The 54,019-nt window shown below is 70.9% G+C and carries 63 protein-coding genes (2 of these 63 cut by a window edge); 28 read left to right on the top strand and 35 right to left on the bottom strand.

The genetic code is table 11. The features are described 5' to 3' along the window. Window positions 1-509: the 5' portion of an FMN-binding protein gene (locus AB1K56_RS06905; RefSeq protein WP_371205041.1), read on the bottom strand. The gene continues 52 nt to the left of window position 1, outside the view; 509 of the gene's 561 nt are visible here — the first part of the coding sequence; the start codon lies at window positions 507-509; its stop codon lies beyond the left edge, outside the window. A gap of 10 nt (window positions 510-519) precedes the next feature. Beyond that, complete coding sequence (locus AB1K56_RS06900; RefSeq protein ID WP_371205040.1) at window positions 520-1,950, bottom strand: ferric reductase-like transmembrane domain-containing protein; 1,431 nt, start codon at window positions 1,948-1,950, stop codon at window positions 520-522. A gap of 341 nt (window positions 1,951-2,291) precedes the next feature. Here AB1K56_RS06900 and AB1K56_RS06895 point away from each other — a divergent pair, with 341 nt between their 5' ends. Continuing rightward, window positions 2,292-2,648 (top strand): hypothetical protein, encoded by a 357-nt coding sequence (locus tag AB1K56_RS06895; protein WP_371205039.1) that lies wholly within the window; start codon window positions 2,292-2,294, stop codon window positions 2,646-2,648. Between the two features lie 14 nt (window positions 2,649-2,662). Here the strand turns inward: AB1K56_RS06895 and AB1K56_RS06890 are convergent, their stop codons facing one another. The 4 genes from AB1K56_RS06890 to AB1K56_RS06875 form a co-directional block, all read right to left on the bottom strand. Continuing rightward, window positions 2,663-3,361, bottom strand: a complete 699-nt coding sequence (locus AB1K56_RS06890) for a TetR/AcrR family transcriptional regulator C-terminal domain-containing protein (RefSeq protein ID WP_371205038.1) — start codon at window positions 3,359-3,361, stop codon at window positions 2,663-2,665. A gap of 131 nt (window positions 3,362-3,492) precedes the next feature. Further along, on the bottom strand, window positions 3,493-4,320 hold the full coding sequence (locus AB1K56_RS06885; protein ID WP_136587679.1) for an SDR family NAD(P)-dependent oxidoreductase: 828 nt from the start codon (window positions 4,318-4,320) through the stop codon (window positions 3,493-3,495). Between the two features lie 25 nt (window positions 4,321-4,345). Continuing rightward, window positions 4,346-5,542 (bottom strand): hypothetical protein, encoded by a 1,197-nt coding sequence (locus tag AB1K56_RS06880; RefSeq protein ID WP_371205037.1) that lies wholly within the window; start codon window positions 5,540-5,542, stop codon window positions 4,346-4,348. 59 nt (window positions 5,543-5,601) lie between these two features. Then, the gene (locus AB1K56_RS06875; RefSeq protein ID WP_371205036.1) at window positions 5,602-6,189 is read right to left on the bottom strand and encodes a helix-turn-helix domain-containing protein; all 588 of its coding nucleotides are present in this window, start codon (window positions 6,187-6,189) and stop codon (window positions 5,602-5,604) included. A gap of 118 nt (window positions 6,190-6,307) precedes the next feature. Here AB1K56_RS06875 and AB1K56_RS06870 point away from each other — a divergent pair, with 118 nt between their 5' ends. The 5 genes from AB1K56_RS06870 to AB1K56_RS06850 all read left to right on the top strand — a co-directional run bounded on the left by AB1K56_RS06870 (window position 6,308) and on the right by AB1K56_RS06850 (window position 11,022). Further along, window positions 6,308-7,678 (top strand): uracil-xanthine permease family protein, encoded by a 1,371-nt coding sequence (locus tag AB1K56_RS06870; protein ID WP_371205035.1) that lies wholly within the window; start codon window positions 6,308-6,310, stop codon window positions 7,676-7,678. Continuing rightward, the gene (locus AB1K56_RS06865) at window positions 7,675-8,364 is read left to right on the top strand and encodes an isochorismatase family cysteine hydrolase (protein WP_371205034.1); all 690 of its coding nucleotides are present in this window, start codon (window positions 7,675-7,677) and stop codon (window positions 8,362-8,364) included. The genes AB1K56_RS06870 and AB1K56_RS06865 overlap by 4 nt, the downstream gene beginning before the upstream one ends. A gap of 196 nt (window positions 8,365-8,560) precedes the next feature. After that, window positions 8,561-9,019 (top strand): peptide-methionine (R)-S-oxide reductase MsrB, encoded by a 459-nt coding sequence (msrB, locus tag AB1K56_RS06860; RefSeq protein ID WP_295779882.1) that lies wholly within the window; start codon window positions 8,561-8,563, stop codon window positions 9,017-9,019. 38 nt (window positions 9,020-9,057) lie between these two features. Continuing rightward, on the top strand, window positions 9,058-9,612 hold the full coding sequence (msrA, locus tag AB1K56_RS06855) for a peptide-methionine (S)-S-oxide reductase MsrA (protein WP_264630581.1): 555 nt from the start codon (window positions 9,058-9,060) through the stop codon (window positions 9,610-9,612). A 174-nt stretch (window positions 9,613-9,786) separates the two neighbouring features. Further along, on the top strand, window positions 9,787-11,022 hold the full coding sequence (locus AB1K56_RS06850) for an NAD(P)/FAD-dependent oxidoreductase (RefSeq protein ID WP_371205033.1): 1,236 nt from the start codon (window positions 9,787-9,789) through the stop codon (window positions 11,020-11,022). 103 nt (window positions 11,023-11,125) lie between these two features. On the opposite strand, the gene AB1K56_RS06845 is transcribed toward AB1K56_RS06850, so the two are convergent. The 3 genes from AB1K56_RS06845 to AB1K56_RS06835 are packed head-to-tail and all read right to left on the bottom strand — an operon-like array spanning window position 11,126 to window position 13,339. Beyond that, complete coding sequence (locus AB1K56_RS06845) at window positions 11,126-11,626, bottom strand: N-acetyltransferase family protein (protein ID WP_371205032.1); 501 nt, start codon at window positions 11,624-11,626, stop codon at window positions 11,126-11,128. After that, window positions 11,623-12,576: a dipeptidase gene (locus AB1K56_RS06840; RefSeq protein ID WP_371205031.1), complete on the bottom strand. Its 954-nt coding sequence runs from the start codon at window positions 12,574-12,576 to the stop codon at window positions 11,623-11,625. The genes AB1K56_RS06845 and AB1K56_RS06840 overlap by 4 nt, the downstream gene beginning before the upstream one ends. Before the next feature lies 1 nt (window position 12,577). Further along, window positions 12,578-13,339 carry a sulfurtransferase gene (locus AB1K56_RS06835; protein ID WP_371205030.1) on the bottom strand — a complete coding sequence of 254 codons (762 nt, stop codon included), beginning with the start codon at window positions 13,337-13,339 and terminating at the stop codon, window positions 12,578-12,580. Between the two features lie 111 nt (window positions 13,340-13,450). Between AB1K56_RS06835 and AB1K56_RS06830 the strand changes: the two genes are divergently transcribed. The 4 genes from AB1K56_RS06830 (at window position 13,451) to AB1K56_RS06815 (ending at window position 15,969) form a co-directional block, all read left to right on the top strand. Next, window positions 13,451-14,200 carry a glycosyltransferase family 2 protein gene (locus AB1K56_RS06830; RefSeq protein WP_371205029.1) on the top strand — a complete coding sequence of 250 codons (750 nt, stop codon included), beginning with the start codon at window positions 13,451-13,453 and terminating at the stop codon, window positions 14,198-14,200. Next, window positions 14,197-15,030, top strand: coding sequence for an endonuclease/exonuclease/phosphatase family protein (locus AB1K56_RS06825; protein WP_371205028.1), 834 nt, complete (start codon window positions 14,197-14,199; stop codon window positions 15,028-15,030). The genes AB1K56_RS06830 and AB1K56_RS06825 overlap by 4 nt, the downstream gene beginning before the upstream one ends. 13 nt (window positions 15,031-15,043) lie before the next feature. Further along, complete coding sequence (locus AB1K56_RS06820) at window positions 15,044-15,631, top strand: hypothetical protein (protein WP_371205027.1); 588 nt, start codon at window positions 15,044-15,046, stop codon at window positions 15,629-15,631. Between the two features lie 122 nt (window positions 15,632-15,753). After that, entirely contained in the window at window positions 15,754-15,969 is a 216-nt protein-coding gene (locus AB1K56_RS06815) for a DUF2945 domain-containing protein (RefSeq protein ID WP_136587688.1), read from the top strand. 120 nt (window positions 15,970-16,089) lie between these two features. Here the strand turns inward: AB1K56_RS06815 and AB1K56_RS06810 are convergent, their stop codons facing one another. The 4 genes from AB1K56_RS06810 to AB1K56_RS06795 form a co-directional block, all read right to left on the bottom strand. Further along, a complete protein-coding gene (locus AB1K56_RS06810) occupies window positions 16,090-17,529 on the bottom strand; it encodes a cryptochrome/photolyase family protein (protein ID WP_371205026.1) in 1,440 nt (479 codons plus the stop codon). A 34-nt stretch (window positions 17,530-17,563) separates the two neighbouring features. After that, window positions 17,564-17,722 carry a DUF2256 domain-containing protein gene (locus tag AB1K56_RS06805; RefSeq protein ID WP_371205025.1) on the bottom strand — a complete coding sequence of 53 codons (159 nt, stop codon included), beginning with the start codon at window positions 17,720-17,722 and terminating at the stop codon, window positions 17,564-17,566. Window positions 17,723-17,812: 90 nt separating this feature from the next. After that, window positions 17,813-18,304 carry a pyridoxamine 5'-phosphate oxidase family protein gene (locus tag AB1K56_RS06800; RefSeq protein ID WP_136587691.1) on the bottom strand — a complete coding sequence of 164 codons (492 nt, stop codon included), beginning with the start codon at window positions 18,302-18,304 and terminating at the stop codon, window positions 17,813-17,815. A gap of 53 nt (window positions 18,305-18,357) precedes the next feature. Next, window positions 18,358-18,705, bottom strand: a complete 348-nt coding sequence (locus tag AB1K56_RS06795) for a biopolymer transporter Tol (RefSeq protein WP_371205024.1) — start codon at window positions 18,703-18,705, stop codon at window positions 18,358-18,360. 229 nt (window positions 18,706-18,934) lie between these two features. On the opposite strand from AB1K56_RS06795, the gene AB1K56_RS06790 reads away from it, so the two are divergent. From AB1K56_RS06790 to AB1K56_RS06780, 3 genes are all read left to right on the top strand, one after another. After that, on the top strand, window positions 18,935-19,219 hold the full coding sequence (locus AB1K56_RS06790; protein WP_371205023.1) for a hypothetical protein: 285 nt from the start codon (window positions 18,935-18,937) through the stop codon (window positions 19,217-19,219). A gap of 16 nt (window positions 19,220-19,235) precedes the next feature. Further along, window positions 19,236-19,439 carry a cold-shock protein gene (locus AB1K56_RS06785; RefSeq protein ID WP_013583139.1) on the top strand — a complete coding sequence of 68 codons (204 nt, stop codon included), beginning with the start codon at window positions 19,236-19,238 and terminating at the stop codon, window positions 19,437-19,439. 259 nt (window positions 19,440-19,698) lie between these two features. Further along, window positions 19,699-20,814 (top strand): acyl-CoA desaturase, encoded by a 1,116-nt coding sequence (locus AB1K56_RS06780; protein WP_205823032.1) that lies wholly within the window; start codon window positions 19,699-19,701, stop codon window positions 20,812-20,814. Window positions 20,815-20,888: 74 nt separating this feature from the next. Here the strand turns inward: AB1K56_RS06780 and AB1K56_RS06775 are convergent, their stop codons facing one another. Continuing rightward, window positions 20,889-21,392, bottom strand: coding sequence for a metallophosphoesterase (locus tag AB1K56_RS06775; protein WP_371205022.1), 504 nt, complete (start codon window positions 21,390-21,392; stop codon window positions 20,889-20,891). Between the two features lie 75 nt (window positions 21,393-21,467). On the opposite strand from AB1K56_RS06775, the gene AB1K56_RS06770 reads away from it, so the two are divergent. Then, window positions 21,468-21,857: a DUF3054 domain-containing protein gene (locus AB1K56_RS06770; protein ID WP_371205021.1), complete on the top strand. Its 390-nt coding sequence runs from the start codon at window positions 21,468-21,470 to the stop codon at window positions 21,855-21,857. 51 nt (window positions 21,858-21,908) lie between these two features. Here AB1K56_RS06770 and AB1K56_RS06765 read toward each other — a convergent pair whose 3' ends face one another. Then, window positions 21,909-22,427, bottom strand: a complete 519-nt coding sequence (locus AB1K56_RS06765; protein ID WP_264630570.1) for a glycine cleavage system protein R — start codon at window positions 22,425-22,427, stop codon at window positions 21,909-21,911. 63 nt (window positions 22,428-22,490) lie between these two features. Here AB1K56_RS06765 and AB1K56_RS06760 point away from each other — a divergent pair, with 63 nt between their 5' ends. Further along, entirely contained in the window at window positions 22,491-22,769 is a 279-nt protein-coding gene (locus tag AB1K56_RS06760; protein WP_371205020.1) for a DUF6412 domain-containing protein, read from the top strand. Window positions 22,770-22,916: 147 nt separating this feature from the next. Further along, window positions 22,917-23,648 (top strand): YidC/Oxa1 family membrane protein insertase, encoded by a 732-nt coding sequence (locus AB1K56_RS06755; RefSeq protein WP_371205019.1) that lies wholly within the window; start codon window positions 22,917-22,919, stop codon window positions 23,646-23,648. Between the two features lie 13 nt (window positions 23,649-23,661). Here the strand turns inward: AB1K56_RS06755 and AB1K56_RS06750 are convergent, their stop codons facing one another. From AB1K56_RS06750 to AB1K56_RS06740, 3 genes are all read right to left on the bottom strand, one after another. Next, the gene (locus tag AB1K56_RS06750) at window positions 23,662-24,903 is read right to left on the bottom strand and encodes an MFS transporter (protein WP_371205018.1); all 1,242 of its coding nucleotides are present in this window, start codon (window positions 24,901-24,903) and stop codon (window positions 23,662-23,664) included. 127 nt (window positions 24,904-25,030) lie between these two features. Then, entirely contained in the window at window positions 25,031-25,246 is a 216-nt protein-coding gene (locus AB1K56_RS06745; protein WP_136587701.1) for an SCO4848 family membrane protein, read from the bottom strand. 56 nt (window positions 25,247-25,302) lie between these two features. Beyond that, window positions 25,303-25,644 carry a TraR/DksA family transcriptional regulator gene (locus AB1K56_RS06740; protein ID WP_371205017.1) on the bottom strand — a complete coding sequence of 114 codons (342 nt, stop codon included), beginning with the start codon at window positions 25,642-25,644 and terminating at the stop codon, window positions 25,303-25,305. A gap of 52 nt (window positions 25,645-25,696) precedes the next feature. On the opposite strand from AB1K56_RS06740, the gene AB1K56_RS06735 reads away from it, so the two are divergent. Beyond that, entirely contained in the window at window positions 25,697-26,050 is a 354-nt protein-coding gene (locus tag AB1K56_RS06735) for a DUF2834 domain-containing protein (RefSeq protein WP_371205016.1), read from the top strand. A gap of 71 nt (window positions 26,051-26,121) precedes the next feature. Here the strand turns inward: AB1K56_RS06735 and AB1K56_RS06730 are convergent, their stop codons facing one another. Then, window positions 26,122-26,982 (bottom strand): SDR family oxidoreductase, encoded by an 861-nt coding sequence (locus AB1K56_RS06730; RefSeq protein ID WP_371205015.1) that lies wholly within the window; start codon window positions 26,980-26,982, stop codon window positions 26,122-26,124. Window positions 26,983-27,075: 93 nt separating this feature from the next. On the opposite strand from AB1K56_RS06730, the gene AB1K56_RS06725 reads away from it, so the two are divergent. The 3 genes from AB1K56_RS06725 (at window position 27,076) to AB1K56_RS06715 (ending at window position 29,264) form a co-directional block, all read left to right on the top strand. Further along, window positions 27,076-27,444, top strand: a complete 369-nt coding sequence (locus AB1K56_RS06725; RefSeq protein WP_371205014.1) for a winged helix-turn-helix transcriptional regulator — start codon at window positions 27,076-27,078, stop codon at window positions 27,442-27,444. A gap of 38 nt (window positions 27,445-27,482) precedes the next feature. Further along, on the top strand, window positions 27,483-28,502 hold the full coding sequence (locus AB1K56_RS06720; protein ID WP_371205013.1) for an aromatic acid exporter family protein: 1,020 nt from the start codon (window positions 27,483-27,485) through the stop codon (window positions 28,500-28,502). A 114-nt stretch (window positions 28,503-28,616) separates the two neighbouring features. Continuing rightward, the gene (locus tag AB1K56_RS06715) at window positions 28,617-29,264 is read left to right on the top strand and encodes an LON peptidase substrate-binding domain-containing protein (protein ID WP_371205012.1); all 648 of its coding nucleotides are present in this window, start codon (window positions 28,617-28,619) and stop codon (window positions 29,262-29,264) included. 113 nt (window positions 29,265-29,377) lie between these two features. On the opposite strand, the gene AB1K56_RS06710 is transcribed toward AB1K56_RS06715, so the two are convergent. From AB1K56_RS06710 to AB1K56_RS06700, 3 genes are all read right to left on the bottom strand, one after another. Continuing rightward, window positions 29,378-30,154 carry an isocitrate lyase/phosphoenolpyruvate mutase family protein gene (locus AB1K56_RS06710; protein WP_136587708.1) on the bottom strand — a complete coding sequence of 259 codons (777 nt, stop codon included), beginning with the start codon at window positions 30,152-30,154 and terminating at the stop codon, window positions 29,378-29,380. After that, window positions 30,151-30,819: an SDR family oxidoreductase gene (locus tag AB1K56_RS06705; RefSeq protein WP_371205011.1), complete on the bottom strand. Its 669-nt coding sequence runs from the start codon at window positions 30,817-30,819 to the stop codon at window positions 30,151-30,153. Before AB1K56_RS06705 ends, AB1K56_RS06710 begins: the two co-directional genes overlap by 4 nt. Window positions 30,820-31,021: 202 nt before the next feature. After that, window positions 31,022-31,435, bottom strand: coding sequence for a YchJ family protein (locus AB1K56_RS06700; RefSeq protein WP_371205010.1), 414 nt, complete (start codon window positions 31,433-31,435; stop codon window positions 31,022-31,024). Window positions 31,436-31,497: 62 nt separating this feature from the next. Between AB1K56_RS06700 and AB1K56_RS06695 the strand changes: the two genes are divergently transcribed. Beyond that, window positions 31,498-32,409: a 5'-3' exonuclease H3TH domain-containing protein gene (locus AB1K56_RS06695; protein WP_371205009.1), complete on the top strand. Its 912-nt coding sequence runs from the start codon at window positions 31,498-31,500 to the stop codon at window positions 32,407-32,409. A 22-nt stretch (window positions 32,410-32,431) separates the two neighbouring features. Here the strand turns inward: AB1K56_RS06695 and AB1K56_RS06690 are convergent, their stop codons facing one another. Together AB1K56_RS06690 and trpD are read right to left on the bottom strand one after the other, a co-directional pair. Beyond that, window positions 32,432-33,424: a PHP domain-containing protein gene (locus tag AB1K56_RS06690; RefSeq protein WP_371205008.1), complete on the bottom strand. Its 993-nt coding sequence runs from the start codon at window positions 33,422-33,424 to the stop codon at window positions 32,432-32,434. Between the two features lie 3 nt (window positions 33,425-33,427). Next, window positions 33,428-34,489, bottom strand: a complete 1,062-nt coding sequence (gene trpD / locus AB1K56_RS06685; protein ID WP_371205007.1) for an anthranilate phosphoribosyltransferase — start codon at window positions 34,487-34,489, stop codon at window positions 33,428-33,430. A gap of 133 nt (window positions 34,490-34,622) precedes the next feature. On the opposite strand from trpD, the gene AB1K56_RS06680 reads away from it, so the two are divergent. From AB1K56_RS06680 to AB1K56_RS06655, 6 genes are all read left to right on the top strand, one after another. Beyond that, on the top strand, window positions 34,623-35,294 hold the full coding sequence (locus AB1K56_RS06680; protein ID WP_136587715.1) for a heme-copper oxidase subunit III: 672 nt from the start codon (window positions 34,623-34,625) through the stop codon (window positions 35,292-35,294). Between the two features lie 14 nt (window positions 35,295-35,308). Further along, a complete protein-coding gene (locus tag AB1K56_RS06675) occupies window positions 35,309-36,121 on the top strand; it encodes a c-type cytochrome (RefSeq protein ID WP_371205006.1) in 813 nt (270 codons plus the stop codon). A gap of 43 nt (window positions 36,122-36,164) precedes the next feature. After that, entirely contained in the window at window positions 36,165-37,223 is a 1,059-nt protein-coding gene (locus tag AB1K56_RS06670) for a Rieske 2Fe-2S domain-containing protein (RefSeq protein ID WP_371205005.1), read from the top strand. Further along, window positions 37,220-39,064 (top strand): cytochrome bc complex cytochrome b subunit, encoded by a 1,845-nt coding sequence (locus AB1K56_RS06665; protein ID WP_371205004.1) that lies wholly within the window; start codon window positions 37,220-37,222, stop codon window positions 39,062-39,064. The genes AB1K56_RS06670 and AB1K56_RS06665 overlap by 4 nt, the downstream gene beginning before the upstream one ends. A 277-nt stretch (window positions 39,065-39,341) precedes the next feature. Then, window positions 39,342-39,749: a rhodanese-like domain-containing protein gene (locus AB1K56_RS06660; protein WP_371205003.1), complete on the top strand. Its 408-nt coding sequence runs from the start codon at window positions 39,342-39,344 to the stop codon at window positions 39,747-39,749. A gap of 160 nt (window positions 39,750-39,909) precedes the next feature. After that, a complete protein-coding gene (locus AB1K56_RS06655; protein WP_371205002.1) occupies window positions 39,910-40,878 on the top strand; it encodes an alpha/beta fold hydrolase in 969 nt (322 codons plus the stop codon). Window positions 40,879-40,914: 36 nt separating this feature from the next. On the opposite strand, the gene AB1K56_RS06650 is transcribed toward AB1K56_RS06655, so the two are convergent. The 6 genes from AB1K56_RS06650 to AB1K56_RS06625 form a co-directional block, all read right to left on the bottom strand. Further along, on the bottom strand, window positions 40,915-41,703 hold the full coding sequence (locus AB1K56_RS06650) for a PP2C family serine/threonine-protein phosphatase (RefSeq protein WP_136587721.1): 789 nt from the start codon (window positions 41,701-41,703) through the stop codon (window positions 40,915-40,917). A 4-nt stretch (window positions 41,704-41,707) separates the two neighbouring features. After that, window positions 41,708-42,124: a cytochrome c oxidase subunit 4 gene (locus AB1K56_RS06645; protein WP_076674925.1), complete on the bottom strand. Its 417-nt coding sequence runs from the start codon at window positions 42,122-42,124 to the stop codon at window positions 41,708-41,710. 3 nt (window positions 42,125-42,127) lie between these two features. Further along, complete coding sequence (gene ctaD / locus AB1K56_RS06640; protein WP_136587722.1) at window positions 42,128-43,891, bottom strand: cytochrome c oxidase subunit I; 1,764 nt, start codon at window positions 43,889-43,891, stop codon at window positions 42,128-42,130. A gap of 2 nt (window positions 43,892-43,893) precedes the next feature. Then, a complete protein-coding gene (coxB, locus tag AB1K56_RS06635) occupies window positions 43,894-44,772 on the bottom strand; it encodes a cytochrome c oxidase subunit II (RefSeq protein WP_136587723.1) in 879 nt (292 codons plus the stop codon). A 167-nt stretch (window positions 44,773-44,939) separates the two neighbouring features. Then, a complete protein-coding gene (gene erpA / locus AB1K56_RS06630) occupies window positions 44,940-45,305 on the bottom strand; it encodes an iron-sulfur cluster insertion protein ErpA (protein WP_136587724.1) in 366 nt (121 codons plus the stop codon). A 72-nt stretch (window positions 45,306-45,377) separates the two neighbouring features. Further along, complete coding sequence (locus AB1K56_RS06625; protein ID WP_371205001.1) at window positions 45,378-46,772, bottom strand: dipeptidase; 1,395 nt, start codon at window positions 46,770-46,772, stop codon at window positions 45,378-45,380. A gap of 46 nt (window positions 46,773-46,818) precedes the next feature. On the opposite strand from AB1K56_RS06625, the gene AB1K56_RS06620 reads away from it, so the two are divergent. After that, window positions 46,819-47,391 carry a DUF3043 domain-containing protein gene (locus AB1K56_RS06620; RefSeq protein ID WP_136587726.1) on the top strand — a complete coding sequence of 191 codons (573 nt, stop codon included), beginning with the start codon at window positions 46,819-46,821 and terminating at the stop codon, window positions 47,389-47,391. 202 nt (window positions 47,392-47,593) lie between these two features. On the opposite strand, the gene AB1K56_RS06615 is transcribed toward AB1K56_RS06620, so the two are convergent. The 5 genes from AB1K56_RS06615 to dnaE form a co-directional block, all read right to left on the bottom strand. Then, on the bottom strand, window positions 47,594-48,619 hold the full coding sequence (locus AB1K56_RS06615) for a quinone-dependent dihydroorotate dehydrogenase (RefSeq protein WP_371205000.1): 1,026 nt from the start codon (window positions 48,617-48,619) through the stop codon (window positions 47,594-47,596). 10 nt (window positions 48,620-48,629) lie between these two features. Beyond that, complete coding sequence (nrdR, locus tag AB1K56_RS06610; protein ID WP_136587728.1) at window positions 48,630-49,115, bottom strand: transcriptional regulator NrdR; 486 nt, start codon at window positions 49,113-49,115, stop codon at window positions 48,630-48,632. Window positions 49,116-49,125: 10 nt separating this feature from the next. Further along, the gene (gene hisD, locus AB1K56_RS06605; protein ID WP_371204999.1) at window positions 49,126-50,427 is read right to left on the bottom strand and encodes a histidinol dehydrogenase; all 1,302 of its coding nucleotides are present in this window, start codon (window positions 50,425-50,427) and stop codon (window positions 49,126-49,128) included. A gap of 253 nt (window positions 50,428-50,680) precedes the next feature. Beyond that, the gene (locus AB1K56_RS06600) at window positions 50,681-51,988 is read right to left on the bottom strand and encodes a hypothetical protein (protein ID WP_371204998.1); all 1,308 of its coding nucleotides are present in this window, start codon (window positions 51,986-51,988) and stop codon (window positions 50,681-50,683) included. A gap of 107 nt (window positions 51,989-52,095) precedes the next feature. Further along, a protein-coding gene (dnaE, locus tag AB1K56_RS06595; protein ID WP_371205066.1) for a DNA polymerase III subunit alpha crosses the window boundary here: on the bottom strand, window positions 52,096-54,019 show its 3' portion. 1,541 nt of this gene lie beyond the right edge of the window; only the last 1,924 of its 3,465 coding nucleotides appear in the window; its start codon lies off the right edge, out of view; its stop codon occupies window positions 52,096-52,098.

The following is a 54,019-nucleotide window of genomic DNA, read 5'->3' as shown; positions in this document are numbered from 1 at the left end:
CTGGTGTAGGTGGCACCCGAGACCATGTCGACCTGGGCGCTCTGCGCCTGGATGGTCTCGTCCATCAGCGTCGGGAGGGCACGGGAGTTGATCTGCTGGTCGCGGCCGTTCGACGAGGGGTACTCGGGGACCTGCACGTCGGTGATCGACCCGCCCGACACGGTGATCTGCACCTGGACGGGTCCGTACCGGGTGTTCGCGGCCGCGCCGGTGTAGGTCCCGTCGCGCAGCCCGCTCGGGGGGGTCTGCCCCGTCGAGCCGGAGGAGGTCGACCCGGACGACGACCCGGATGCCGCCGAGCCCGACGAGCCCGACGAGGCCGATGCGGACGGCGACGCCGTCGCGGTCGACGAGGGGGCCGGCGCGGGCGCCGCCGCCGTCGTCCCCGACGAGACGGGCGCGACGTCCGACAGAGCGCTCGCCGCCTCGGGCGCGACCGACGTGCGGTAGCTGAACAGCAGGACCAGGCCGGTGACGGTGGCCATGAGGGCGTAGACGATTCTCTTCATCGGGTCCTCCTCAGACGGTGAAGGCTTCGAGATGGATGCGGTCGGACGAGATCCCGGCCCGGCGGAGGTCGGCGCGCACCGCGTCCATCCAGGGGCGGGGCCCGCACAGGAACACGTCGGTGTCGTCGGGGCGCGGTGCGACGTATCGCACGAGATCCGGTCCCGCCCAGGCGGCATGCGACTGCGGCAGCCACGGCGACGCGGTGGCCGCGCGGGGGCCGGGCAGGGCCGCGTGACGCAGGCCTCGCTCGCGCTCGAGACGACGGATCGCGTCGACGCGCAGCGCGTCGCCGGCCGTGTGGTCGCGCACGAGCAGCGTCGCTTCACCGGGGGCCCAGCGCGCCTCCTCGAGGAGCGCGATCAGCGGCGCGACCCCCGCGCCGGCGCCGATCATCAGCAGCTCGCGCCCGCGCCGCTCGTCGGCGGTGAGGGTGCCGTAGGGCCCCTCGATCAGCACGCGCGTGCCGGGACGCATCGCCGCCAGCCGCTGCGTGCCGTCACCGACGAAACGGGCGGAGATCACGAGCTCTCGACCGTCGGGCGCGGCGGCGAGAGAGAAGGGGTGCCCGCGGGTCCACCCCGCCCCGTCGAGGAAGCGCCACACGAAGAACTGTCCGCCGCGCGCGTTCAGGGCCGACAGGCGGCGGCCCGTCATGCGCACGGACACCCCCCGGTCGCCGTCGCGCTCGACCGCGCTCACCCGGATGCCGTGGCGCAGCGACCGGGTCAGCGGCATCCCGAGCCGGAAGACGACCACGGCGGCCGCGGTCACCGCCCACATCGTCCACCAGTAGACGGTGGCGGCCGGCGCGGCGGTGAAGTCGGCGCCCGTCCACAGCATGTGCGGAATCGCGAGACCGACGCCGAGGTAGCCGTACAGGTGCAGCAGGTGCCACGACTCGTACCGCAGACGCCTGCGGGCCGTGCGCACCGAGGTGACCACGACCAGCAGCAGCAGGCCCGTGCCCGCCGTCGCCAGCAGCATGCCCGGGTAGTCCCACACGAACTGCCACGCCTGCTCGAGCGGGTTGATCCCCGCCGAGACCGCGTATCCGAGGATCTGCAGGCCGATGTGCGCGGTGAACAGCGCGAACGACCAGAACCCGACGATGCGGTGCATGCGGGTGATGCCGTCGCGCCCGAACCCGCGCTCGAACAGCGGCACCCGCGCCATCAGCAGCACCTGGTAGAAGAGCAGGTTCGCGGATGCCAGGCCCGCGGCGCGACCGAGGGCGTTGAGCGTGTCTCCGCCTCCCGCGAAGAGCGCCTGCACCTCGCCGCCGGCGACCCACACGGCCACCACGACGAGGCTCGTCGCCCAGATGACGACGATCGCGGCGAGGTTCCACAGCGAGCGGGTGTTCGGCCGTGTTCGCGCGAGCTGGTGAGCGCGGCGCACGGAGGCGGCGGGCGGGGCGGCGAGAGCGGGTGCGGCGGTCATGCGCTCAGCGTCCCCGAGCGCTCCCCAGACGGCTCCAAGAATGCGGCGTTCGCGGGTGATGCATAGGAAACGCGAAGATCGCGGATCTGCGGGCTGGAAGACGAGGACGTCGGTTCGACCGGTGACGATGCGGAGGGATGCGGGTGCCCGTCCCCGTCGGCGAGGACGGGCGGACCGGACATCGCCCCGACCGGGTCGACTTACAGCGTAAGCTGATTCCGTGAAGCACGAGATCCTCTGCCCTTTCCCGCGGGGGAAGTCACGGGAGGGGGACCGAGCAAGCGGGCGCCGCACGGCGGGAGAGCCCGCTTCGCCGAACTCGTCGAGGGGAAGGACGACGGATGCCTCAGCATGACGCACACGAACTCTTGTCGAACATCCTCGATCGCTGCGCCGCAATGGAGCGCCCGTTCTGGATGGTCAGCGCCGAGAAGAGAGCCGAGGTGGCGCGCCACTTCGGACCTCCCGAGGTGATGATGCGAGTCGGACACGCATCCGACGAAGATCTGCGCATCGCCGGCGGGGCCGATCTCTTCCTGGGAACGGCGCTGTTGACCGAGATCGCGATCGAGCTCGCGGAGCACGCGCACTCGGGCCGAAGCCGGACGGAGGCCGTATCCGTCATCCGCGCGCGCCTGAGTGCTCTTCTCGGGTCCGCCGCCCGCTCGGAAGACGCACCCGATCCGCACCGTGGATGAGGGCGGGCCCGCCGCTACTGCGACAGCTGACGGTCCAGTCGGTCCAGCAGCGCCTCGAGCGACTCCTCGAACTCGTCCTCGGAGCGGTCCCTGCTGAGAAGACCGCGCAGACGCCGCACGTGAGGCGCGTCCGAGAGCTCCTCTCCCGCATCGCCCTGCCCGATCGCGGCTCCGCCCTCGTCGAGCGGTTCCTCGACCGGCGCGGTCTCGGCGCCGCGCACGGCTGCTTCGAGGAGCAGATTTCCGAGGAGGAAGCTGCTGAACGAACGGTAGGTCCTCACCGCCTGCTCATCGCTGAAGCCGAAACCGATCATCGCCGTGAGGAAGTGCTCCACCACCTCCACGCTCCGCAACGGCGGGCGCAGCCAGGGCGCCGCCGGGTGGCGAGTGGCGACGAGGGGGAACGCCTTCGGATGCTCGATCGCGACGCGACGGACTTCGTGGGCGACGACCTGGAGATACCGCTGCCACCCGTTGTCTTCCGCCACGAGCAGTGCATCGGTGAGACCCCGCATGAGCCGATCGACGACGCCTTCGAGAAGATCCTCCCGGCCGTTCACGTACCGGTAGAGCGACATGGCCTCGACCCCGAGCGCCTTGCCGAGATGGCGCATCGACAGCTCGTTGAGACCCCGCTCGTCGATCAACGACAGGGCCTCGTCGAGGATCGCGTCCCGACTGAGCCGAGGGCCGGTCGTCCGTTCCGTGTCCACGATGTTCTCGCCCCTGTCCCACTCTCCGTGCGTAGAACACCATCGTGGCCGAAACCGGCTCCTCGCGGCGGCCGCTTGCTCCTCGAGGCAGGCGTGCGCTAGCCCGTCGAGGACGGAGCCGGAACCGCTGATCAGTCGTCGAGGCCGACCAGCAGCGCGCTGCGCTCCCACAGCTGAGTGGCCACGACGGGATCGTCGGCGAGGCGGTTCGTCTTCGCGGGCTTGTTGTTGGCGTAGAAGCCGCCCGGCTCCCAGTCGATCCCCGGCTTGCCCAGGGCGAGCCAGGTCAGACGCGCGCCGCCCACCGACGTCGAGGTCATCAGGTTCTTCGCGAGCGGGCCGCCGTAGAGGAACTTCCACGGGCCGTCGCTCGACGCTCCGAAGTTCGAGGCGATCACGCCGGGGTGGAACGCGACGGCCGACAGTCCGAACTCTCCGAACCGGCGGTGCAGCTCCTTCGTGAAGAGCACGTTCGCGAGCTTCGCGTTGCCGTAGGCGGCGGTCGACGAGTAGCGCCGGGCCCCCTGCAGGTCGTCAATGTCGAACCGGGGGAAGAGCTTGGCCGCGGCGCTCGAGGTCTGAATCACCGACGCCTGCGACTGCAGGAGGCGCTCGAGCAGCAGGTTCGTCAACAGGAACGGCGCGAGGTGGTTGACCTGGAAGGTCGTCTCGTAGCCGTCCGTGGTGAGCGTGCGCTCGCCGAACACGCCGCCGGCGTTGTTGGCGAGCACGTCGATGCGCGGGTACTTCTCGAGGAGGGATGCCGCGAGCTCGCGCACCTGCGCCAGATCGCTGAAGTCGGCGACGAACGAGTCCGCCCCGAGCGAGCGGGCGACGCGCGCGGTCTTCTCGGGATTGCGCCCCACCACCACGACCTCCTCGCCGAGCTGCGCGAGCTGCTTCGCCGAGGCGGCGCCGATGCCGTCGCTGGCGCCGGTGATGACGATGGTGCGGGTCATGCGGACCTCCTGGGGTGGGGAGCGTTCAGGCTAGCGAGCGTTCTTTCGAATCCCCCGGGGCTTGCATCCGGGAGGCGCGCGACGCAGCGATCGCCGACGCCGCCGCCGTGAGGCAGATCCCCGCCCCGACCCCCGAGAACATCCACAGGGCCGCACCGGTTCCGACCGCGCGCGCGACGAAGCCGAAGCCCAGGACGGGGATCGCCAAACCGGCGTACGCGCACAGGAACACGGCCACCGTCTGCGCGAAGACGTGGCCCGGCGCCGCCGCGACCGCCGCGCGCAGGCTTCTCGCGAAGAGCGCTCCCCCCGCCGATCCCGCGACGACCGCGGCCACGAGGAGGAGCGCCGGCGACGACGACGCGACCGCGGCGCCGACGAAGACGAGACCGCCCGCCAGCCAGACGCCCGCGATCGGGAGCGAGACGCGCGGGGCCAGGGCGACGACACCCGCCGCCCCGGCCACGAAGACCGCCGCGGCGAAGAGTCCGGAGCGGGGGGCGTCGTGGATGCCGAGGTCGCCCAGCAGCACCGAGGTCACGCTCCCGAACAAACCCGTCGTCATGAAAGCGCCGAAGGCGCCGAGGCCCGACGCCCACGGCAGCGGAGGCCGGCGGCCCGCCGTGGCGCCCGCCGTCGCGCGTCCGGCCGAAACGGGCAGGACGAGCAGCGCAACGATGAGCGTCGCGAACACCGCGAGGCCGGTGGCGAGGAAGACCGCTCGGACCCCGGCGAGGTCGGTCGGTGCCGCGGACGCGGAGATCAGGGGCCCCAGCCCGAGCCCGGCGAACGCCAGCGCGGGAGCGCCCGCACGGACGACCCGGGCGGAACGCGGACGGAGCACGAGCGCGAGCTCCATGACGAATGCCGTCCCCGAGGCGGCGAGGAGCCCCGCGCCCATTCCCGTCACGACGCGGCCGGCCGCGAAGCCCGGGATGCCGAGATCAGCGGCGAGCACGAACGCCGACGCCGCCTGCAGGGCGGCGGCGATCGTGAAGGCCCGTCGACGCGTCAGTCGCCCCGCGGCGAGCAGCGCGACCCCGAGGCCGACCACGGCCCCCGCCGCGAACGCGGCGAACGTCGACGTGATGCCGACGGCATCCAGTCCCGCTTCCCGCACATAGACGGGGTACAGCGGCGTGGGAATGGTGGCCAGCGCCGTGCCCAAGAGAATCACCGCGCACAGCGACAGGACGCCGACCGAGGGAGAGCGACGGAGCACGGCGTCAACCTTTCATCTACAGCGGAACTTATCCATTGTAGATGGAAACACGGGGAGCGTCACAGCCGGCGCAGGTTGATCCAGACCGCGCGCGCGGTCCCCGAGCCGGCATTCACGATGCGGTGGGGGCGCCGGGCGCTGAACTGCGCGACGTCGCCCGACTCGGCGAGGAACAGGTCGTCGCCGAGCTGCACCTCGAGGGTGCCCTCGAGGACCACGCCGAACTCGTGCCCCGGATGCTGCGACGGGCGCCGCGCGTGCGCGGTCCCCGGCGCCCACTCGTCGACGTAGACCTCGAGGTCGTAGTCGGCGCGGTACACGGCGGTGCGCCGGACCATGCCACCCTCGGTGACGTCGACGATCTGATCCGCCAGCGGGGTCACGGGCGAATCCTCGCCCCCCGACTGCGCGAACAGCGCGGTGATGTGCACGCCGAGCGCCGCAGCGAGCGCGTGCAGGGTCCCGAGCGACGGAGTCGTGCGGCCTCGCTCAACGGCACTGAGCATGGACAGGCTCAGCCCGGTGCGCTCGCTCATGTCGTTGAGGGTGAACTCGTTGCGCTGACGTAGAGCGCGGACGCGCTCGCCGACGTCGCGCACGACATGACCGAGGTCCGAGGGCGTGGAGGCCGGGGGCGCGTCGGTCATGACCCCATTCTCCCCGCTCTTCACCGTGAGTGCATGAATTGCGACATTGTCGAAACACAGCCGTAACGCTCGTGCTGCAAAAATTACTCTCACACTGCAACTCGACCCGGGAGTATCCGTGCACACCTCCGCCACCTCCACGCTGGCCGTCGGTTTCGAAGAGAAACTGCCGCCCGGTCGCACCGCCCTCTTCGCCACCCAGCACCTGCTCGCCCTCACCGGCATCTGGGTGTTCCCCCACATCATCGGCGCGGCCCTGGGCCTCGCGACCACCGACATCGCTCTCATGATCCAGGCCTGCTTCCTGCTGACCGGGGTGGTGACCGTCCTGCAGTCCAGCCGCATCCTGCGCCTGCCCATCGTGCAGGGGCCGACGGCGGCCTTCATGGTGGCGATCATCTCGGCCGGCGCCGCGTTCGGCCTCGGCACCGCGTTCGGGTCGATGATCGTCGCGGGTCTCGTCTTCCTGCTGCTGGCCCTCCCGCTGCGCCGCTTCGGCTTGTTCGGCCACGTCGCCGGCTTCGTCTCGTCGCCGGTCGTCCTGGGCACGCTGTTCCTCATCATCGGTGCGCAGCTCGCCGGCATCGGCGCCGGGAACTGGTTCGGCACCGCCGGTACGCCCGGCTTTGGCGTCACGGGGCTGATCGTCTCGATCGTCACCGGTCTCGTCGTGATCGGATGCCTCGTCCTCGGGCGCGGAGTCGTCAAGCGCGCCGCGATCTTCCTCGGCATCGTCGGCGGCGCGCTGTTCGCGCTCGTCATCGGTCAGTGGTCGTTCCCCGACCTGCTGGCGGGGGGCGTGCTCGGAACGCCGCGCGTGCTGCCGTTCGGGTTCGGCGTCGAGCCCACCGTCGTCATCCTGATGCTCGTCGCCTTCCTGCAGGCGGGGACCGAGTCGATGGGCATGTACTCGATGATCGGCAGCTGGGGCGGACAGAAGATGGACACCGCGCGCGTCAATCGCGGTCTCTTCTCGGAGTTCGCGGGCACGGTGCTCGGCGCCGTCTTCGGAGGCATCGGCACGACGTCTTACCCCGAGAACGCCGGGATCGTGCGGGTATCGGGCATCGGTAGCCGCTTCGTCACTCTGACCGCCGGTGCCATCGCGATCGTGCTGGCCTTCCTCCCGCCCGTCGCCCAGCTGCTCGCGAGCATCCCCGCCCCGGTCCTCGGGACGGCCGCCACGATCCTCTTCGGCATCATCGCCCTGAGTGGCGTGCAGATGTTGACGGGCGTCGAGTGGGACGACCTCAACCTCGTCGTCGCCTCCGTGTCGTTCATCCTGGCACTCGGGTGCCAGTTCCTCCCCGCCGCGATCACCGAGACCCTGCCCCCGTCGGTCGCCGCCATCGTGACCAGCCCCATGATGATGGGCATGTTCCTGCTCCTCGGACTCCACGGAGCGATCAACCACGGCATCCGCCCCGTGCTCGCGCGCCAGGACGCCCGCACGACGCGTCCCGTCGACGAGACGGAGACCGTCGCATGACTCGCATCCGCGTCCACGGCACCGAACGCGAGATCGACCCCGCCGGGGAGTTCGCCGCATGGCTGGATCCGAGTCGGACGGCCATCGTGTCGATCGACATGCACGAGGGACACCTCTCCGACGATCCCGCCTGTCCGTGCCCCGCCCCGCGCGGCCGGGAGATCGTCGCTGGGATCGATGCGTTCCATCGCGAGGCCCGCGCGCTCGGCGTCCGCGTCCTTCACGTGCGTTCGACACTGCGCGCGTCGGGCGTCGACGACGTCGGTGGCACGAGCGGCAGCGCGTGGCGCGTGACGTTCCCTCAGCACGTCGGCCCGATCCCGGGCGCCGACGAGCACGCGCTCGCGGGATCCCGCTGGACGGAGTTCGTCACGGAGGTCCTCCCCGGCGACGAGGTCGTCTCGGGCAAGAAACGCCTCTCGGCGTTCTACCCCACCGACCTCGACTTCCTCCTGCGACAGCTCGGGGTCACCGCGGTGGTGCTCGACGGGATCATGGCCGACTGCTGCGTGCTGAACTCCGCATTCGACGCGTCGAACCTGGGGTATCGCGTGAGCGTGCCGAGTGATCTGGTCCGCGGCACCGATGCCGGCCTCGAAGAAGCCGCACTCTCGATGATCTCCCTGCACCTGGGGCTCGTGCTCCCCTCATCCGAGCTTCTGGAGGCGTGGCGCCGCTGCGCCTGACGCCGCCGCACCCGGACGCGCCGGGACGCCGTCGGGTGTCCCGGCGCGTTCCGCGTGCCGCGGCATCCGGGTCTCCGCATCCGGGATCCACGCAACTCACAGGTCGCTCCCAGCCCCGCGGGACCAAATCCGACGCGCTCGACGTTCTCTCTCCATGACGGCCGCCACAGGTCGTCATGACGAGAGGACACGAACCGTGAGCACGGAGTACCGGAAGACGTCGGAGGCGCTGAGCCGCCTCACCGACCGCCAGTTCGCCGTCACGCAGGACGACGCCACCGAGCCGCCGTTCCGCAACGAGTACTGGGACAACCACGAGGACGGCATCTACGTCGACGTCGTGTCGGGGCAGCCCCTGTTCAGCTCGACCGACAAGTTCGAGAGCGGCTCGGGCTGGCCGAGCTTCACCAAGCCGATCGACGACGCCGCCGTCGTCGAGAAGAAGGACCGGACCCTGTGGATGACGCGCACCGAGGTGCGCTCGTCGGGCGCCGACAGCCACCTCGGTCACGTGTTCGACGACGGCCCGCGCCAGGCCGGGGGCCTGCGATACTGCATGAACTCGGCTGCGCTGCGCTTCGTGCCCGTCGCCGAGCTCGAGGAGCAGGGCTACGGCGCTTTCCTCGCCCTGTTCCGTGAGAGCAGGGCCTCATGAATCTCTTCCCCTTCCGCAACCGCAAAAGGAGCACCAGCATGACCAGCGGACCTTCCGACACCGGCGAGATCACCCGTCGCCCCGGCACCGAGACCGCCGTCCTCGCGGGCGGCTGCTTCTGGGGCGTCGAAGACCTCATCCGCCGCCAGCCCGGCGTGCTCGACACGCGCGTCGGCTACACCGGCGGGCAGAACGACCACGCGACGTACCGCAACCACCCCGGCCACGCCGAGGCCGTGGAGATCGTCTTCGATCCCACGAAGACGTCGTACCGCGACATCCTGGCGTTCTTCTTCCAGATCCACGACCCGTCGACCCTGAACCGTCAGGGCAACGACATCGGCACGAGCTACCGCTCGGCGATCTTCCCGCTCTCGCCCGAGCAGGAGAAGGTCGCGCGCGACACGATCGCCGACGTCGACGCCTCGGGCATCTGGCCCGCGAAGGTCGTCACCACGATCGAGCCCGAGGCTCCCTTCTGGGAGGCCGAGCCCGAGCACCAGGATTACCTGATCCGCATCCCCAACGGGTACACGTGCCACTTCGTGCGTCCCGGCTGGGTGCTGCCCAAGCGCGAGGAAGCCTCCGCGTAAACAGGGGGGAAGGGCCCGGATGCCACGGCATCCGGGCCCTTCGTTATCTCCGGCGTCCGCGCTCCGAACGCCGCCCGCGCCGGAGCGACCGAGCCCGTCGCGCGCTCACGGGGCAGGAGCCCCGCCCCCGCAACCCCGGCGGTCCGAGGCGTCGTCCTGCCTAGGCTCGCTGATATGAGCGAGTACGACGTCGTCGTGGTGGGAGCAGGGCTCGCGGGACTCCGCGCCGCGACTCGCCTGGCCGAAGCCGGACGCGATGTCGTGGTGGTCGAGGCGAACGACGCCGTCGGCGGCCGCGAGCGCACCGACGTCGTCGACGGATTCCGGCTCGACTTCGGCTTCCACGTGCTCAACCCGGCGTACCCGGCCGTCAGGCGCTGGGTCGACGTCGACGCCCTCGCCCTGCGTCTCTTCCCCGTCGCGGTCGGGGTGCGACTCGACGATCGCCTCGCGCGGCTGGCGCATCCGCTGCGGCATCCGGGATCGATCCCCGCCACGCTGACGAGCGGACTCGTGCGTCCCGCGGATCTCGCCGCGCTGATCCGATGGGCCGCGCCGACGGTGCTCAGCGCCCGAGCGGCCACGCGAGGCCGCGATCTCCCGCTCGATGAGGGCTGGGACCGCGCCGGCCTGCGCGGACCCCTCCGCGAGGCGGTGCTCGAGCCCTTCCTCGCCGGGGTGCTCGCCGACGACCGACAGCAGACCTCCGACGCCTTCGTGCGCCTGCTCGTCCGCAGCTTCGCGCTCGGGCGTCCGGGCGTCCCTGCCGCGGGGATCGGCGCCCTTCCGGCGCAGCTCGCCGACAGCGCGCGGCGCGCGGGTGTCGGCATCCGTCTCGGTCATCGCGTGGTGTCGACCCGTCGGCGCACGCACGGCTGGCACGTCGGGATCGACGGGCAGGATGCCGTGACCGCACGCTCGGTCATCGTGGCGACGGGGCTCGACCCCGCTCTCGGCGTTCCGCTCCCCCGCCCGCGGGGCCTTCAGACGTGGTGGTTCGCTGCCGGAGAGGCCCCGAGCTCCGACGCGGCGCTCCGCGTGGACGGGCGTCGGCGGGGTCCCGTCGTGAACACCGCGATCATGACGAACACCGCGCCCACGTACGCGCCCCGCGGGCACCACCTCATCCAGGCCACGTGCGTGCTGCCCTCCGAGGCCGGCGAGGACGCGATCCGCCGACAGCTCGGCGAGGTGTGGCAGGCCGACACCCGCGGGTGGCAGCTGCTCCGGCGCGACGACGTCACCCGCGCGCTCCCCGCCCAAGACCCGCCCCTGCGGCTGCGTCGCCCCGTGCGCCTCGACGACGGCCGCTACCTCGCGGGAGATCACCGCGACACCGCGTCGATCCAGGGCGCACTGGTGTCGGGGCAGCGCACCGCCGAGGCGGTGCTGTCCGACCTCGCGCGCTGACCCGGACCCGGTTTCGGGGCGGATCCCGGCGCTCGGGACCTGATTTTCCCGCCCCGATCTGCGGAACGCGCTCCGAAACCCGACGGACCGTGTCGAATCCCCGCTACGCCCGCGCGGCGAGGGCCGTCAGCGCCTCGCCCGTCACGCGCCGCGTCGTCCACTCCTCCATCGCCTCGGCGCCGAGGGCGCGGTAGAAGCCGATCGCGGGCTCGTTCCAGTCGAGCACCGTCCACTCCAGGCGCGAATAGCCCTTCTCGACGCACTCCGCGGCGAGCGCGGCCAGCAGCGCCACGCCGTAGCCGCGGGAGCGGTACTGCTCGTGCACGTACAGGTCTTCGAGCCAGATCCCGTGACGACCGGTCCACGTCGAGTAGGTGAGGAACCAGATCGCGATCGCGCGGATCTCGCCGTCTTCCCCGTCGACGACGAACGCGAACGCGCGGGGGTCCTCGCCGAAGAGCGTGGCCGTGAGCATGTCGACGGTGTTGTCGACGGCATCCGGCTCCTTCTCGTAGTCGGCGAGCGCCTGGATGCACGCGAGGATGCCGGCCTCGTCGCCGGGACGGGCCCGGCGCAGCACGGCGCCGTCGGTGAGTTCGGTCATGGCAGGGGCTCCCAGCTCTCGAGGGCGACGCGGCGGAAGTTCCCGCCGAGCACCGCGGCGATGTCGACGTCGGTCCATCCTCGCGCGGCGAGCGCGGCACCGAGTCCCACGAACGTCTCGGGCGGCATCCACTCCATCGGACCCCACCGGGTGTAGCTGGCGTCGTAGAGCTCCGGCATCCGCACGATCTCGTCGCGGAAGGTCTCCCAGTCGAACGAGAAGTCGGTGCTGACGCCGACGTGGTCGATGCCGAGCAGCTCGACCGCGTACTCGAGGTGGCGGATCATCGCCTCGAGGGTGGGGGTGTTGGGCCCCAGGAAGATGCCGACGCCGGTGATCCCCACGACTCCCCCGGTGGACGCCGCCGCGCGCGCCTGCTCGTCGGTGATGTTGCGGGGGTGCTCCCACACGGCGCGCATGTTCGAGTGGCTGAAGACCACCGGCCGGGTCGAGGCCGCGCACATGTCGAGGGTCGTGCGCGCGCCGACGTGCGAGCCGTCGGGCACCATGCCGCGGGCGTTCATCTCGGCGACGAGGTCGCGGCCCCACGGCGTGAGGCCGTCGTCACGGGCGTCGAGGCAGCCGCCGCCGGCGCGGTTGGCGTGGTTGTAGGTCGGACCGAGAGTGCGCACCCCCTGCGCGACGAGGGTGCCGACGGCGTCGAGGTCGCCTCCGAGGGGGGCGCAGTCCTCGAGGTCGAAGGCGACGGCCGTGTCGCCCCGGCCCGCGATCCGGTCGATGTCGGCCACCGTCGCGGCCAGCTCGACGCCGTCGATCGCGTCGACCTGCGCGCGGAAGGAGCGCAGGAGGGATGCCGTGAGAGCGGGCGCGTGGGGCGCGTAGCCGACGTTGAGCGAGACGTAGCCGCCCCCGGCTCCGCGGTAGCGCCGCAGATCGCGGAGGTCGGCGGTCTCGACGAGCTCGACGCAGGCGTGCTGATCCCAGAGCACGTCAGGACCCGGCCCGCGCCGCGAGAGCGGGGTCGAGCGCTTCGCGCTCGTCGAACACGAAGCAGTCGCCGTCCCAGTGCGCCGCCCCCTGCTCCGCGAACCACCCGAGGATCCCGCCCTCGAGCTGGTAGGCGTCGAGACCCTCGGCGCGAAGGTGCAGCGCGGCCTTCTCGCAGCGGATGCCGCCGGTGCAGAAGCTCACCACGGTCTTGCCCTCGAGCTCGTCGCGGTGGGAGTCCGCGGCATCCGGGAACTGGGTGAAGCGCTCGATGCGCCAGTCCCGCGCCCCGGCGAAGGTGCCGTAGTCGACCTCGAAGGCGTTGCGCGTGTCGACGAGCACGACCTCGCGCCCCTCGTCGTCGGTCCCCCGGTCGAGCCAGCGGCGCAGCGTCGCCGGCGTGACGGCAGGGGCGCGACCGTCCTGGGGGCGCACCTCGGGACGATCCATGCGGATGATCTCGCTCTTCACCTTCACCAGCAGCTTGCCGAAGGGCACGGTGTCGGACCAGCTTTCCTTGGTCTGCAGCGCGGCGAAGCGCGCGTCGGCGCGCAGGGCGTCGACGAATCCGCGCACGGCGCCGGCGGGTCCGGCGAGGAAGAGGTTCACGCCCTCCGCGGCGAGGAGGATGGTCCCCTTCAGCCCCGCCTCGCCCGCCCGGGCGCGGAGCACGTCGCGCAGACCCGCGGGGTCGTCGATGCGCGTGAACAGGTACGCCGCGACGTTGAGCACGGCGGCGGGAACGGGCGCGGGCGCAGTCGACATGGCATCCACGATACGAAAGGTCGGCGGTCCCGGCCGACGACGCAGGCGTCAAGCCGGGAAACGCGCCGCGTGCATCGCCTAGCGTGGAAGCACTCGTCCCCGGGAGGAAGCGTGCCCCAAGGCCCCGCGTCGTCGGCCGTCACCGTCTCTGTCGTCATCCCCTGCCGCGACGACGGCGCCCACCTGCGGCGCTGCCTGCGGGCGCTCGCCGCACAAACCCTCGCGCCCACCGAGATCGTCGTCGTCGACAACGCCTCGACCGACGACAGCGCCGAGATCGCGCGGGCGGCGGGAGCGCGCGTGGTGTTCTGCGTCGAGCGCGGGATCCCCGCGGCGGCCGCGACGGGCTACGACGCCGCGACCGGGGAGCTGATCCTGCGCCTCGACGCCGACAGCATTCCCGCCCCCGGGTGGGTCGAGAGCATGGTGGCCGCTCTCGCGGATCCGACGGTGGATGCCGTGACCGGCGGCGCCGTGTTCCACGACGGTCCGGCACGGCGGCGCGTGGCCATGGCGCGGGTGTTCCTGGGCACCTACGCCGTCTTCGCGACCCCGGCCCTCGGTCACACGCCGCTGTGGGGGTCGAACATGGCGTTCCGCCGCCGCGCGTGGGAAGACGTGCGCGGCGAGGTGCACCTCGACCCCGAGCTGCACGACGATCTCGACCTCGCCTACCACCTCGGCCGTCGCCACCGCATCGCGCGCGTCGCGGAGGCGCACATGCGCGTGTCGTCCCGCACAGTCGAGCCGCGCCGCTTCGCGCGCTGCTTCCGCCGGGGAGCGGGGACGGTGTTCGCGCACTGGCCCGGCGACATCCCCCCGGCCCGCTGGGTGCGTCTCGGGCTGCGGGGGCGCTCGTGAGCGGCATCCTGTTCCCGGGCGTCGAGGCGCCCGACCTGCGTGTGATGAGCTTCAACATCCGTCGGCGCTTCGATCGCGTGACCTGGCCTCCCGCCGATCGGTGGCCGACCCGCAAGCAGCGGCTGCGCGAGTTCCTGAGCGCCACCCGCCCGCACCTGCTCGGCTCTCAGGAGGCCATGCCCGACCAGGCGCGCTGGGTGCGGGACTCGCTGGGCTCCTCGTACGGTTACCTCGGCGCGGGCCGCGGGAAGGACCGCGGGGGCGAGGGGACGCCCCTGTTCTACGACCGCGATCGGATCGCCGTCGACGACTGGCGGCAGGTCGCCCTCTCCGACACCCCCGACGTGCCGGGATCCACGGGGTGGGGCAACGCGATCCCCCGCATCGCGGTCATCTCCCACCTGCGCGACCGCGCCACCGGGGCGCGCTTCACGTTCGTGAACACGCACTTCGACGCCTTCTCGCGGCGCGCGCGGCGCCGGTCGGCGACGTGGCTGCACGATCTCGTCGCCGCGCAGGACGGACCGCTGCTGTTCACCGCCGACGTCAACGCGCACGTGCGTTCGAGCGAGCTCGCCGCGATGTTCGCCGGCGGCCTGCTCGTGGACACCTGGTCGTACGCCCCCGTGCGACGCACGGCCGAGTGGGGCACGTTCAACAACTACGCGGCACCGCGCGTCGGCGCGCGGCGCATCGACGCCCTGCTCGCGACCCCCGACGTGGGCGTGCGCGCGGTGGGCATCGACCCCCGTCCGACCGGCACGCAGTGGCCGAGCGATCACCTGCCGGTGCAGGCGGTCGTGCGCATCCCCGGCGCGACGTCGTCATGAGGGACGGATGCCGATGATCCCCGCCCTGTACGCCAACCTCAAGCGGCCGCCGCGCACGGTGGTGGAGTGGCTCGCCGACGCGGTGCGGGCCGCGGCGATCGTGATCGTGATCGTCTCGCTGTTCACCCTTCCGTTCACGGACTTCGCCGTTCTGTCGATGTCGCTTCCGGCGGTGATGCTGTCGCGCATGATCGGGCTGCGGTCGGGGCTCGATCTCGTCACGTGCGTGACCGTGTTCGTGGCGGCCGGGAGCAACGTCATCGACCTGTACCGCGCCTGGACCGGATGGGACCTCGTCGTGCACGCCGTGTGCACCGGGGTCCTCGCGGCGATCGCCCTCGTCCTCCTCGACGACGCGCGGGTCGTCGCCCCGAGCGGCCGGCGCCGCACGCCCGTCGTGGTCGCGACGATGGCGGGGCTCGCCCTCAGCGCCGTGTGGGAGATGGTCGAGTGGTTCGGCTATCGCTTCATCACCGACGCGATCTTCGTGACCTACGACGACACGATCGGCGACATGATCGCGGGTGGCGCGGGCGCGCTGGCGATGGGCATCGTGGCATCCCGGTTCCGTCTGACGCGCGCGGATCGCGCGGCCCTCTAGCCGGCGGCGGGCACCGACCGCCCGACTCCCGCTCGCGTGACAGACCGCCCGGGCCTGTCAATCCCCCGCCGGTCCCCGCGTCGCCTCGACAGCATGGCGGGAACGACGAGAGGAACGAGTGCATGTCGAAGGATCTGTCGAAGGGCGACCGCGTCAGCTGGGACACCCCGCAGGGCAAGACACAGGGCGAGGTCGTGGAGAAGAAGACGAAGGACTTCCAGCACGACGGCCAGAAGTTCACGGCCTCCGACGACGACCCCGCCTACATCGTGAAGTCCGAGAAATCGGGCTCGACCGCCGCGCACAAGGGATCGTCGCTGAACAAGCTGAAGAGCTGAGTCCGCGGGCGCGGGCGAAACTCCTGACTTCCGCGCGATGGCGCGCTCTCAGCTGGGCACACCGCCGCGCGGGAGGGGCTTTCTCAGGAGTTTCGCCCGCGCCGCGGCGGGCGCCGGCTGCTACCCGCGCGCGTCGCGCCGCTTGCGCATCTGCGCGAGCGCCAGCCCCAGCCGGTGGTTGCCGGCCAGCACGTCCTCGTGCCGCTCGAGGAACTCCCAGTACGCGTCGGTGAAGACCGAGTCCTTGGCCTCCTGCGCCGACGACCACCACGACCCCATCTTCTGCAGATACGCCCCGCCCGACACGTAGGGCTTGGTGGCGACGAACCCGCCGTCGGCGAACTGGCTCATCCCCATGACGTTGGGCACCATGACCCAGTCGTACGCGTCGACGAACAGCGCGAGGAACCAGTCGTTCACCTGCCGCGGCGCGTACCCCTGCAGCAGGAACCAGTTGCCCAGCACCATCAACCGCTCGATGTGGTGGGCGTACCCCCACCGGTGCACCCTCTCGAGCACCGTGCGCACCGGGATCGGCAGGTCCTTCGGCATCCGCTCGCCCGAATACCAGTACTTCTGGATCCGCTTCTCGAGGTGCAGCGCGTTGACGTGCTCGAGCTTCGGGTGCGCGCGGTACATGCCGCGCATGTACTCGCGCCAGCCGATCACCTGCCGGATGAACCCCTCGACGGATGCCAGGGGCGCATCGGTCCGCGTGGCGGCGGCGACCACCTCCTCGACGGTGAGCAGCCCGATGTTCAGCATCGGCGAGATGATCGCGTGGAAGAGAAAGGGCTCATCGGCCTTCATCGCGTCTTCGTAGCGACCGAAGTCGTGCAGGCGCTCGGCGACGAACAGCTCGAGCCAGTCGCGGGAGTCCTCCGGGGTCACCGGCAGCCAGAAGTCCGTCGCCGTGCCGGGGTGCTCGGGGAAGCGCTCGTCGACCTCGGCGATCACGGCGCGCGTGATGTCGTCGTGCTCCGGCTGCGGCAGCGCCGGGATCTCCAGGCCTTTCTTCGGCAGCGGTTTGCGGTTGTCGGCGTCGAAGTTCCACCGGCGCCCCGCGGGCTTCCCCCCGTCCATCAGGATGCCGGTACGCCGGCGCTGCCAGTGGTAGAAGTCCTCCATGAGCGGCGTCGGATGCTCCGCGAACCAGCCGTCCACCTCTTCCTCGGGGGTGAGGAACAGGCCGTCCGGGAGCACGTCGGTGTCGACGTCGTGAGCGGCGCAGATCCGCGCGATCCGCTCGTCGACGGGGCGGTTCGGGTCGCTCATCCAGGTGAGCTCGGTCACGTGGTGCGCCGTCAGCAGGCGCTCGAGGCCCGCTTTGAACGTGAGGTCGTCGTCGAGGGTGATGCGCCGCACGACCCTGCCCTCGGCCTCGAGCCGCGCCGCCGTGTGGCGCATCGCCGACACGAGCAGCACGATCTTGTGCCGGTGGTAGGGCAGCTTCGCGAAGCGCGGCGCCGACTCGATGAAGAAGAACTCCTCGACGTCGTCGTCGGCGTACGCCGGGTGCTCCGCGAACTGCTGGGTCGCGAGGATCAGCGCGGCCTTCATGCCGACTCCCCGGGCTGCACGCCCGCTCGGCGCGTCACGACGAGCTCCGGCGCTGCGCCGCAGCCTTCGACCGGCACCCGCGCGAGCAGTACAGCACCTGATCCCACTGGTCGCGTCCGCTCCAGCGCTTGCGGTCGGTGAACGGGCGGCCGCAATACGCGCAGGGCTTGGAACGCACCTCTGGTCGTGACATGCCGTCATCGTCGCAAAAGCGACGTCGGGCGCCCGGGGGCTTGCGCCGGTGTCGCACAGGCCCCCGGATGCGGCGAACTGTCGCGGGTCCTCAGTCGGTGAGGTCGAAGGTCTTCTTCTCGCCGCCGTGCGGGCGGTCGCCGGTGACCTTCGAGGTGACCAGGGCGATCGCGGTGGCGAGGCGCCCACCGGCGCTGCCCCAGTACTCACCGGTCAGCGCCGACACCTTCAGCAGCGTGACGCCCGGAGCCTCGGGCCCGTCGGGGAACCACGCCTCGACACTCGTCGACCACAGCTCCTTGAGCTTCGCGAGGTCGTCGACCACCTCGGCCTCACCGGCGAGCGAGAGCCAGGTGCCGTCGGTGCTGAACGAAAGCCCCACCTGGGGGTCACGCCGCACGTGCTCGACGGCGGAGGCGTGCGTCCCCACGATGAACCAGAGGTCGCCGTCGGATTCGGTCTCCTGCACGGTCAGCGGGTGCGCGTGCAGGGCGCCGTCCTCGGCGCGGGTGGTGACCATCGCGAAGCGGAACTTCTTCAGCAGCTCGTTCAGCGTCTCGAGCTCGGTGGCGGTGGATGACATGGGACTCCCTCTTCCGTCGGAGATCCCAGCCCAGCGCCTCCCCGCTCCGCGCGCTACGCGTTGACGTCCCGGCCGTCGTCTGCTCTCGGTGGGGCGATGCGGTCCAGTTCGCGAAGCGCCTCGTCCGCGCGCGCCCGCCGCGCGGCCACCTCGTCGTCCCACCACTTCGGGCCCCGTTCGCCGAGCCCGGCCTTGGCGAGTCCCACCCGGTGCCGCGCGTCGGACGTCGCCGCCTCGTCGCCGTCCCGTCTCGCAATGCGCACGGCGGCGCGGGCTCGGCCGAGGTGAGAGCGCAAGCGCGCCGCCGTCTCCTCGCCGAGGGCCGGGTCGGTGCGCCGCCAGCGGCGTCCGTCGACGACGAGCCACCTGTCGTCATCGGAGGCGGGATGAGCGGATGCCATGGGCCCACTGCAGCGCATCGCGAGGGCCGGGGAAAGTTCCCGGGCGCTGATCGGGCATCCGTGCTACCGTGAGGCTATTCGTTCTGGGACCTGCTTCATCGACGCCCGCCTCATCGCTGAGATGCCGGGCGCACGGCGCCGAGCCGTTTCCGACAGCAGTCCCTCCCTCAATCATCGCGTGCCTCGCTCGACGGCTTCGGTCCTCGCGTCGCACTCGCGGAAAGTTCTCGTGTCCTTGCTTCACCCCTCGCCACTGTCGTGGCGCCAGGCCGATCTCGACGTCTTCGTCGCGACGGCCGGATCCGACTACGCCGGTTTCGTCGGCGCGGCGACCTCGGGCTACGAAGCCCAGGGTCCGCGCGGCGAGAACCTCGGCTTCCACGCGTCCGTCGAGACGGCTCAGGCCGCCGTCGACGGGCACCGCGTCCGCGTCACCGACTCGGTGCCGCGGCGTCCCCGTCCGCTCCGCGTGCGTCGGGGCGGCACCAATGGTCGCATCTGCGGCCCAACATGAATAAAGGAAGAACACGATGGCCACTGGCACCGTGAAATGGTTCAACTCCGAAAAGGGCTACGGCTTCATCGCTCCCGATGACGGCTCGGCCGACCTGTTCGCGCACTTCAGCGCGATCCAGGGCAACGGCTTCAAGGAGCTCACCGAGGCTCAGAAGGTCGAATTCGACGCCGAGCAGGGCCCCAAGGGCATGCAGGCGGCGAACATCCGCCCCCTCTGAGCTCCGCTCCTGCGCGAAAGCCGGGGTGCCGCATCGCGGCGCCCCGGCTTTCGCCTTTCCCGGCCGGCGCACCGCGAGACGCGGAGGAGAGGCGACGGTCGCGACGCGCCGCGGATGTTTCCGTTTCCCGTGAGGCTCCTGCACATGTGGATGTATTCCGGGCTCTCCATACGGCGACCCGTAGTGTGATCCACGAGACGGGTGCCGCCCCGATCCTCTCCCCCGCTACCCCGCAGCACGCACACCCGAGGAGCAGCAGATCGCTACCCCCGTCGCCGAATCCCGACTCGGCCCCGTACGTCAGACCTACTCCGGTACCAAGGAATTCCCCCCGATCGCCAAGGCGTACACAGAGTTGTCGCAGGTCGTCCGCGAGAGCGGACTCCTCGTCCGCACCCCGCTGTTCTACGCCGGCGTCGCGAGCGCCATCGTCCTCGGCTTCGCCGGGTGCATCACGGCCTTCATCCTGCTGGGCGACAGCTGGTTCCAGCTGATCGTCGCCGCGGTCCTCGGCATCCTGTTCACCCAGGTCGCGTTCCTCGCGCACGAGGCGGCCCACCGTCAGATCTTCGCGTCGGGCCCCGCCAACGACCGTCTGGGCCTGTTCATCGGCAACGGCATCGTCGGCATGAGCCGCTCGTGGTGGGCGTCCAAGCACACCCGTCACCACGCCAACCCCAATCGCGTCGGCAAAGACCCCGACATCGAGATCGACACGATCTCGTTCCTCGACGTCGACGCGGCCAAGGCCCGCGGGGTGCAGCGCTGGATCACCCAGCGACAGGGCTACCTCTTCTTCCCCCTCCTGGCCTTCGAGGGCATCAACCTCTACGTCCTGGCCCTTCGTCACCTGCTCTCGCGCGGCGAGAACAAGGACCGCTGGAAAGAGCTCGGCCTCCTCGCCGTGCGCCACACGCTCTTCATCGCCCCGATCTTCGTGTTCCTGCCCGTGGGTCTCGCCTTCGCGTTCTTCGGCGTCTCGGTCGCCGTGTTCGGCATCTACATGGGCGCGTCCTTCGCCCCCAACCACAAGGGGATGCCGGTCATCGAGCCGGGCGCGAAGCTCGACTTTTTCAGCAAGCAGGTGCGCACCTCGCGCAACGTCTCCGGCGGCTGGTGGGCCACGTGGCTCATGGGCGGGCTGAACTACCAGATCGAGCACCACCTGTTCCCGAACATGCCGCGCCCGCACCTCAGCCGTGCCCGCGTCATCGTGCGCGAGCACTGCGCGACGCTGGGCGTGCCCTACGTCGAGACCACGCTGTTCCAGTCGTACGGCATCGTGATCCAGTACCTCAACCGCGTCGGTCTCGCCGCGCGCGACCCGTTCGAGTGCCCGATGACGTCGGCCGCCCGCCACCTGAACGCGGAGTGACCTGACACGAACGACGGCGCCGTGCCCTCCGGGGTGCGGCGCCGTCGTCGTCGGACCGGACGGTCCCGTCGCCCTCAGTCGCGCGGCACGTCGTGCCGCTCGACGTCGCGCACCGCGCCGCCGGAAAGGGTCGCCGTCATCAGCGTGCACGCCGGCTGTCGTCGCCGGTCGGTCGGCGAACCGGGGTTGAGCAGGCGCAGCCCGGCCGGCGTCACCGTGTCCCAGGGGATGTGGCTGTGGCCGAACACGAGCAGGTCCGTGTCGGGGAAGGCGGCATCCATCCGCTTCTCCCGCCCCGCCGCAGCGCCGGTCTCGTGCACGACGGCGAGACGTACTCCGTCGATCTCGGCCCGTGCGACCTCGGGGAGGCGCGCGCGCAGGTCAGCGCCGTCATTGTTGCCCCACACGCCCAGCACCGGTCCGAGCGCGAGCAGATCGTCGAGCACCTGCTCCTCGACCCAGTCCCCCGCGTGCACGATGAGATCGACGGCGGATGCCGCTCGCCGCACCGCCGCGGGCAGGGTCCGGGCCCTCTTCGGCACGTGCGTGTCGGCCAGGAGGAGAAGGCGCGTGGGCATGCGCTCCACGCTATCCGCCCCGCCCCCACCCGGGGCTGTGCATCTCGGTCCTCCCGCCCGCGCGAGAATGGACGGGTGACCCCGCCCCGCTCGCCTGCCCTCGCGCTCGTCGTCGACGTCGTGCTCGTCATCGTCTTCGCCGCCATCGGGCGAGCGACCCACGACGGCGACGTTCTCGGACCGTTCGGCTCGGGTCTCGCGACGACGGCGTGGCCGTTCGTCGCGGCGCTGCTCGTCGGCTGGCTCGTCACCCGCGCGTGGCGCGCTCCGCTCGCGATCGTGCGCACGGCCCTGCCGGTGTGGGCCGTCACGGTGATCCTCGGGATGGCCCTGCGCGCGGTGAGCGGTCAGGGCGTCGCGGTCGCCTTCGTCATCGTGGCCGCGATCACCCTCGCCCTGTTCCTGCTCGGGTGGAGGGGCGTCGCGGCGCTGGTCGCGCGCGTGCGCCGGACGCGCGCTCGCTGACCCCGTCGTCGTCCGCGGCCCCGGACGCCCGCCGTCCCGCGGGGATGCGTCTCAGGCGTCGTCGGCGAGGGTGACGTCGACCTGGATCTCCGCGGCGAGCCGCTCGAGCTCGGCGACGAGATCGTCGACGGCGACGTCGGCCGTCAGCGACGCCGTGATCGACGCCTCGAAGAGGCGACCGCCGGCCATCGCGGCATCCGTCGTCTGGGTCGACATGCGCTCGATGCTCGCGCCACGGGCGCCGAGAGCCGACGACAGCTCGCGGACGATGCCCGGGCGGTCGTTGCCGACGACGTCGAACGTGACGGTGCGCGCCTCCGACGCCGGGGCGGCGCCTCCCCCAGCGTGCACCGTGACGGTGAGCGTTCCAGCGAGCCCCTCGAGGGCTGTGCGCAGGGCGTCGGCGCGATCGGCCGAGATCGAGACCTCGACGATGCCCGCGAACGCACCGGCGAGTTCGGCGAGCTCGCTGTTCTCCCAGTTTCCGTCGTGGGCGTCGACGATGTCGGCGACAGCGGACACGAGCCCCGCGCGGTCGTCTCCGACGATGGTGAGGACGAGGGTGGTCATGCCGACAGCGTAGCGAGGCACCCCTGCTAGCGTGGGAGAACAGCTATCTGCAGGGGGTGAGCCGTGATCGCATCGATGATCGCCATGCTCAACCTGGTGCTCGCCGCGGCCGAGCTCGCGATGACCCCCGGTCCCGGCACCCCGCTGCTCGCGGTGGTCCTGGCCGCCGCCGTGGTCGTCACGGTCGCGATCGTCCTGATCGTGCTGCCCGCTCTCCTGGCGACGGTCGCTCCCCCGGGTCCCCGGCCCGCCGATCCCTCGGCGCCCCGCGCCCAGAGCGACCCCGACGCCGACGGACACCCGCGCCCGCGTGCGCCGGGCGGCGCCCTGCGCGTCGCCTGACCCGAACGCCTCGCCGCACCCCACGGCATCCCTCCTCCGGCGTTCTCCGCGGACGGGCGACGCCGGTCGCCCGCGCCCGTCCGGCTCCGCCGTCGACCGCGCCCCGCGACCGATCCCCTCCGTGATCGCCGCACCGATTGGACGCCCGTGGACCTCTTCTCCCTCCCTCCCCTCGCTCTCCTGCTCGACCTGACCACCCGCGCGCTGCTCGCGCTCACCGCTGTCCTCGACCCGCTCGCGCCCGGAGCGGCCGCCGCTCTCGCGGTCGTCGTCGTGACCGTCGTGGTGCGACTGCTCCTCATCCCCGTGGGGGTGTCGCAGGCGCGCGCCGAGCAGACGCGCGCGCGCCTCGCCCCGCGGCTGCGAGCCCTGCAGGAGCGGTGGCGCACCCAGCCCGAACGCCTGCAGCGCGAGACGATGCAGCTGTACCGCGACGAGGGCGCCTCGCCCTTCGGCGGGTGCCTGCCCCTGCTCGCGCAGGCGCCCGTGGTGGGGCTGCTCTACGCGGTGTTCCTGCACCCCACCGTGGGCGGACGCGCGAACACCCTGCTCGCGCACGACCTGTGGGGCGTCCCCCTCGGGCGGAGCCTGGCCTCCGCCCTCTCGACGGGGTCGACGGATGCCGCGACCCTGATCGTCATCGGAGCGATCGTCGCCCTGATCGCCGGGGTGGCCGAGCTCACCCGGCGTCTGCTGCGGCCGAGTGTCGACCCTTCCGCGCCGGCCTGGACGCGGACGATGGTCGGCGTCCTGCCGTTCACGACGGCCGCGGTGGCGCTGTTCGTGCCCGTGGCGGCGGGCCTGTACCTCGCGGTGACCACCGTGTGGACGCTCGCGCAGCGGCTGATCCTGCGGCGACGATTCCCGCTCCCCGCGTGAGACGGCGGCGGACTCAGGCGGTGCGGGCGGCGTCCCACCGGGGGGTCGACGAGGCGTTGACGGCGGCCATGGCGAGCACCAGCAGGGCCGCCGCGGCGGGCAGCAGCATCGCCGTGGCCACCGAGACGTTCTCGGCGATCGCCCCGGTCACCGCCGACGACAGCGCCTGGGCGAGGGTCAGGGCCGAGGCGAGCAGGGTCATCGTCGAGGCGGTGCGCCCGCGGGGCGCGCGATGACCGGCGAGGCTGAACAGCGTCACCAGCGACGGCCCGACGCCGATGCCCATGAGGCACAGCACGACGGTCACCGTCAGCACCGACCCGCCCACCGTGTACGCGCCCGCGGAGGCGAAGAGCACCGAGGCGAACACCACCAGACGCCAGCGCAACGCGAAGCGCTCCGGCAGGGCCGCCACGGCGAGAGCGAGCACGGCCGACCCGACGCCCATGACGCCGTAGAGCAGGGCTCCCGCCTCGGGCGCGCCCTGGGCCTCCATGAACGCGGTGAGAGAGGTGAGGGTCGAGCCGAAGAAGAGACCGACCCCGAAGACCGCGGCGATCAGGACGAGCATGCGCGCGTGCAGCACGTCGCGGAACGGCGCCATCTCGGCGCGCTCCGCGCGCTCCGGGACCGCGCGACCGGTGGGGTGCAGCGCGAACGCCGTGACGAAGACGAAGCTCAGCACCGCCGCGCCCACGATCGGCGCCCAGGGCGCGACCAGGGCGGCGAGCACGCCCACGATGAACGGCCCGATGACGAACGCCGTCTCGTCGGCGGCCGACTCGTACGCCATCGCGCGCGAGAACGTGCGCTCCCGGCGCTCGGGGAGCACCCGGTCGCCGATGAGCGCCATCACGCGGCTGCGCGACATCGCGGCCGTCTGCGGGCCGGTGAGGCCGATGGCCGTCGCCACGACGAGCAGCAGCACCTCACCCGGAGCCGCGGCGACGACGAGCGGGAAGAGCGCGAGAAGGATGCCGTTGGCCAGCCCCACCGGGACGAGCACGCGGCGCTGACCGTAGCGGTCCGCCAAGTCGCCCAGCACGGGACCGGCCACGACCACGCCGAGTCCGACCGCGGCCGAGGTGAGCCCGCCCAGCGCGACGGAACCGCGCATCGCCACGACGAGCGCCAGCACTCCGACGGTCATCATCGCGAACGGGAGTCGGGCGACGAACGCGACGGGGAAGTACCACAGGCCCGTGTGGTGGATCAGGGGGCGATGAGCGGTGACGGCGGGGGCGGGGTGGTGCATGAGGATCTCCGGGGCGTGGGGCGGTGCCGCCTTGCCGGTCCGGTAGGTAGATGCACGAGGTGCGGCGGGCGAACCCGCGCGCCCAGTCTACCGCGAGGCGCCTCGCGGGGTCGGAATCGCCCCGGGATCAGACCACGATCGCGGCGATCGCGGCGATCACCGACGCCAAAGCCAGCACGAGGGCGATCGCGATCAGCACGGTGTGGACGATGAGGAACGCCGTCGGCTTCCCCGCGGCATCCCGCGCGCGGGGGTCCTTCGCGATGCGCGGGTAGAAACGCGGCCAGACGACGGCGTTGAAGACGGCGTTGGCGAACAGCAGCACGATCAGCAGGGGCTCCACGCTCCGAGCCTACGCGCCGCGGCGGGCGGGTCCTCCGCGAGCGCGGGCGGGCCCGGCTACCGCGCGCAGTCGATGCACAGCCGCGCGAAGGGCCGGGCTTCGAGCCGCGCATCGGCGATGGGGCGTCCGCACCGCTCGCAGACGCCGAAGGTCCCGGATGCCACGCGCTCCCGCGCCGCGCGGATCTCCGTGCGCTCGGCCTCGGCCCCGCGCCGCAGGGCGTCGACCTGCGCCCACTCCCCCGACAGGGTCGACCCCTCGGGGTCGTGCTCGTCGTCGGCGGTGGCATCCGCCCGGTCGTGGCGCAGGCTCTGCTCGTCGTCGAGCAGGCGCGAGAGACGGTGGGCGACCTCGCGCTCGCGCTCCTCGAGCAGGCGACGGGCGGTTGCGGCATCCATCCTCCGACGCTAGCCCCCTCCACCGACACCGGCTCTGCGGCAGGATCGCGGCATGAGTGACCTCCGACGCCACTGGACCCCCACCGCGATCGCCTTCCTCGTGCTGTCCCTCGCCGGGCTGGTCGGCACGTGGACCTTCAACGTGTTCGCGATCGTGCAGATGCGCGATTTCGTGGGCGATCTCGTCACGAGCGGCCCCGCCGTGTCGTCGATCACCGTCGACCTGCTCGTGGTGGCGGTCGCGGGCAGCGTCTTCATCCTCGTCGAGGGGCGTCGCCTGGGCATGCGTTTCGCGTGGCTCTACATCGTCCTCTCCGGCGTGACCGCGTTCGCGTTCACCTTCCCGCTGTTCCTGGCGATGCGTCAGCGCCGCCTGACCGCGCTCGCCTCCGCCGAGATCGCGTGAGTCGCCGGGAATCGTCGCCTCCGACGGAAGGGAAGCGACATTCTCCGGCGACTCACGCGAGAGGGGCGCGGTCAGCGCGCGGACAGGCCCTCGCGCAGCCCCTCGACCAACGGCGTGGTCGGACGACCGATCAGCGCCGACAGCGTGCCGTCGGTCTGCGACAGCGCGCCGCGCGCGATCGCGTCGTCGATGCCGGCCACGAACGCGGCCGTCCCCTCGTCCAGGCCCGCCGCGCGAAGGCCGGCCTCGAGCTGCTCCGTCGACACCGCGACGTAGGCGACCGGACGCCCGAGCACCTCGGTCGCGGCCGCGGCGAGCTCGTCGTAGGTCCACGCCACGTCTCCGCCGACCTCGAGCGTGCGCCCCGCGAGATCGTCGGTTGTCAGCGCCCGGGCGGCGGCCTCGGCGTAGTCGCGGCGGCTCGCGCTCGCGACACGGGCATCTCCCGCCGCGGCCACGATCTCGCCGGTCTGGGCGGCGCGGGCAACGGCGTCCAGGTAGTTCTCGGTGTACCAGTTGTGGCGCAGCACCGTCGCCGACAAGCCGGAGGCGGCGATGGCCTCCTCCGTGGCCTTGTGGTCGGCCCCGAGGGCGTAGTCGATCTCGTCGACGCGCGGCGCGCTGGTGTAGACGAGGCGCTCGACCCCGGCCGCGCGGGCGGCGTCGATGACGTTGCGGTGCCCGCTCACGCGGTCGGCGTCGGTGCCCGAGATGAGCAGCACGCGATCGACGCCCGCGAGGGCGGGAGTGATCGTGTCGGGGCGGGAGTAGTCGAGTTCGACGACGCCGACGCCGCGGGCGGCGAGGTCCGACGCCTTCGACGGGGTCCGGACGCCGGCGACGATGTCGGATGCCGCGACGCCGCGCTCGAGGAGGGCGTCGACGACGAGGCGGCCGAGGTGACCGGAGGCGGCGGTGACGAGGAGGGTCATGGGGGTGTCCTTTCGATCGGTACGACCGGTGCAACCGCTCCGACGACCTCGCATTCCGGAATGCAGGTACCCACTTTCTGGTTAGGTACTCACATGAGCGTCAGTCTTGCCGATCTCCGCGGCCGTAATCCCGAGATCTTCACCGACGGGTGCCCCACGCGCACCGTGCTCGACCACGTGATGGGCAAGTGGGGCGTCCTCGTGCTCCTCGCCCTGTCCGACGGGACGCAGCGCTGGGGGGTCCTGCGCCGCAACGTCTCGGGCATCAGCGAGAAGATGCTGGCCAGCACGCTCAAGACGCTCGAGGGCGACGGGCTCGTGCAGCGCACGGCCTACCCCGAGGTGCCGCCGCGCGTCGAGTACGCCCTCACCCCGCGCGGGCGTGACCTCATGACCCGCGTGATCCCGCTCATGGAGTGGGTCGCCGACAACGCCGACGACATCGTCGGTCGCTCGGAGTGATCGTGCGCATCCCCGCTCTCCGCACGGTCAGAGACAGCATGACCGTCCGCGCGCCGCGGCGCGTGCCGCTGCTGCAGGTGGGCAAGTCCGCGATCGCGATCGTGGCGGCCTGGCTCGTCGCGGGATGGCTCGTGCAGGGCCCGCCGCCGATCTTCGCCGCGATCGCAGCCCTGCTGGTGGTGCAGCCGAGCATCAACCAGTCGTTCACCCGCGCTGTCGAGCGCAGCGTGGGCGTCATCGTCGGAGTGGTCATCGCCGCCCTTCTCGGGCTCGCCTTCGGATCGCAGCCGTGGGTCGCGCTCCTGTCCGCCGGGGTCGCGCTGCTGGTCGCGTGGGCCGCGCGCATATCCGCCGGCGCGACCAACCAGATCGCCATCAGTGCACTGCTCGTGCTCGCCCTGGGGACCGCCACCCCCAACTACGCCCTCGACCGCGTGCTCGAGACCCTGATCGGCGCGGCGATCGGCATCATCGTCAACGCCGCCCTCGTCCCGCCCGTGCTCGTGCCCGCGGCTCGCGAGAAGGTCGACGTGCTGGGGCGCGAGCTGGCGGCCGCGCTCGAGAGACTCGCCGACGCCCTCGAGACGCCGCAGACGGCGGCATCCCTCGAGGGACTCCTCCTCGAGGCCCGACTCCTTCGCCCGGTGCGGGATGCCGCGGCCGATGCCCTCCGCGACGGAGCCGACTCGCTCGCCCTGAACCCGCGCAACAACCGTCACCGCGCCGACCTCGCGCAGATGGGTGCCCTGCTCGACCGTTTCACGCCCGTGGTGACGCAGACGGTGGGCATGACCCGTGCGGTCTACGACGGCTACGAGAGTTCCATCGCCGACGAACCCGCCGTGCGCGCCATCGCGGAGCAGTTGCACCGCGCCGCGCACGACGTGCGTCTCGCCTTCGCCCTCGACGCGGGACCGGAGGAATCCGTCGACGAGGGGCCGGCGCTGACCCGGCCGCTGCAGATCCAGACGCCCTCTCCCCTGCACTGGGTCCTGGTGGGGTCGTTGCTGATGGACCTGCATCGCGTGCACGAGACGCTGCGGGAGGCCGACGACTGAGAAGAGCACCGTCGGCCGCGGCTGCGCCTGACGGAATCCCGCCCAATCCGCAAGCCCCCTGGGTATCGGAGCCGGCTCGGCCCCGACGGCATCCGGCGCTGGTTGACTGGGCCCATGGGTACCGCGATGTTCCCCCTCGGAGCCGTCCTCTTCCCGCACACGCCCCTCGCGCTGCGGATCTTCGAGGAGCGCTATCTCGTCATGCTCGGCCGCCTGCTGGATGAGACCGACCCCGCCTTCGGGGTGGTGCTGATCGAACGCGGCTCCGAGACCGGCGGCGGCGATCAACGCTTCGCGCTCGGCACGATGGCGCGGCTCAGCCACGTGGTGCCCCAGGCGGGACAGATGCAGATCGTCGCGCAGGGCACCGAACGCTTCGAGATCGTCGAGTGGCTCGACGACTCCCCGTATCCGCGCGCCGACGTGCGCGCGCTGCCCGATCTGGAGTGGAACGAGGCTCTTCTCCCCCTGCTCGAGGAAGCCGAACGCATCGTGCGACGCGTCCTCGGCCGCGCCGGGCAGTTCGGCGGGACCCGCTGGGACCCGGAGGTCGAACTGTCGGAGGAGCCCCTGCCCCGGGCATGGCAGGTCGCGGCGATCGCGCCGTTGGGAGAGCTGGATCAGATGGAGCTCCTGCGGTCCGAGACGCTCGGAGGGCTGCTGCGCGCGACGATCGACCTCACGCTCGCGGCGGAGCCGCTGCTCGGCGATCCCGTCCCCGATGGCGTGATCGTCGTCGACGAGGACGACGACGACAGCTGACGCGAGGCCGGCTGAACACCCCGCTCGGGGGCCGCCGCCGCGGCCCCGCACGCGGACCGACGAGACCGCGCCCGGAGGGTCGCCGACGACGACCTCCGGGCGCGACCCGACCGTCAGTTGAGTTCGCGCACCGACGAGGGGATGACCCCGGTCCCGTACAGGTCGATCGCGAGGTCCTGCAGCGCCGTCAGCGCCACGCGCTGCGTCTGCGGTCCGTACGAGATGCGCGCCACGCCCAGCGACTCGTACTCCGCCGCGGCGAGGTTGCCCGGCACGCCGATGACGCTGAGCGTGCGCTCCCCGAGCCCCTCGACGAGGCGCCGGGTGGTCTCGGCGTCGAGCTTGCCGGGCACGAACACCGAGGTGGCTCCCGCCGCGAGGAAGGCGCGGCCGCGCTCCACGGCATCCGCGATCTTGTCGTCGAGGGGCCGGTCGGCTCCCTTCAGGAACACGTCCGTCCGGGCGTTCAGCACGAACGGCACGCCCTCGGCCTCCCCGGCGGCGATCACCGCTTCGACGGCCGCCACGGCCTCTGCGAGCGGCTTGACCCGGTCCTCGACGTTGGCACCGACCACCCCGACGCCGATGGCGCGACGCGTCGTCTCGCCGGGATCGCCGAACCCGGCGTCGAGGTCCGCGCTGACCGGCACGTCGACGGCGGCGACGATGCGCCCGACCATGTCGAGCATGAGCTCCACGGGGATGTTCTCCCCGTCCTCGTAGCCGAAGGTCGCCGCGATCGAGTGGCCCGCGGTCGCGAGCGCCGTCGTCTCGGGCAGAGCCGCGACGGCCCGTGCCGACACGACGTCCCACACGTTCACGACGCGCAGGATCTCGGGGGCGGCGTGCAGCCGGGCGAGGGTCCGCGCGCGGTCGGCGACGGCGGTCACGCGTCGCCCCCGGCGGTGTGATCGGCCACGATCGCCTCGGCGATGAGCGTGTCGCCCGCGCCGAAGCGGATGAAGCGTCCGACGGTCGCGGGCTGCACGAGCACGGCCGCGGCGACGGCGGCCACGTCGGCGCGCGAGACCTCGCCCTTGCCCTGCGGGGCCGTGGTGATGCGTCCCGACGGCGGGTCGAGCGTGAGGGTCCCGGGACCGAGGATCGTCCAGTCCAGGTCGCTCGCGCGCAGGTGGTCGTCGGCCGCGAGCTTCGCGTCGGCGTAGGCGTAGAAGGAGTCCTCGGGGTCGATGCCGTGGTCGGGCGTCGACCCGATCCACGAGACCATCACGAACCGGCGCACGCCGGCCTGGGCCGCGGCGTCGATCGCCCGCTGAGCGGCGTCACGGTCGACGGCGTACGTGCGCTCCGCGCTGCCGCCGCCGGCACCCGCCGACCAGACGATCGCGTCGGCCCCCTCGAAGGCCGCGGCCATCTCGTCGGTGTCGGCGTTCTCGACGTCGAGCACGAGGGGCGTCCCGCCCGCCTGCTCGATGTCGCCGGCCTGATCGGGGTTGCGGATGACGGAGGTCGCCTCGTCGCCGCGATCGGCGAGCAGCCGCGCGAGGTGCAGGGCCACCTTCCCGTGTCCTCCGATGATCACGATGCGTTCCATGTCACTGTCCTCCCGATGTGTCGATCGCCGTCTGATGGATCACGCGGTCGCGCGGTCGTCCGCGCGCGCCTCGCCGACCTGCTTTCCGTGGAGCGGGACGCTCCCTCGGATCGTGTCGCGCCTCATTCGTCGAGGATCCGCAACCGACCCTACGCAGCACCCCCGACACGCCCCCGCGGGGTTGACGACCCGGCCGTGACGCTCACGTCACGTCGCCGTCGACGTACACCCACCGCCCGCCGCGCCGCGCGAAGCGGCTCCGCTCGACCAGCTCTCCGTCCCGGCCGGCCTGCCGCCAGCGCGCGCGGAACGCCACCACAGCGGCATCCCCGTCCCCCACGGCCTCCTCGATGTCGAGACCGGTCCACACCGTGCCGTCGTCGAGGTCGATGTGCTCGGGCCGGGTCCGCGGATGCCACGACCGGACGAGATGCGCCTCGTCACCCACCGCGAACGCGGTGTAGCGCGAGCGCATCAGCCGCTCCGCGCTCGGCGCGGGGGCACCGTCGAGGATCGGCGCGCAGCAGGCGCCGAACACCCCGCCCCCGCACGGACACGGCGCGTGCGCCGACGGACGGGAGACCGACGGACGAGAGGATGCCGACCCGAAAGACATCTCGCCACTCTAGGTCGCGCCGCCCGCCGTCTCGTCCGAGCGAGCGTGCCAGGATCGAGACCGTGACCGACCGCATCATGCTCCTCGACACCGCGTCGCTGTACTTCCGCGCCTTCTACGGCGTGCCCGACAAGGTCAAGGCGGCCGACGGGTCGTCGGTCAACGCGGTGCGGGGTCTGCTCGACATGATCGCGAAGCTCGTGACGACCTACGGCCCCACGCGCCTCGTCGCCTGCTGGGACGACGACTGGCGTCCCGCCTGGCGCGTGGATCTGCTCCCGAGCTACAAGGCGCACCGCGTGGTCGAGGCGGTCGCCGCGGGACCCGACGTCGAAGAGGTCCCCGACCCCCTCGAGGCCCAGATCCCGCTCATCCGCGAGGCGTTGACGGTCCTCGGCATCCCCGTGGTCGGCGCGGCCGCGCACGAGGCCGACGACGTCATCGGCACCCTCGCCACCCGGGCCGACGCCCCGGTCGACATCGTGACCGGCGACCGCGACCTGTTCCAGCTGGTCGACGACGACCGCGGCATCCGGATCATCTATACGGCGCGGGGCATGAGCAACCTCGAGATCGTCGACGACGCCGCGGTGGTGGGCAAGTACGGCGTGCACGCGGCGCAGTACGCCGACTTCGCGGTGCTGCGGGGAGACCCCTCCGACGGTCTGCCCGGTGTCGCGGGGATCGGCGAGAAGTCCGCCGCGTCATTGCTGGCCGCGCACGGCTCTCTCGACGCCATCCGCGCCGCCGTCGCCGACGGAACAGCGGGCACCCCCGCGCAGCGCGCGAAGATCGCCGCCGCAGGCGCCTATCTCGACGTCGCCCCGACGGTCGTGCGCGTCGCGCGCGATCTGACGCTCGCCCCCTTCGACGACGCGCTGGGCCCCGTCGACGCCGCCGCCGCGACCGCCCTGGCCGAGCGCTGGAACCTGGGCTCGTCGATGAGCCGGGCCCTCGCCGCGCTCCCCCACTGACCTCAGCCCACCGACCTCGGACTCAGCGTTCGCGTTCGAGCCACTCCCGCAGGCGGGGCAGCGGCCAGGTCGTGACGATGCGCTCGGTCGGCACCCCGAGGGCCTCGGCGCGCGCCGCGCCGTGATCGAGCAGCGACAGCTGACCCGGAGCGTGCGCGTCGGAGTCGATCGAGAACAGACACCCCGCCGCGACGGCCTGAGCGAGAAGGTCGTCCGGAGGATCCTGGCGCTCCGGACGGGAGTTGATCTCGACCGCGACCCCCGACGCCGCGCAGGCCGCGAAGACCGCCTCCGCGTCGAACTCCGACGGTGGGCGCGTCCCCCGCGCCCCCTCGACGAGTCGACCGGTCACGTGCCCCAGCACGTCGACCCGCGGATCCCGCGCCGCGGCCACGAGACGCGTCGTCATCGCCCGACGCTCCATGCGCAGCTTGGAATGGGCGGATGCAACGACCACGTCGAGAGCGCGGAGCAGATCGTCCTGCTGATCGAGATCGCCGTCGTCGAGGATGTCGACTTCGATCCCGGTCAGCAGGGTGAACCCGTCGCCGCGGTGTCCGCGCACGATCTCCATCTGCGCCCGCAGCCGCTCGGGCGACAGGCCGTTCGCGACCGTCAGACGCGGCGAGTGGTCGGTGAGGGCGAGGTACTCGTGACCCAGGCGGCGCGCCGCGTCCACCATGGCATCGATCGGCGTCGTCCCGTCCGACCAGTCGCTGTGGCTGTGCAGATCACCGCGCAACCGCGCCCGCAGCTCCCCGCCGCCCACCGGGGCGTTCTCCGCGCGCAGCGCGGCGAGCCGCTCCGGAACTTCGCCCGCGAGCGCCTGCTGGATGACCGCGAAGGTCGAATCGCCGATACCCGGCCGACGACGAAGACCGGGATCGCTCAGCTGCGCATCAGAGAGGCCCTCGATCGCCGCGGCGGCCGTGCGGAACGCCTTCGACTTGTAGCGCGATGATCTCTCCCGCTCGAGCAGATACGCGATCTCGGTGAGCGCGTCGAGCGGGTCCATGCGTTACTCCGCCAGATCCTTCGACGTCTGCACCCACGCGTCGAGCTTCGCCGACGCTCGTCCGTCGTCGATCGCCGCGGCGGCATCCGCCATCGCCTCCGCGAGACGCTCCAGGATCGGGCGCTGCACCTGGGCGGCATCCTGGAACAGCCGGAACGAGACCAGTCCCGCCGCCGCGTTCAGGAGCACGATGTCGCGAACCGCCCCGGTCTCACCGCCCAGCACCCGGCGCACGACCTCGGCATTGTGAGCGGGAGAGCCGCCCAGCAGGTCGTCGATGTCGGCGAGGGGGATGCCGAGATCCCGCGGATCGAGATCGTGCTCGTGCACGTCACCGCGGCTGATCTCCCACACGCGGCTGTGCCCCGTGGTGGTGAGCTCGTCGAGGCCGTCGTCGCCCCGGAACACCAGCGCCGTCGCACCGCGCGTGCGGAACACCCCGGTGATCAGGGGGACGCGGTCGAGGTGGGCGACACCGACCGCGTTCGCCTCCGCGCGGGCGGGGTTGCAGAGAGGCCCCAGGAAGTTGAAGACAGTGGGGACGCCGAGCTCTGAGCGCGTCGCCGCCGCGTGACGGAACCCGGGGTGGAAGGCCGACGCGAACGCGAAGGTGATACCCGTGCGATCGAGCGTCTCAGCCACCTTCTCAGGCGACAGGGTCAGGGCGATGCCCAGCGACGACAGGACGTCGCTCGACCCCGAAGCAGAACTGGCGGCGCGGTTGCCGTGCTTGACGACGGGGACTCCGGATGCCGCCGCCACGACGGCCGCCATCGTCGACACGTTCACCGTGCCGTAGCGGTCGCCCCCGGTGCCGACGATGTCGAGGACCTCGGCGCGCACGGGCAGCGGGACCGCGGCCTCGAGGATGGCGTCGCGGAACCCGACGATCTCTTCGACGGTCTCGCCCTTGGCTCGCAGGGCCATCAGGAAACCCGCCAGTTGAGAGGGCGTCGCCTCGCCCGCCATCACCTGTCGCATGGCCCATGTCGACTCCGACACGCTGAGGTCGACGCCCCCGAGCAGAGAGGTGAGCAGATCGGGCCAGGTGAAGCGTTCCGCCATGCGACGATCCTTTCACACGCGTGTCGCGCGCACGCGCGACGGGTCGGGCGGGCGGAACCGCTCCCGTACCGGGGATTCCTTGCGGATTCTGAGGCTTCCCTAAGTCTCGACGATGGAATATCGCAGGGTCGGGATGGGAATATCAGCGCCTGGGATCGCGCATAATGGAACGGTGACGACCTCAGCGACGTATTCCCAGGCCGTGCGTGCCGTGAAGCGACCCGACCCGGTCGCCGTGGGCACCATCGTGTGGCTGGGCAGCGAGGTCATGTTCTTCGCCGGCCTGTTCGCGATCTACTTCACCCTGCGCAGCACCTCCGCGCCCCTCTGGGCCGAAGAGACGCAGCTGCTCAACGTCCCCTTCGCGACCGTCAACACGATCATCCTCGTGCTGTCCTCGGTCACGTGCCAGATGGGCGTGTTCGCCGCGGAGCGGTATCAGCCGTACCGCACGGGCAAGCGCACCGGCTTCCTCAAGTGGGGAATGGTGGAGTGGTTCTACCTCACCTTCATCCTCGGCGCGGTCTTCGTGTCGGGTCAGGTGTGGGAGTACGCGACGCTGGTGGCGGAGGGCATGCCCATCAGTGCCAACCCCTACGCCTCGGCCTTCTACCTCACCACCGGCTTCCACGCCCTGCACGTGACGGGTGGCCTCATCGCCTTCCTTCTCGTGATCGGTCGCGCGTACGCCGTGAAGAACTTCGGTCGGAAAGAGATGACCACCTCGATCGTCGTGTCCTACTACTGGCACTTCGTCGACGTCGTCTGGATCGCCCTGTTCTTCGTCATCTACTTCCTCAAGTAAGAGAGCTGCACCACATGGCACGCGAGAAGAAGACTCGTCGGGCATCCGGGCGCCGGAGCCCCCTGGCCGCCGCCGCGCTCATCGGCATCGGACTCCTCCTCACCGGAGGCGTCTACGCCGGTGCGTCCGCCGCGATGGCCGCCACCTCGACCGTCCCCGAGAGCGAGGTGAACTCCGCGACCGCCGTCGAAGAGGGTCAGAAGCTCTTCCAGGCGAACTGCGCGACCTGCCACGGTCTCGACCTGCAGGGCAGCCAGCAGGGCCCGTCGCTGTTCGGCGTCGGCGAGCTGTCGGTCCACTTCCAGGTCTCGACCGGTCGTATGCCGCTGCAGGCCCAGGGCCCGCAGGCGCCGGTCAAGCCGCCGCAGTTCACGGAGGAGCAGATCAACGCGATCGCCGCCTACGTGCAGTCGGCCGCTCCCGGACCCGAGTACCCCTCCGCCGACCTGGTCGACGGAGAGGGCGACCTGTCGCACGGCGCCGAGCTCTTCCGCATCAACTGCGCCATGTGCCACAACGTGGCCGGTGCCGGCGGTGCGCTGACCGAGGGCAAGTGGGCTCCGGATCTGCACACCGTCACCCCGGTCAACATGTACGCCGCGATGGTCACGGGCCCGCAGAACATGCCGGTCTTCAACGACCTCAACCTCACCCCCGAAGACAAGCGCGACGTCATCTCCTACCTGATGTACCTCCAGAAGAACGACTCCCCCGGTGGCTACGCCCTCGGCTCGCTCGGTCCGGTCTCTGAGGGTCTCTTCATCTGGATCTTCGGGATCGGGGCGCTCATCGCCCTGACCGTGTGGATCACGGCGAAGTCCAACTGACCGTCGTCTTCGACATTCCGTAAAGCACGAGGAGCACAGCACCATGGCACACGAGGACGACGCACTCGAGCACGAGAGGGCTTCCTGGAAGCCCGGCTCGGGGCTCGCCGTCGCGGTTCCCGACGCCGTACAGAACCCGGGCCTCCCCGGCCACCGTCAGCGCATGACGGACCAGGACCCGGAGGCGATGAAGCGCGCGGTCCGCACGGTCTACACGCTCTTCTACTTCTCGGTCGCGGCGAGCATCTGGGCGAGCATCGCCTACATGATCTTCCCGATCGAGTCGGGCGCGCTGATCGACATCCGCTACAACAACCTCTTCATCGGCCTCGGCATCGCGTTCGCGCTGCTGGCGATCGGCATCGGCACCATCCACTGGGGCAAGTCGGTCATGTCCGACAAGGAGTACATCGAGGACCGCCACGCCACGCGTGGTCGCGACCAGGTGCGCGAAGGGGCGGTCAACGTCTTCGCCGAGGCCGACAAGGACTCCGGGTTCGGTCGCCGCGAGATCATCCGCAACTCGCTCTTCGCCGCTGTGATCGCCTCGGTCATCCCCGGCATCACGCTGTTCCGCGGTCTCGCTCCGCAGGACCAGGACCCGGTCAAGCTCCTCAGCCACACCATGTGGAAAGAGGGCATGCGCCTCTCGCACGACCCGTCCGGTCGCCCGATCCGCGCCGCCGACGTCACCCTGGGCTCGGCCTTCCACGTCATCCCCGAAGAGCTCGCCGGCCTCGGCCACGACGAGGGCTACCTCGAAGAGAAGGCGAAGGCGATCGTGCTGCTCATGCGCATGCAGCCCGAGCAGCTGAACCCCGAGACCAACAACCTGGACTGGTCGTACGACGGCATCGTCGCGTACTCGAAGGTCTGCACGCACGTCGGCTGCCCCGTCGCGCTGTACGAGCAGCAGACCCACCACCTCCTGTGCCCCTGCCACCAGTCGCAGTTCGACGTCGCCAACGGTGCGGCCGTCATCTTCGGCCCGGCCGCCCGTCCCCTGCCGCAGCTCCCCATCACCGTCGACGCCGAGGGCTACCTCGTCGCGAAGAGTGACTTCCACGAGCCCGTCGGCCCCAGCTTCTGGGAGCGCTCATGAGCATCGGTACCCACCCCACCGAGAACGTCACGACCGAGCCGGCCGTCTACTCGGGTCCGCCTCAGGCTCCGGCCGGGCGCGACGGCAAGCCGCTGGGCGGCAAGTTCGTCGGTGCGGCCGCGAACTACCTCGACGAGCGCACGAGCATGTCGGGCATCGTCAAGGAGCTCGGCCGCAAGGTCTTCCCCGACCACTGGTCGTTCATGCTTGGCGAGATCGCCCTGTGGAGCTTCGTCGTCGTCCTGCTCTCGGGCACGTTCCTGACGTTCTTCTTCCAGGCCTCGATGGTCGAGACGCACTACAACGGCGCCTACGAGCCCATGCGCGGCATCGCGATGTCGGCGGCCATGGAGTCCGCGCTGCACATCTCGTTCGACCTGCGCGGCGGTCTCCTCGTCCGTCAGATCCACCACTGGGCCGCTCTCGTGTTCGTCGCCGGTATCGGCGTGCACATGCTGCGCGTGTTCTTCACCGGTGCGTTCCGCAAGCCCCGCGAGCTGAACTGGGTCGTCGGCTTCATCCTCTTCATCCTCGCGATGGCCGAGGGCTTCACCGGCTACTCGCTCCCCGACGACCTGCTGTCGGGCAACGGTCTGCGCATCATCGACGGCATGATCAAGGGTCTGCCGATCATCGGAACCTGGACCTCGTTCCTCCTCTTCGGTGGAGAGTTTCCCGGTACCGCGATCGTCGGACGCCTGTACACGCTGCACATCCTCCTGCTCCCCGCGATCCTCGTCGCTCTGCTGGCCGTGCACCTCATGCTGATGATCATCAACAAGCACACGCAGTTCGCCGGCCCCGCCCGCACGAACAGCAACGTCGTGGGCTACCCGATGCTCCCGGTCTACGCCTCGAAGATGGGCGGCTTCTTCTTCATCACGTTCGGCGTGATCGTCCTGATCGCCGCCCTCGTGACGATCAACCCGATCTGGAACTACGGACCGTACGACCCCTCCCCGGTGTCCGCGGGTACGCAGCCCGACTGGTACATCGGCTTCGCCGACGGCATGCTCCGTCTGATCCCGCCGCACCTCGAGTTCGTCCTCTGGGGCCACACGTTCTCGTGGAACATCATCATCCCCGTCGGCGTCCTGGGTCTGTTCATCGTCCTGGTGCTCGTGTACCCCTTCATCGAGGCGTGGGTGACCGGCGACAAGCGCGAGCACCACGTCGCACAGCGTCCCCGCAACGCGGCGACCCGCACCGCCATCGGCGCGGCCGGAGTGACGTTCTACGCCGTGATGTGGGCGGCCGCCTCGTCCGACATCGTCGCGACCCACTTCCACCTCACGATGGAAGGCGTCATCCACGTCCTGCAGGCCCTGCTCATCCTGGGCCCGATCCTCGCCTACTTCGTCACGAAGCGCATCTGCATCGCGCTCCAGAAGAAGGACCGTGAGATCGCCCTGCACGGCTACGAGTCCGGTCGAATCGTGCGCCTCCCCGGCGGCGAGTACATCGAGGTCCACCAGCCCGTCGACGAGTACGAGCGGTGGAAGCTGGTCGACAACGAGACCTACGAGCCCCTGGTCGTGCGCCCCAACGCGAACGGTCAGATCCCCTGGCACGAGAACTTCCGCGCGTCGATCTCGCGCTGGTTCTTCGAGGACCGCCTCGCTCCCCTCACCCAGGCCGAACTCGACGCCGCGGTCGCCCACCAGCACCACGAGCTCGACCACATCGACCACGAGGAGGCCGACGAGATCGCCGGCGCCAACGCCCGTGCCGATGAGGACGGCCGCCCCCGCAACGCGGTCGGCGAGCGGGTCGAGGTCGAGATCCCGGCTCCCAAGGGTCTCGAGGAGCGCAACCGCTCCTCGGACGACAAGGGCGAGTAACACCTCCCGTACAGAACCCCCGGCGCTTCCGCGCCGGGGGTTCTGTCGTACCTGGAGGAGGAAGGCGCGTGCCGGCACCGGAGGCGTCCCTCCCCTGTCCCGCGCGGAGCACCGTCCGCAGCGTGAACGCGGACGTCGATCGGCTCCGACGTCCTCCGCGACCGGCGAGCGGCGCGAGGCCGGCGGCTCCGGGCGACGGCACCCCCTGTCCGGAACCCGACGATGGATGGCATCCGCCGCCCTCCCCCGCGCGACGCACCGCACCTACGGTGGAGTCATGACCGAGGCTCTCGACTACTTCCGTACCCGTCTCGCCCACGAAACGGACCCGTCCGACGTTTACGCCGCGCAGAAGGCCGGCGATCGATTCATCCTCGTCGACGTGCGTGGCGCCGAGGCCTGGGCCCAGGGCCGTATCTCCGGGGCCGTCCACATGCCCTACCGCGAGATCTCGGAGCGCGCTCCGCGAGAGATCGACCGCGGCGTCGACGTCGTCGTGTACTGCTGGAGCCCCGGCTGCAACGCCGGCCAGAAGGGTGCTCTCGCCTTCGCCGAGCTCGGCTACCGGGTGCGCGAGATGATCGGCGGCTATGAGTACTGGGTGCGCGAAGGCCAGCCCGCCGAGAACGACGAGGGCGCGCTCGACCGCGTGTTCGATCCCACCGTCATGGTCGTCCGCACCTGAGTGGGCTCAGGGCTCGGCGACCTGTTCTTCCGCCGACGGCTGCCGAGCCCATCTGGCGCTCCTCCGTCACCCGTTCCGGGTCCCGCCGGTCCCGGATGGCCTCCGAGGGTCGCCTCGCCCGGTTGCACGACCTCCCACGGGCCTGTCGTAGGCTGCGGCCATGCAGCATCCCCCGATCGAACCGTTCGCATCCGGATACCTGGATCGGCCCGATGGTGCCCGGCTGTACTGGGAGACCTCGGGCAACCCCTCCGGCCGCCCCGCCCTCTATCTGCACGGCGGACCCGGGGGCGGACTGGGCAAGGGCGGCTACCGCCGACGTTTCGACCCGCAGCGGTACCTGATCGTCGGTCTCGACCAGCGCGGATGCGGGCAGAGCACGCCCTGGGCGTCCGACGACCTGACGAGCCTCGAGAACCAGACCATGGACCAGCTCATCGCCGATCTCGAGGCCCTGCGCGCGCACCTCGGCATCCGGCGGTGGCTCCTGCACGGCGTCTCGTGGGGATCCACTCTCGCCCTGGCGTACGCCCTCGAAGTGCCCGACCGCGTCAGCGAGATCGTCAACCTCGCCGTCACGAGCGGAGGGCGCTGGGAGATCGACTGGATCACCGACGGGATCGCCGCGGTCTTCCCGGAGGCCTTTGCGACCCTGCGCGAGCCCCTCGCGCCCGGTGAGCGCACGATCGAGGGATACGCGAGCCTGCTGCGCGACCCCGACCCCACGGTGCGGAGAGACGCCGGCGACCGGTGGGACGCGTGGGAGGCGACGCACCTGTCCCTCGGTCCGATGGCGGGCACGTCACGGTTCCTGCACGAGGAACCGCGCCACCGCCTCAACTTCGCGACCCTCGTGACGCACTACTGGGCGCGGGACTGCTTCCTCCCCGGCGACCAAGCCGTCCTCGCGAGGGTCGGCGAGCTCGCCGGCATCCCCGGCGTGCTCGTCCACGGTCGTCGCGACATCAGCGGACCCGCGCGCACCGCCTGGGAGCTGCACCGCGCGTGGCCCGGTAGCCGCCTCGAGATCGTCGAGGAGGACGGACACGGGGGCCCGCGGAGTGCTCAGATCGCACAGGATGCCATCGACGCCTTCGCCCTCGCCGATGAGCTGCCGAGCGACAGCTGACGGTTTTCGACGAGGGCGAGTGAGCGCGGGCGCGTATCAGGCGGTCTCGACGTCTTCGGCGAACCACCGCGCCGCGGAGCCGAAGAAGACCGGCTCGCGCCCCTCGGCATCCTCGTCGACGACGTCGCACACGACCACGGTGACGTTGTCGCGCGTCCCCGCCTCGAGCGCGAGCGCCACCGCCGATGCCGCGGCGGAGTGCGCGTCGGGCGCCTCCGCGATCAGACGCGCAACATCGGCTTCGGGAACGTAGTCCGTCAGTCCGTCGCTGCACAGCATCCATCGATCGCCGACGAGCGGCGGGCGTTCCGCGACGGAGACGACGTCTCCTTCCGCGCCGCCGAGGGATGCCGTGATGATGTTACGGCGCGGATGAGCCTGCGCCGCCTCCGGCGGGATGATGCCGTGATCGACGAGCGCCTGCACGTAGGAGTCGTCGCGCGTCTCGCGCGTGAACTCCCCGTCTCGCAGCAGGTAGGCCCGCGAATCGCCGGTGTGCGCGAGGAGGAGTTCCCCGCTGACGCTGAGGAAGATCCCCGTGAACGTCGTGGCCATGCCCTCGAGGGCGGGGTCGCGCTCGACGTGGGCGCGGATGTCCCAGTTGGCCTCGCGGATACGGACGAGCAGGCCGTCCGCGTCGAGCCCCCCGCCGCTCGTCGCGACGAGCCGGTGCACGAGGGCAGCGGATGCGAGGTCTCCGGACGGACCACCGCCGACGCCGTCGGCCACTGCCGCCCCCCAGGATGCCGCGAAGGCGGCATCCTGGTTGGTGGCACGGTGGGCGCCGGCGTCGGAGACGGCAGCCGCTCTCAGACGGACGGGCACGGGATCAGCGCGCGAAGTACCCGCGGTAGTACTCGTAGACCCAGCCGACGATCGCGACGACGAACACCGCGAAGCCGACGGGCACGAGCCAGCTGCCAACGGCGAGGCCGATCACGGCGATCGCCGCGGATGCCGCGAGCACGATGGGCCACCACGACCACGGGCTGAACTCGCCCATCTCGGGGTCACCGTCGTCGATGTCGGCCGTCAGGGTGTCTTCGGGGAGGTCACCGCGCTGCGCCTTGAGGACGCGACCGATGTAGAATGCGATCATCGACGACATGAGGCCGAGGAACGCGAGGGCCACGGTACCGACCCACTCGACACCGCCGTGCTGGAGCAGGCTCCACACCGTGTAGACGGCCGCGATGCCGAACGAGAACACCGCGATGATCCACCAGAGGTTGACGTTGGTACGCATGTCTTACTTGACCTCTCCGGCTGCGGCATCGACGACGGGCGTGTCGGGCGCGTCCTTGACCGGTCCCACACCGACCGGGATACCGGCCTCGGGGTGGTTGAGGTCGAACGCCGGACGCTCGCTGCGGATGCGCGGGATCGAGGTGAAGTTGTGACGCGGCGGCGGGCACGAGGTGGCCCACTCGAGCGACGCACCGTAGCCCCAGGGGTCGTCGACCGTGACGCGCGGCGCCTTGCGGGCGGTGATCCACACGTTCAGCAGGAAGGGGATCATCGACGCGCCGAGGATCATCGATCCCACGGTGGAGAGCTGGTTCTCCCACGTCCACCCGTCGGCCGCGGCGTAGTCCGCATAGCGGCGGACCATGCCGTCGACACCCAGCCAGTGCTGGATGAGGAAGGTCATGTGGAAGCCGATGAACAGCATCCAGAAGTGAACCATGCCGAGACGCTCGTTGAGCATCTTGCCCGTCCACTTCGGCCACCAGAAGTAGAAGCCGGCGAACATGGCGAACACGACCGTGCCGAAGACGACGTAGTGGAAGTGCGCGACCACGAAGTACGAGTCGGACAGGTGGAAGTCCAGGGGCGGCGACGCCAGGATGACGCCCGTCAGACCACCGAAGACGAAGGACACGAGGAAGCCCAGGGCGAAGACCATCGGCGTCTCGAACGTGACCGAACCGCGCCACAGGGTTCCGATCCAGTTGAAGATCTTCACGCCGGTCGGAACGGCGATGAGCATCGTCATCAGGGCGAAGAACGGCAGCAGCACACCGCCGGTGACGTACATGTGGTGCGCCCACACGGCCACCGACAGGGCGGCGATCGCGATGGTCGCGTACACGAGGGTCTTGTACCCGAAGATCGGCTTGCGGCTGAACACCGGGAAGATCTCCGAGACGATGCCGAAGAACGGCAGGGCGATGATGTACACCTCGGGGTGGCCGAAGAACCAGAACAGGTGCTGCCAGAGCAGGACGCCGCCGTTCTCGGGGCTGTAGATGTGCGCACCGAGCACGCGGTCGGCGGCGGCGGCGAAGATCGCCGCGGCGAGCACCGGGAACGCGAGGAGGATCAGGATGCTCGTGATCAGCGTGTTCCACGAGAAGATCGGCATGCGCCACATCGTCATACCGGGCGCACGCATGGTCAGGACCGTGGTGATGAAGTTCACGGCACCGAGGATCGTGCCGAAACCGCTGATGCCGAGACCGAGCATCCAGAGGTTTCCGCCTACGCCGGGCGAGAAGCTGGCGTTGGCGAGCGGCTGATACGCGAACCATCCGAAGCCGGCCGCACCCTGGGGGGTGAGGAAGCCGGAGACGGCGATGGTCGAGCCGAAGAGGAACAGCCAGAAGGCGAAGGCGTTCAGACGCGGGAACGCCACGTCGGGGGCGCCGATCTGCAGCGGCAGCAGCGCGTTCGCGAAGCCCGCGAACAGCGGGGTCGCGAACATGAGCAGCATGATCGTGCCGTGCATGGTGAACAGCTGGTTGTACTGCTCTTTGGTCGGGATGATCTGCATCCCGGGCTCGAACAGCTCGGCGCGGATGATGAGCGCCATGACACCACCGAGCATGAAGAAGATCACCGAGGCGATCAGGTACATGTATCCGATGGTCTTGTGGTCGGTGGAGGTGATCCACTTGACGACCAGGTTGCCCTTCTGCTCCACACGCGTGGTGCTGAGCAGTGCGGCTTGACGCGGCGGGAGAGTCGTCGGGCGCGAAGGGCCCGTCCCCTGGAGCGGAAGCGTCGTGGCCATGATCACTCGTTCCCTTCGACGCCGGTGGTCAGGTTCTGCAGACGCGACAGGTCGCTGATGTCGCCCACGTCGCCGGCACGGCGGAGGGACTCGAGGTAGTCGTTGTACTCGGTCTCGCTGACGACCTTGACGTTGAAGAGCATCGCGGAGTGGTACTCACCGCAGAGCTCCGCGCACTTGCCCTCGTAGGTGCCCTCACGGGTGGGCGTGAACGACCACTCGTTGTCGCGACCGATGTACATGTCTTTCTTGTAGAGGAAGTCGATGATCCAGAACGAGTGGATGACGTCGCGCGAGCGCAGGTCGATCTTGACCGTCTTGTTCACCGGCAGGTAGAGCGTCGGCACGTCCTGGAGGTCGTAGCCGTCGGACGTGGCCTTCGCCTGGACGCCCATCGAGTACACGGCGTCGGAGTTGTCTTCCTTCTGGCCGTTGTACTGGAAGTCCCACGCCCACTGCTTGCCGTAGGCGGTGATCGACACGTCGGGGTTGTCGTACTGCGTCTCGAGCGTGTTCTGGTCGCGCGCCGTGAAGGCGAAGAAACCGACGACGAGGATCAGCGGGACGATCGTGTAGAAGATCTCGACCGGCATGTTGTAGCGCAGCTGGACGGGAAGGCCCGACTGGCCTCGACGGCGGCGGTACGCGATGACCGACCACAGCATCAGTCCCCAGGTGATGACACCCACGGCGAGGAGGACGATCCACGAGTTGACCCACAGACCGGCGACCATGTCGGTGTGGTTCGTGGCAGGCGTACCGTCATCGACGAAGCCGGGCAGGAATCCGTGCAGCTGGGTCGTGGTGCAGCCCGAGAGGAGTGCGACGGACGCGATCCCGAGAGGGAGCGCGGCCCAGCGAAGGCGACGTTTGGAGGGCACAATGCACCTTTCCGGGTCGTGGATGAAGCTTTGACAGTCTACGGCAACCTCTCACCGTTCTCTGGCCATTCGTCCAGTGCCGAGACATCGGAAACCCCCGGGTTCCACGGTGCGATCCGTGGCCCCCGGGGGTCCGTGTCGTCGGCGTTCCGGGACGCCGACCGAGCTCAGTGGAAGCTGTCGCCGCAGGCGCAGGAGCCCTGCGCGTTGGGGTTGTCGATCGTGAAGCCCTGCTCCGAGATCGTGTCCTTGAAGTCGATGCTCGCGCCGTCGAGGTACGGCACGCTCATGTCGTCGACGATGACCTCGACGCCGTCGAAATCGACGACCTTGTCGCCGTCGAGGTAGCGCTCGTCGAAGTACAGCTGGTAGATGAGGCCGGAGCAGCCGCCGGGCTGGACGGCGACGCGCAGGCGCAGGTCGTCGCGACCCTCCTGCGACAGCAGGCTCTTCACCTTGTCGGAGGCGGCCGCGGTCAGGCCGACGCCGTGCTCGCGGGTCTCGGCGGATGTCGACAGTGTGGTGTCGGTCATGGCGATGCCCTTCGGGTTGATCGGTCGCGGGGACGAGACGAGTCTACGCCCGTCCCGCCCCGGCGGCCTCGATCAGACGGTGCGTTCGTTCAGCCGCGCCAGCAGCAGCGCCTCGGAGACCAGCGCGTTGCGGAACGTGTCGAGGTGCAGGGACTCGTTCGGGCTGTGTGCGCGCGCGTGGGGGTCTTCGACGCCGGTGACGAGGATCTGCGCGGTCGGGAACTCCCGCACGAGGTCGGAGATGAAGGGGATCGAGCCTCCGATGCCGACGTCGACCGACTCCACGCCGTATCCGTCGGCGAACGCCTGGCGCGCCTCCTCGACGGCCCATCCCCCGGTGTCGACGAGGAAGGAGTCGCCGCAGTCGACGTCGCTGAACTCCAGCTGCGCGCCGAAGGGCGCGTGCGCGCGGAGGTGCTCCTGCACCGCGGCGAAGGCCTCCTCGGCATCCTGGCCCGGGGCGACGCGCGCGCTGATGACGACGCTCGTCTGCGGCGCCAGGGTGTTGGACGCGGCCTCGACCGGGGTGGCATCCCAGCCGGTGATGGTGATGGAGGGCTTGTTCCAGATGCGGCTGAGGATCGAGTCGCGCCCGATCGGGCTGACGCCCTCGAGCAGGCCGGACTCCGCGCGCAGCGTCGCCTCGTCGTAGGCCGGCGTCTCGGCGTCGCGCGTGGCGAGGCCCTCGACGGCGACGGCTCCGTCGTCGTCCCACAGGGTCGCGAGCAGCTTGACGGTGGCGAGCATCGCGTCGGGGACGGCGCCGCCCATCATGCCGGAGTGCGAGGCGTGCTCGAGCGTGCGCACGGTGAGCGTGAAGCGCGCGTTCCCGCGCAGCGACACGGTCAGGCCCGGCGTGCGCTCGTCCCAGTTGCCGGAGTCGGCGACGACGATGACGTCGGAGCGAAGCGCGTCGGCGTTGTCGGCGAGGAACTGGCCGAACGAGCGCGATCCATACTCCTCCTCGCCCTCGATGAAGACGGCGATGCCGAGGTCGAGATCGTCTCCGAGCACCTCGGCGACGGCGCGGACGGCACCCACGTGCGCCATGACCCCGGCCTTGTCGTCAGCGGCGCCGCGCCCGTAGAGGCGACCGTCGCGCAGCGTGGGCTCGAAGGGCGGGGAGTCCCACAGCGCCTCGTCGCCCGGGGGCTGCACGTCGTGGTGCGCGTACAGCAGCACGGTGGGACGGCCGTTGCGCGCGGCACGCGAGGCCAGGACGGCGGGCTGCCCCATCTCGTCGGTACCGGGGATCGCCGCGCGCGTGACCGCGACGGAATCGAAGACGCCGGTCCCCTCGAGGAGGGCGGCGACCGCGTCGGCGCTGCGGACGAGGGCCGTCTGGTCGAAGGCCGGCCAGGCGATGGACGGGATGCGGACGAGGGAGCCGAGATCGGCCAGGGCGGCGGGGATGCCGGCGTCGGCTGCTTTTTGCACAGCCTCCTGCCGGGACAGGTCGAGGGTCATGCGGGTAATCTTAAGTCTCCCGACCAGCGAATCACCGAGGTTTCCCGTGGCCAAGTCCCCCGCCCCCGCCCCCAACGACACCCCCGTCGACTCGACGGCGCTCGGATCGGGCAAGGGCCGCGCGACGCCCTCGCGCGCCGAACAGGAGGCCGCACGCAAGCGGCCCCTCGTGCCCGACACCAAGGAGGCGAAGGCCCGCGCCCGCGCCGAGCTCGCCGCACAGCGCGAGAAGGCCCGCATCGGCATGGCCGCCGGAGAAGAGCGCTACCTGCCGGTGCGCGACCGCGGACCGCAGCGTCGTTTCGCGCGCGACTTCGTCGACGCCGGCTGGCACCTGGGCGAGGGCGTCATGCCCTTCATGGTGCTCGTGATCGTCGCGACGCTCATCCCCGTGCAGTTCTTCCAGTACTGGTCGTTCGTCGCGCTGTGGATCTTCATCCTCTTCGTCGTGGGCGACATGATCATCACCTCCATCCGCGTCAAGCGCGCCGCGAAGGAGAAGTTCGGCGAGAGCCGCCTCGAGAAGGGACTCGGCTGGTACGCGGCCATGCGCACCGTGCAGATGCGCTTCATGCGCCTGCCGAAGGCGCAGGTCAAGCGCGGTCAGTACCCCGCCTGATCATCGGCTTCACGACAACGGCGCACCGCATCACGCGGTGCGCCGTTCGCGTTCCCCCGGGCGGGGTCGGCGCGCGTCGCGAGCGGCAACGGCGCACCACCTCACGCGGTGCGCCGTTCGCGTTTCCCCGGGCGGGGTCGGCGCACATCGGCGAGCGGCGCCGGGGTGCGGCATCCGCACCGGAGCGAGGTGACCGGGAGGGTCAGCTCGCGCGGGCGAGACCCCGGTTGATCTGACGCGCCCACAGCGGACCGCGGTACAGGAACGCGGTGTACCCCTGCACGAGCGTGGCGCCCGCGGAGAGGCGCTCGCGCACGTCGTCGGCGGTGTCCACTCCCCCGGCGGAGATCACCACGAACGCGGACGGGACGACCTCGCGCACCAGACGCAGCACATCGAGCGCCCGCTTCTTCAGCGGCGCTCCGGAGAGGCCACCCGCTCCCGCGGCCTCGACCGTGGCGGCATCCGTTTCGAGATCCGTCCGGGCGATGGTGGTGTTGGTCGCGATGATGCCGGCGAGTCCCGCATCGACCGCGAGACGGGCGATGTCGCGCACCTCGTCGTCGTCGAGGTCGGGGGCGATCTTGACCAGCAGAGGCGTGCGCCCGGCGGCGTCTCGCACGGCGGTGAGGAGTGGCCGGAGCGTCTCGACGGCCTGCAGACCGCGGAGCCCGGGCGTGTTCGGCGACGAGACGTTGACGACGAGGTAGTCGGCGAGGGGCGCGAGCAGGCGCGCGCTGCGCACGTAGTCGGTGGTGGCGTCCTCGACCGCGACGACGCGGCTCTTCCCGATGTTCACCCCGATGATCGGACGCCGACGGGCACGGCGCAGACGGCGCAGGCGGGCTGCCGCGGCGGCCGCCCCGTCGTTGTTGAAGCCCATGCGGTTGATCACGGCGCGATCCGCGATCAGACGGAACAGGCGCGGCTTCGGATTGCCCGGCTGGGGCAGCGCGGTGACCGTTCCGACCTCGACGTGGCCGAAGCCGAGCGCGCCGAGGCCCCGGCCCATCGTGACGTTCTTGTCGAAGCCCGCGGCGACGCCGAACGGCGACGCGAAGGTCAGTCCGAGAGCGTCGACGCGCTGATCCGCGCGCGGCGCGGTGAATCGACGGACCACGGATGCCACGGGCTCGACCCCGGCGCCACGGATGACGAGCGCGCCCAGGTGGTGGGCGAACTCGGGGTCGAGGCGCGAGAGGACCGTGCGGAAGAGAAGGGGATACATCCCCGCCAGGCTACTGGACCGCGTCGCGGTCGTCGTGCGCGGGGCGGGCGGCGTGATCGGCCCGCAGCTGGGCGATCGCGGAGTCGAAGTCGTCGAGGGAGTCGAACGCCTGGTAGACGCTCGCGAAGCGCAGATAGGCCACCTCGTCGAGCTCGCGCAGCGGCCCGAGGATCGACAGGCCGATCTCGTTCGCCTCGATCTGGGAGGAGCCCGTCTGCCGGATGGCCTCTTCGACCTGCTGCGCGAGCACCGCGAGATCGGCATCGGTCACCGGTCGGCCCTGGCAGGCCTTGCGGACGCCCGACATGACCTTCTCGCGGCTGAAGGGCTCCACCACTCCCGACCGCTTGATCACGTTGAGACTCGCGGTCTCGACCGTCGAGAACCGGCCCCCGCACTTCGGGCACTGGCGCCGACGGCGGATGCTGAGTCCGTCGTCGCTCGTGCGCGAGTCGATGACGCGGGAGTCGGGGTTGCGGCAGAACGGGCAGTGCATCGGTTCTCCCTCAGTCGTCGAACCGCGCGGTCACGGCCTCGCCGTGCGCGGGCAGGGCCTCGGCGTCGGCGAGGGTCACGATCGCGTCGCGCACGACCGACAGCGCCGCCCGGTCGTACTCGACCACCTGCTGCGGGCGCAGGAACGTCGCGGCGGACAGACCCGCGCTGTACCGCGCCTGTCCCCCGGTCGGCAGGACGTGGTTGCTTCCGGCGAGGTAGTCGCCGAGGCTCACCGGGGTGTACGGGCCCACGAACACGGCCCCCGCGTTGACGAAGTCCTCCGGTCGCGGATCGGCCAGGTGCAGCTCGAGGTGCTCGGGGGCGTAGGCGTTGCTGAACGCGGTCGCCTGCGCGATGTCGTCGACGAGCACGACGGCCGACTGCGGCCCGTGGAACGCCGCCGTGACGCGCTCGGTGTGCCGGGTCGCGGCGACGCGCGCCGGGAGCGCATCGCGGACCGCGTCGGCCAGCGCCGGTGAGTCGGTCACGAGCACGGCCGAGGCCTGCTCGTCGTGCTCGGCCTGGCTGACGAGGTCGGCGGCCACGAGGTTCGGCACCGCGGTGTCGTCGGCGACGACGAGGATCTCGGTGGCGCCGGCTTCGGAGTCGGTGCCGACGCGCCCCGCGACCGCGCGCTTGGCGGAGGCGACGAAGTTGTTGCCCGGACCCGTGACGACGTCGACGGGGTCGAGTCCGATCTCGGCCACCCCGTGAGCGAAAGCCCCGATCGCGCCCGCTCCCCCCATCGCGTAGACCTCGGTCACGCCGAGAAGACGCGCCGCGGCGAGGATCACGGGGTGGACGCGCCCGCCGAACTCGGCCTGCGGGGGCGAGGCGAGCGCGACTTCGCGGACGCCGGCGACCTGAGCCGGCACGGCGTTCATCACGACGCTGGACGGGTAGACGGCCTTGCCGCCGGGAACGTAGAGGCCCACGCGACGCACGGGCTGCCACCGCTGCGTCACCCGCGCGCCCTCGCCGAGCTCGGTGACGACGGGGGCGGGCACCTGGGCCGCGGATGCCGTTCGCACGCGCGAGATCGCCGCGTCGAGCGCGGCGCGAATCGAGGGGTCGAGATCGCGAAGCGCCTCGTCGAGGTGGTCGGCGGGAACGCGGATGGCGTGGTCGGTCACGCGGTCGAAACGAGCCGCCTGCTCGCGGAGTGCCTCTTCGCCCCGATGGGCCACGTCGGCGACCAGTCGGGCGGCGGTGGCGAGGGCCTCGTCGCGCGCGGCGTCGGCGCGCGGGACGACGGCGAGCAGCTCGGCCGGCGAGAGCACGCGGCCGCGGAGATCGATCGTGCGGAGCATGCGTCCAGGCTACCGGCCGCTCAGCGACGCCCCGGCGCGTTCGCTCGGGCTCGCAGCCTGTGCTCAGCCGCCGCGGGAGGGGCCGAGGGGCGGGCGCGACGACGCGACGGGGCGGGAGCGGGTACGGCCGGTGATCGGCGGCCCGACGACCGCGAGCAGGCGCGGTAGAGGACGGGCGGCCCGATTCGCACGCCGGGGGGGGGGGGGCGACCACGGGGCGGGAGGCCGTCGGACCTCCCGCCCCGTCCGCGCGTCAGCCGCGGGTGACTCCGGAGACGTCGTGCAGATAGCCGATGCGACCGTCGTCGTGGCGGACGACGAAGGTCTCTCCGCGGTCTTCGATCACGAGCGCCCAGGCCGTCGGGCCGATGCGGAAGATCGGCGTGCCGTAGTCGTCGACGATCTCGCGCTCCTCCGGAGCGAGTGCCCAGAACGCCTGCGCGTGGGCGTGATCGTGATGGTCGTGGGCTCCGTGGTCGTGAGCCCCGTGGTCGTGCAGGTCGTCGCCGTGGCGGCCATGCTCTGCGGCGGCGTCGTCACGACCCGCCGTGGAGCCCGATCCGAGGTGCGGCTGGGCACCGGTGTCGGCGTGGAGCGGAGCGAAGATGTCGGTCGCCGTGTCGTCGCCGCGCTGGGCCGGCAGCACCGTGGTCGCAGGGGCGGATCCGTCGTGCGGGAGATCGGTCGAGCCGGTGTAACTGCCCGGCGTGGGCGCGTCGGCGTCGATGGCGCTCGCGTCGGAGACCGAGGCGGGGCGGGGGGCGCGAGGGGTGCGCGGACGCGGGACGACCGGACGGATCGGACGCGCGTTGCGGTGGGCGGGGATCTCTTCGCGGTCGCGGAAGTCGGCCGAGAACGGAGGGACGATCGGCGCGAACACCGTGAGGACGACGCCCGCCAGCAGGACGACGGTCTCGACCCAGATGACCCAGGAGCGGGTCCAGATGCCGGTCTGATCGAAGACGGCGACGGTGTCCCACACCCACGACAGCCACACCAGCGCGGACACCGAGAAGGCCACCGAGGCGAACTGGTCGATCCCGAGCGATCCGACGCGACGGATGCCCTGCGGGGAGAGCCGGCGGAGCACGATCAGGCCCATCGCCGCGGTGGGCAGGGCGACCGCGGGGATCCACCACAGGCCCGAGAGCCAGACGTTGCCTCCGCCGACGAGCACGCCCGACGGGGAGTCGAGGATGTTGGTGCGGAAGAACGAGACGAAGAAGGCGACGATCCAGACGCCCAGGAGGGCGACCTCGCGCACCGAGAAGGGGCCGACGCCGTACGCCGGTCCGGAGGCGCGGCCGGAGGCCGGCGCGACGGTGTGCGCCTCGTGCGGGGCGTCGTGCGGCGGTTCGGCCTCGGGCTTCGGCGGGACGACGGGTGCATCTGCATCGTGCGCCGAGGGGGCGCCGGCCTTGGCGGCGTGCTCGGACGCCGTCGCGTCGTCGCGCGAGGTGGCGGCATCGGCCGTCGGGGCGATCTGGTCGTGGTCGTGGACGCGGTCGTCGACGTGGGCGCGGTCGGGGTCGGCCGCGTCGTGGGGGTACTGATCGTTCACGGGGGTCCTTTCACCCAGGGCGCCGGAGCGCCCGGTCATCGTAACCGGCGGGTCTTCAGCATCCGCTGGGGTTGTCTCAGGGATCGGCGGGGCGTCCGCCGATCGGATCAGCCCAGGCAGTTGGGGCCGAGCAGACCCTTGAGCTCGCCGAACAGGTCGGCCGTCACGCGCACCGGCATCGGCACCTCGAACACCTTGGCCGTTCCCCCCTTGTGGAGCTTCAGCAGCACCTCTGTCGAACCGGAGTGCCGACGGAGCATCTGCGCCAGCTCGCCGACGAGGGCCTCGTTGGCGCGCTGTTCGGGCACGACCAGGGTGAGACCGCCCGACTCGTCGAGCCCCTCGAGATCGGGGGCGAACGCGCTCTGCGCGTGCAGGTTCAGACCGTCGTCGCGACGGGAGACCCGACCGCGCACCACGAGGATCGAATCGGCCTGCAGCACCGGGGCGAACTCGGCGTAGGTCTTGCCCATGAACATCACGGTCACCTCGCCGTTGAAGTCCTCGACGGTGACCATGCCGTACGGGTTTCCGCTCTGCTTCGCCACGCGGTGCTGGACGCTCGTCAGGAGGCCGGCCACCGTCACCTGGTCGCCGTCCTGCACGTCTTCCGACGCCAGGAGGTCGTGGATCGAGGTCGACGCGTGCTTGGCGAGCGGCACCTCGAGACCCGCGAGGGGATGATCGGACACGTAGAGCCCGAGCATCTCGCGCTCGAAGGCGAGCTTTTCCTTCTTCGTCCACTCGGGCCGCTCGGGCACCTTCACGACCTGCTGGGGCTCGTCCCAGAGGGAGTCGAAGTCGAACCCCACCTCGCCGTTCGCCTCGCGCCGCTTGTCGAGCACCGCGCCCTCGCACGCGTCCTCGTGCACCTCGACGAGCGCACGCCTGGTCGAGCCCAGCGAATCGAACGCGCCCGCCTTGATCAGCGATTCGACGGTGCGCTTGTTCGCCACGTGCATCGGCACCTTGGACAGGAAGTCATGGAACGACGTGTACTTGGCATCCTGACGGGCCGCGACGATGCCGTCGACGACGTTCGTGCCGACGTTGCGGACGGCGCCCAGGCCGAAGCGGATGTCTTCGCCGACGGCGGCGAAGAAGCGGATCGACTCGTTGACGTCGGGCGGGAGCACCCTGATGCCCATGCGACGGCACTCGTTGAGATACACCGCCATCTTGTCTTTCGAGTCGCCGACGCTCGTGAGCAGGGCCGCCATGTACTCGGCGGGATAGTGCGCCTTGAGGTACGCCGTCCAGTAGGACACGAGCCCGTAGGCGGCGGTGTGCGCTTTGTTGAAGGCGTAGTCGGCGAACGACTCGAGCACCTTCCACAGCGTCTGCTGCGCGACGTCGCCGAAGCCGCGCTCGGTCATGCCGCCGAAGAAGATCTCTTTCTGCTTGTCGAGCTCGCTCTTCTTCTTCTTGCCCATCGCGCGACGCAGCAGGTCGGCCTGTCCGAGCGTGTACCCGGCGACCCGCTGGGCCACCGCCATCACCTGCTCCTGGTAGACGATGAGGCCATAGGTGGTGTCGAGGATGTCGGCGAGGGGCTCTTCGAGCTCGGGATGGATCGGCTCGATCTCTTGCTGCTTGTTCTTGCGCAGCGCGTAGTTGATGTGCGAGTTCACGCCCATCGGGCCGGGGCGGTACAGCGCGAGCACGGCCGAGATGTCTTCGAAGTTGTCGGGACGCATCAGGCGAAGCAGCGAACGCATGGGACCGCCGTCGAGCTGGAACACGCCGAGGGTGTCACCCCGAGCGAGCAGTTCGTAGGATGCCGCGTCGTCGAGCGCGAGGTCTTCGAGCACGAGCGGGTGGCCGCGGTTGGCCTCGATGTTGTCGAGGGCGTCGTTGATGATCGTGAGGTTGCGCAACCCCAGGAAGTCCATCTTGATCAGGCCGAGCGACTCGCACGCGGGATAGTCGAACTGCGTGACGATCTGGCCGTCCTGCTCGCGGCGCATGATCGGGATGATGTCGATCAGCGGCTCGCTCGACATGATCACGCCGGCCGCGTGCACGCCCCAC

The sequence above is a fragment of the Microbacterium sp. BWR-S6Y genome, assembly GCF_041379845.1.
GTDB lineage: Bacteria > Actinomycetota > Actinomycetes > Actinomycetales > Microbacteriaceae > Microbacterium > Microbacterium hydrothermale.
This window is presented reverse-complemented; position numbering and strand designations above follow the sequence as displayed.

Coding starts and splice junctions, on each gene's coding strand:
- AB1K56_RS06900 (WP_371205040.1), bottom strand. CDS start 1,950: ATGACCGCCGCACCCGCTCTCGCCGCCCCGCCCGCCGCCTCCGTGCGC.
- AB1K56_RS06895 (WP_371205039.1), top strand. CDS start 2,292: ATGCCTCAGCATGACGCACACGAACTCTTGTCGAACATCCTCGATCGC.
- AB1K56_RS06885 (WP_136587679.1), bottom strand. CDS start 4,320: ATGACCCGCACCATCGTCATCACCGGCGCCAGCGACGGCATCGGCGCC.
- AB1K56_RS06875 (WP_371205036.1), bottom strand. CDS start 6,189: ATGACCGACGCGCCCCCGGCCTCCACGCCCTCGGACCTCGGTCATGTC.
- AB1K56_RS06865 (WP_371205034.1), top strand. CDS start 7,675: ATGACTCGCATCCGCGTCCACGGCACCGAACGCGAGATCGACCCCGCC.
- msrA (WP_264630581.1), top strand. CDS start 9,058: ATGACCAGCGGACCTTCCGACACCGGCGAGATCACCCGTCGCCCCGGC.
- AB1K56_RS06850 (WP_371205033.1), top strand. CDS start 9,787: ATGAGCGAGTACGACGTCGTCGTGGTGGGAGCAGGGCTCGCGGGACTC.
- AB1K56_RS06845 (WP_371205032.1), bottom strand. CDS start 11,626: ATGACCGAACTCACCGACGGCGCCGTGCTGCGCCGGGCCCGTCCCGGC.
- AB1K56_RS06835 (WP_371205030.1), bottom strand. CDS start 13,339: ATGTCGACTGCGCCCGCGCCCGTTCCCGCCGCCGTGCTCAACGTCGCG.
- AB1K56_RS06820 (WP_371205027.1), top strand. CDS start 15,044: ATGATCCCCGCCCTGTACGCCAACCTCAAGCGGCCGCCGCGCACGGTG.
- AB1K56_RS06815 (WP_136587688.1), top strand. CDS start 15,754: ATGTCGAAGGATCTGTCGAAGGGCGACCGCGTCAGCTGGGACACCCCG.
- AB1K56_RS06810 (WP_371205026.1), bottom strand. CDS start 17,529: ATGAAGGCCGCGCTGATCCTCGCGACCCAGCAGTTCGCGGAGCACCCG.
- AB1K56_RS06805 (WP_371205025.1), bottom strand. CDS start 17,722: ATGTCACGACCAGAGGTGCGTTCCAAGCCCTGCGCGTATTGCGGCCGC.
- AB1K56_RS06800 (WP_136587691.1), bottom strand. CDS start 18,304: ATGTCATCCACCGCCACCGAGCTCGAGACGCTGAACGAGCTGCTGAAG.
- AB1K56_RS06795 (WP_371205024.1), bottom strand. CDS start 18,705: ATGGCATCCGCTCATCCCGCCTCCGATGACGACAGGTGGCTCGTCGTC.
- AB1K56_RS06785 (WP_013583139.1), top strand. CDS start 19,236: ATGGCCACTGGCACCGTGAAATGGTTCAACTCCGAAAAGGGCTACGGC.
- AB1K56_RS06775 (WP_371205022.1), bottom strand. CDS start 21,392: ATGCCCACGCGCCTTCTCCTCCTGGCCGACACGCACGTGCCGAAGAGG.
- AB1K56_RS06765 (WP_264630570.1), bottom strand. CDS start 22,427: ATGACCACCCTCGTCCTCACCATCGTCGGAGACGACCGCGCGGGGCTC.
- AB1K56_RS06750 (WP_371205018.1), bottom strand. CDS start 24,903: ATGCACCACCCCGCCCCCGCCGTCACCGCTCATCGCCCCCTGATCCAC.
- AB1K56_RS06740 (WP_371205017.1), bottom strand. CDS start 25,644: ATGGATGCCGCAACCGCCCGTCGCCTGCTCGAGGAGCGCGAGCGCGAG.
- AB1K56_RS06735 (WP_371205016.1), top strand. CDS start 25,697: ATGAGTGACCTCCGACGCCACTGGACCCCCACCGCGATCGCCTTCCTC.
- AB1K56_RS06730 (WP_371205015.1), bottom strand. CDS start 26,982: ATGACCCTCCTCGTCACCGCCGCCTCCGGTCACCTCGGCCGCCTCGTC.
- AB1K56_RS06725 (WP_371205014.1), top strand. CDS start 27,076: ATGAGCGTCAGTCTTGCCGATCTCCGCGGCCGTAATCCCGAGATCTTC.
- AB1K56_RS06720 (WP_371205013.1), top strand. CDS start 27,483: ATGACCGTCCGCGCGCCGCGGCGCGTGCCGCTGCTGCAGGTGGGCAAG.
- AB1K56_RS06715 (WP_371205012.1), top strand. CDS start 28,617: ATGGGTACCGCGATGTTCCCCCTCGGAGCCGTCCTCTTCCCGCACACG.
- AB1K56_RS06705 (WP_371205011.1), bottom strand. CDS start 30,819: ATGGAACGCATCGTGATCATCGGAGGACACGGGAAGGTGGCCCTGCAC.
- AB1K56_RS06700 (WP_371205010.1), bottom strand. CDS start 31,435: ATGTCTTTCGGGTCGGCATCCTCTCGTCCGTCGGTCTCCCGTCCGTCG.
- AB1K56_RS06690 (WP_371205008.1), bottom strand. CDS start 33,424: ATGGACCCGCTCGACGCGCTCACCGAGATCGCGTATCTGCTCGAGCGG.
- trpD (WP_371205007.1), bottom strand. CDS start 34,489: ATGGCGGAACGCTTCACCTGGCCCGATCTGCTCACCTCTCTGCTCGGG.
- AB1K56_RS06680 (WP_136587715.1), top strand. CDS start 34,623: ATGGGAATATCAGCGCCTGGGATCGCGCATAATGGAACGGTGACGACC.
- AB1K56_RS06675 (WP_371205006.1), top strand. CDS start 35,309: ATGGCACGCGAGAAGAAGACTCGTCGGGCATCCGGGCGCCGGAGCCCC.
- AB1K56_RS06670 (WP_371205005.1), top strand. CDS start 36,165: ATGGCACACGAGGACGACGCACTCGAGCACGAGAGGGCTTCCTGGAAG.
- AB1K56_RS06665 (WP_371205004.1), top strand. CDS start 37,220: ATGAGCATCGGTACCCACCCCACCGAGAACGTCACGACCGAGCCGGCC.
- AB1K56_RS06660 (WP_371205003.1), top strand. CDS start 39,342: ATGACCGAGGCTCTCGACTACTTCCGTACCCGTCTCGCCCACGAAACG.
- AB1K56_RS06655 (WP_371205002.1), top strand. CDS start 39,910: ATGCAGCATCCCCCGATCGAACCGTTCGCATCCGGATACCTGGATCGG.
- AB1K56_RS06645 (WP_076674925.1), bottom strand. CDS start 42,124: ATGCGTACCAACGTCAACCTCTGGTGGATCATCGCGGTGTTCTCGTTC.
- ctaD (WP_136587722.1), bottom strand. CDS start 43,891: ATGGCCACGACGCTTCCGCTCCAGGGGACGGGCCCTTCGCGCCCGACG.
- erpA (WP_136587724.1), bottom strand. CDS start 45,305: ATGACCGACACCACACTGTCGACATCCGCCGAGACCCGCGAGCACGGC.
- AB1K56_RS06625 (WP_371205001.1), bottom strand. CDS start 46,772: ATGACCCTCGACCTGTCCCGGCAGGAGGCTGTGCAAAAAGCAGCCGAC.
- AB1K56_RS06615 (WP_371205000.1), bottom strand. CDS start 48,619: ATGTATCCCCTTCTCTTCCGCACGGTCCTCTCGCGCCTCGACCCCGAG.
- nrdR (WP_136587728.1), bottom strand. CDS start 49,115: ATGCACTGCCCGTTCTGCCGCAACCCCGACTCCCGCGTCATCGACTCG.
- hisD (WP_371204999.1), bottom strand. CDS start 50,427: ATGCTCCGCACGATCGATCTCCGCGGCCGCGTGCTCTCGCCGGCCGAG.